Origin of the sequence: Wolbachia endosymbiont (group B) of Ennomos erosarius (assembly GCF_964026905.1) — a bacterium.
GTDB lineage: Bacteria > Pseudomonadota > Alphaproteobacteria > Rickettsiales > Anaplasmataceae > Wolbachia.
The window spans coordinates 692,057-749,727 of record NZ_OZ034708.1 but is presented as its reverse complement, the minus strand read 5'-3'; the positions used below and the strand labels follow the sequence as shown (position 1 = coordinate 749,727).

Here is a 57,671-nt window from a genome sequence, read left to right as displayed (position 1 = left end):
AACTTTGGAAACTCTGATTTGTAGAGCAACGTTAGGTAATGTAGATAGAAAGTTTTGAAATTTTTACACGGAGATTGTTGATATAGCAGGATTATTGTCATGATTTCGGAGTGCTCAATTTCCGTTGTTCTTGTGGGTTTTTTACCATTTGGCAGTAGTTTACCTGCAAAATTTTTCTCTATATCTCTGCAAAAATCATCGACCAAACAAAACAGTTTGTTATATCTTCCATGGTTAACCTCATCTGTTTTTTTATAACTGCTGAGTTTACCCTGTTTTCTTGCCTTTTCTATTCTCCTTTAATCCAGAATTCGCGTTTTAGCTATTTTCAATAGAATTAAATTTATTAATACAAATAACAAATTACTATTCTTAAATTTGATCAGATTGATTGCAAAAAAACAAGATTTTCAATAGGTTGCTTATAATCCTAACTATAGTTAGCCTTTCATAAGTAGCGATGCAACAAAGCCATCCCAGTGTCAAGCACTGGGATGACAACCTCCTGGTAGACAATGTTCGTACAGCTGTGTGTCTGGGCACTGGGATGACACCCTCTGTTGTACGTCACGCGCTGGAATGACAGAGAAATCTAATTGAAATTGTTAGACCTAATTAGGTCCTTAGTCTTTCAAAAAAATCCTTTAACAAAAAAGAGCATTCTGTTTCTAATATCCCACCATAAACTTCAGGTATATGGCTGCAAAATTGAAATATCTTAGCACCATTTTCAATTCCTCCACCTTTTGGATTATAAGCTCCAAAGTACAATCGTTTAATTCTGGCAAAGGCAATAGCTTGAGCACACATCGGACATGGTTCTAATGTTACGTACATGTCAGAATCATAAAGCGTTGAAGTTGAAAATGCTTGTCTGATCGCTAACATCTCTGCATGTGCAGTTGGATCGCTGGATATATTGTGTGCAGAAGAAACAACATTGCTTCTACTTACTATTACAGCACCTATGGGAACCTCATCATTTTTTTGAGCGAGTTTGGCTTGCTCTATGGCAAGCTCCATATATTGATACTTAAACACTAGGCACTTATTTCTTATCAATTGCTGCTTTAACGAACGACACGAAAAGAGGATGAGGAGAAAACGGCTTTGATTGAAATTCTGGATGAAACTGCACACCAATAAACCACGGATGACTCTCTAACTCCACTGCCTCTATGCACGTTCCATCTTCTGATATGCCACTGCATAGCAGCCCATTTTTTTCCAAATCATCTTTATAATCTGAATTGATTATGTATCTATGCCTGTGTCTTTCTGAAATAGTAGTGTTACTATATGCATCCATCATTTTAGAGTTTGCATTTATATTACATTTGTATGCCCCAAGTCTCATGGTTCCACCAAGATCGTCATCTTGATCGCCAGCTAACTTAACGATTGGATGTTTACAGTTATGAAATTCTTCAGAGTGTGCATCTTCAAGCTTAACAACATTACGAGCAAACTCAATAATTGCAAGCTGCATACCAAGGCAAATTCCGAAAAATGGGATATTATTTGTACGGGCATAATTTATTGCTAATATTTTACCCTCTACTCCGTCATCACCAAACCCCCCTGGGACAAGGATTGCATGAGAATTCTGTAATTTTTCTTCTATAAGCTTCTCATTTTTAGGTTTTTCTTCCTTTTCTCTTGAGTTAACCCAATTTATCCTTACTTTGACTTTATTACTAATTGCACCATGATTTAATGCTTCAACTAGTGATTTATACGCATCAGGGCATTCGGTATATTTCCCTACTATAGACACAGTAACTTCCTGTGTTGGGTGCCTTATAGAGTGCACTATTTGATCCCATTCAATCAAGCTTGGTTTTGGCTTACTTAAATGAAAGTGCTCCAAAATTTGCGTATCAAGCCCACATTGGCTATACAACACCGGTAACTCATATATATGACTCACATCAGGAGCAGGTATCACATTGGATAAAGAAACATTGCAAAGCTTAGCTATTTTCTCTCTTTGATTATCGAAAATTTCTTTCTCACTGCGGCATAATATAATATCTGGTTGTAACCCCACGGAATTTAACTCTCGAACTGAATGCTGCGTTGGTTTTGTCTTTAATTCTTGCGCTGCGGTAAGATATGGTATTAAAGTTAAGTGAATCAGGATAACTCTTTGTTTTCCTAATGTGTAGTTAACTTGGCGTATAGCCTCCAAAAATGGTTGGCTTTCAATGTCACCTACAGTTCCGCCTATTTCACATATTACAAAATCTAAACCTTCCGTACCATTAAAAATGAACGATTTGATCAAATCTGTCACATGAGGAATGACTTGCACAGTTTTGCCCAGATAATCACCACGCCTCTCTTTCTTCAATAACTCATGATATATCTTACCAGTTGTTATATTGTCATCTTTTGTTGCTTTAATTCCAGTAAAACGCTCGTAATGCCCAAGATCCAAATCAGTTTCAGCACCATCCTCGGTAACAAATACCTCTCCGTGCTGAGTTGGGTTCATTGTCCCAGGATCAATGTTGAGATACGGGTCAAGTTTTCTGATACGGATCTTAAAACCGTGAGCTTGAAGAAGCGCACCAACGCTTGAAGCAACTAAGCCTTTACCAAGCGATGACACAACTCCACCTGTGACAAAGATAAATTTAGCTTCCTTCATTAATTTTCAAATGGAACAGAAGTAGATTCACTTTCTTGCTTTTTTTCTAATATAATTTTCTCTACGATCGATTTTTTATGTACGTCTTTTGAACATAATCCTGACAATAGCAATGTGTTTATAATAAATAATCCAGCAACAATAGCCGTTATTCTGCTGAGCGGGTTTTCAGAAGATTTCACCGGAATCATCGAATTGACCCCTTGTTGTGTATTACTAAAACCACTTAATGAACTACTCCCAGGTGGCTGCAAGAGCACTAAAATTACTAACACAACAACCAATATTATTTGAAATATACTTAATACCGCTACTGACATTATAGATAGGGCTGAAAATAAAAATCTTAGCAGTACAAAGTACGTAAGTCAAGAACATCTGTCACCCAAATAACTTGAAATCTAAGTATGTATTTACTGCTTACCTTATTTTGATTAACATATGCATAAGACTTTGGGCTTAATATGTATCACATTTTAAAATACAAAAATTATGAACCAAAAATAGACGAAAGTGCTTTCATCGCAGGTGGTTCGCATATCATAGGCAAGGTTGAAATAGGAAGAGATGCAAGCATCTGGTTTAATTGTGTAATCAGAGGAGACGTTGGATCAATAAAAATAGGTGATGGAACAAATATTCAAGATGGAACGGTAATTCATGTGGATAGAAACCCAGGTGGTGACACAACTATTGGCAGTATGGTAACAGTGGGACATTTTTGTATGTTGCACGCATGCACGGTGCATGATAAAGCGTTTATTGGTATGGGCTCTACCGTGATGGACCATGCAGTTGTGGAGCCTGAAGCTATGGTAGCTGCTGGCTCACTAGTGACACACGGAAAAGTGATAAAAAGTGGGGAAATATGGGCTGGCAGGACAGCAAAATTCTTCAAAAAAATGTCAAATGAAGAAATTAAACATATCGCGCAGTCGGCACAAAACTATATTATGTTAATGAAGGAATATAAAAATTGAAGTTTGCGTCAAGTGTTTTACTTGACGCGTATGGCTCAACCCTTGTTACTTCCCTTTATTATTCCCATCTACTTCTTGTGCTTTCGCCCCATCTACTTGAGTACTAGGTAATGCTGCATATGTAATACCACCGGCTACAAGAGCAGATGTTACTGCTATACCAATCATTACTAACATATCTAACCTAACTGTACGTTCAAGTGCAGTAAATGCTATCAGTCCAGCAGCAAGACCCATACCAACAGTAGCAGTGTACCGTGCTCCATTGCCTTGTTTTGGTTGCTCAGTTGTTTTGTTTTTAGCTTCTAATTCTTTATTTTCCTTCTCTAACTGATGAACTCGAGAAGTTTTAGTTTTTAAGTCGTTCTTTAGTTTTTCAACTTCAGCATTTGGTTGGTTTATTTCAGCTTCTAAATCTTTTATTTTCTCGTCTTTATCTTTTAACTGAGCAGCATCTGGTCGGTTGCTTAACTGTGCTTCTAGTGCATTTATTTCATCTTTTAATTCTTTTACAAAATGTTTAGATATGTTTACCTTAACCTCATTCTCACTAAGACCCAACAGATCTTTTATCTCTTGTAGTTGAGGACTATCATATGTACCATTGTTATCGCATTCGAAATGACATGTGCCATTGCTCGCAATTGAACTTGCACACACGGTTACAATACTATTATTCGTTTGTTCTCCTTGAGGATACAAACCAGTAATATGTATTCGTTTATCATTTAGCGTAAAACTCGCAAAGAACTCCCGATCAATTACGTTGTTATCCCCATCTATGTTTTTGTACTTTCTAAATTTTTCAAGATCATTCTCTCCTATAGTAAGCTCTACTTTATTATCGATAATCTGTATTGTACCATTAATCTCTTTAGACACAGGACCTGATGGCGTGCTACTGCTTGTAGGATGGTGCCTATCTAACAACTCCTTCATATCATTAGGACTTTCTTCTCTCGAGTCAACATATATATCATCACTAACTAAAGAAGCTCGACTACCAGCTAAAGAACCTTGTAACGGCTGCTCTGTTTCTAATTCAATAGAGTTTTTATTTATAGCTTCTGCTTGATCAGATGTTATATCAGTTGGTAAGATTAGTTCAGGTGAAGAACTCCGATTTTCATTTGAATTCAACATATTAAACCTCAATATAAATTGACATTACATAATACCTTTAGAACCTAAGGTCAAGTAATATTTTATTATAGCATAGAAAATTTATGTTCGTAAACAAAAAATTTTGGCGTAAAATTGCCGTAATTGTGCTATAGCTAAAGTAATTTAGGTTTACCGACTATCGTCATCCCGCTACTTGTTAGCGGGATCTATGCTAAGAGATACCGCGGCGGTATGACGTAGGGCTGCGCTAGCTATAGTTTAAAGCTTAAAATTGAGAAATATTTATGTTAAAAGAAAAATACGGCTTTAAAGAAATTGAAGACAAATGCAACATATTATGGGAAGGCAGTAAAGTTTATAAATGGAATGGTGAAAAGGATAACACTTTCACTATAGACACGCCTCCACCGACAATATCGGGAAAACTCCATATCGGCCATATATTTAGCTATTGCCACACGGACTTTATTGCAAGGTTTCAGCGCATGCTGGGGAAAGATGTGTTTTACCCAATTGGGTTTGATGATAACGGGCTTCCCACTGAAAGATTGGTTGAACAAACCTATAAAACCCGTGCAAAAGAAGTTGGCAGAGAAAAATTTATAGAGATGTGTCATGAAGTTATTGAGAAGTCAAAGCAAGAATTTAAGGAACTATTTAAATCGGTCGGCATTAGTTATGACTGGGATTTGGAATATCACACGATCAGCAAGGAAACTGTGACGCTTTCACAGATGTCGTTTATTGATCTATATAATAAAGGGTATGCATATAGAAAAATGCAGCCCATCCTTTGGGACCCGGTTGATAAAACAGCAATTGCGCAAGCAGAAATAGAAGATAAAGTTTTTGAGTCATCCTTAAACACGATAGTTTTCTCTACTGAAGAAAATGAGCAGATCAATATTGCAACTACGCGACCTGAATTACTTCCAGCATGTGTTGCAGTTTTTTGTCATCCAGAGGATACGCGCTACACTCATCTGATCGGAAAAACAGCCGTAGTGCCAATAACAAAGGAAAAAGTTCCAATAATAGCTGATGATAAGGTTAAAATAGATAAAGGCACCGGGCTTGTTATGTGCTGTACGTTTGGTGATGAGCTCGACATATATTGGCAGCAAAAGCATAATCTACCGATGAAAATTATCATCGATCAGGATGGGAGAATAAGCCTTTATGATGTCATTCCAGTGCTTGACACTGGAATCCAGGAAAAAGAGCCAATACCAGCGATGAAAGAGGAAGATATCATGTCAGCGTATGGTCAGAAAAAAGAAGAATGGATCCCAGTGTCAAGCTACTCGGATGACACCGAAGGGGCTACTGGGATGACAGACGATATACTAAATGAAATAAATGGACTAAAGGTTAAAGAAGCAAGAAAGAGGATGATCGAAATCCTGAGTAGAAAAGGACTTTTGATAGAAAGCACTAATATTTCTCACTCTGTTAAGTGCGCAGAAAGATCTGGTACACCACTTGAGATATTACCTACTTATCAATGGTTTATCAAGATTTTAGAGCAAAAAGCTCAAGTATTAGATAAAGTAAAAGAATGCAATTGGCATCCAGCTACTATGCGTAAACGTATGGAAGTGTGGATAGAAGGGCTAAATTGGGACTGGTGCATTTCAAGGCAGCGCTATTTTGGTGTGCCATTTCCAGCGTGGTATTCCAAATGTAAGGGAGAAGAAGGTAAAATTATTCTAGCTGAAATAAAGGCCCTACCTATAGATCCATCGAAAGATTTACCAAAAGGGTATAGCAAAGAAGAGGTTATTCCAGATCAAGATGTAATGGATACCTGGGCCACAAGTTCAATTACTCCTCAACTGAGTGCACTGGCAGTAAACAGTGAGTTTAGCTTACCAAATCATCGCTATAATACAATATTTCCTGCAGATCTGCGCAGCCAGAGCCATGAGATAATAAGAACTTGGGCTTTTTATACTATTTTAAAGGCATATTATCATGCAAATTCTTTACCTTGGAAAAACATTATGATCAGCGGTTGGTGTTTAGCCGATGATAAGAAAAAGATGAGTAAATCAAAAGGTAACATCATCACTCCTCATGTAATACTTGAAACTTATGGAGCTGATGTAGTGCGCTATTGGGCAGCGAACTCAAGGCTTGGAGTTGATACAGTCTACTCTAAAAATATATTCAAAATTGGCAAGCGCCTAGTTACAAAACTTTGGAACGCTAGCAAGTTTGTTTCCATGTTCATGGAAAAGCATCAAGTGATGAGCATAAATTCTGCTCACGAGACAATGGATAAGTGGATATTGTCTAAGTTATACAAAGTTATAGAAAGAGCAATGAATAACCTATTACAGTTTGAATACTGCGAAGCTTTGGGCGTAATAGAGGAATTTTTTTGGAAAGATTTTTGTGATAACTACTTGGAATTAGTAAAAAAACGTGCGTACGGAAGCAGTTTAAGTGCGAAACAAAGCTTGGCGTATGTGTTAAATGTTATTTTGCGGTTATTTGCACCTTTTCTGCCATATATTACAGAAGAGATATACCACCAGTTGTATAGTTATAATTCTGTACACAATCAAAGTAATTGGCCGAGCAAAGAAGAACTTATCTATGATAAATATTCAGAGGAAATGGGAGATAATGTTATTCAGATATTAAACATTATCAGAAAGATGAAGGCAGATAATAATGTATCAGTTAAGCATCTGATAAAAAAGTTGATGATAAAAGCGAGCATACAAGAGGATAAGTTGGATCAATCTGCACAGGATGATTTGCAAGCAGTGTGCAATGCGGAAACGATAGAGTGGATGCAGTCTGAACTTGAAACTGGAGACAGAAAATACATAGTGAATATAGATTTATACTGATTGTTATAGCTTTACTTCCTTTGATATCCATGCTATTATAATCATTATTGGTTGTGAGGGAATAATGAGGGATTTGTATAGTAAAACCAATGCACCATATCTTATAGCTGGTGCTTTTGCTACTTTGGTATTACTTGCATCTGGGACACTTGCTGTTGCTCCTTATGTTGAGTTCTTGTCTTCAGTTGCAGCCTTTAATGTAGCTCTTCCTGTTGCCTTGAGTTTGTCTATACTTTCTGTTTTGGTGCTTGCACTTTCATGTAAAATGATTAAGAAAATAGAGGTTGAGAAAAATAAATTTGCTGAAAAAGAGCAAAAGCTGGCTAACGTAAAACAACAATTTGAGAGTAAGGTACAAGAGTTAAATAATAAAGGTAATCAAATCCGAGAATTAAAGGATAAAATAGGTGCTCTTAATAATAAGAACAAAGATTTACACGATGAAAATACAGAATTGAGTGCAAAAGTAAAAGGTCAGTTAAAACATAAGGAGGAGATGCTTTCTCTTGAATACCAAGAGTTACATGATGAAAATACGAAACTAAATGAAAAAAAAGGTAATTTACAAGGTGAATTATGTGAGATGAAGAACAAACTGAGCAACTTAGAACATGAATACAATGACTTACTTTGTAAATTAAAAGAGAAGGTTTCTTCTCTAAATCATCAATTAACTATGTTAGAAAAAGAAAAGATACAATTAGAAACAGAATTAAGAAAAAAAGTAGAAGAATTAGTAGTGCAGTTAAGAATAAAAAGTGATGAAGCTTCCTCTCTGAAGGAGGAATTAAAGAAAAGAGAAAAAGAATTAAGTAACGACATAAAAGAATTAGAGAAGAAGTTATACCAGTTGGAAAGGGAAAAGAAAAGATTAGAAGGTGAAGTTAGTTATGAGCGTCAAGAGCACACTCGTTTTAAAAATGAAGTTGACAAATTAAGTACAAAGGAGAAAAAGCACTTATCTAAAATTGAGGAGCTGGAAAAGGAATTATTATCTTTAAAAGCAGACGAGGAAGAACTTGTTAATCAATCAATAAACGTTAAGGATGATTACAAGAAAAATGTAAATAAATTTGAAGAAAAAAAGAGAGAATATGTAACGAAAACAGTATTTACTGTACTCAGTGTAGTGAAAGAAAGAGTAGAGCAAGGACTTTTTAATTTAGAAGAACAAGACATGCAAGATACAGACCGTATACAAGAAGCAGTTGATGAATTTATGCAACCTATATATGAAAAGTTAGGTATAAATAATCAACTAGATATAAGTAGTGAACATTCATCAGAATTTAAAGGAACAGGTGAAAATAAGCTCGCTAATGGACTAACTTTCCCGAAACCACTTTCTCCTCACACATCCACACCAAGAAGATATCTTAGAAAATCTCTATCTCCTAAAAAGGAAGATGAGGATGAGAATAAAGAAAATTCAGAGCAACTAAATCACGAAAGTCTTGATACAAATATAAACAGCCCTCATTCATCGCCTTTTAAAGATACAACAAATAATTCCTATCACACCTTAAAGATGTAAGTGCAGGAACCTCCACAGATAAGAGAATCTTAACAAATATATACAAGACTGCTTTGTGTATGGAGGAGGGGTAATGAGCAATTTGTTTAACAAAGCTAACACATTTTATTTTATAGCTAGTTCCTTGACGTTACTTACATCTTTAGCGCTTATTGTAACTTCTAATGTACCTCTTCCTCTAATTCTTGCTTTAGCTGCATTATCTGTTTTGGTGCTTACACTTTCGTATAAAATAATTAGCAATAATAAGAAACTGGAAGTTGAGAGAAATAAATTCGCTCAGAAAGAGCAAGAGTTAGAAAATAAAATAACTCTGGCAAAAGAAGCTGCAAACAAAGAAGTGGAAAAATTAAAGAATCAATCACGTGAATTAACTCGAGAAAAGCAAAATTTAGACAAGAGAGCAAAAAAATTGAATCAGAAAGTAAATGAGTTAGAAGTTGAGAGAGAATCTCTTCTTAAAACGCGAATTCTGGATTAAAGGAGAATAGAAAAGGCAAGAAAACAGGGTAAACTCAGCAGTTATAAAAAAACAGATGAGGTTAACCATGGAAGATATAACAAACTGTTTTGTTTGGTCGATGATTTTTGCAGAGATATAGAGAAAAATTTTGCAGGTAAACTACTGCCAAATGGTAAAAAACCCACAAGAACAACGGAAATTGAGCACTCCGAAATCATGACAATAATCCTGCTATATCAACAATCTCCGTGTAAAAATTTCAAAACTTTCTATCTACATTACCTAACGTTGCTCTACAAATCAGAGTTTCCAAAGTTGCCTTCATATACCAGGTTTGTTGCTCTAAAGCCTAGGGTTTTGTGGCATTTAGCAATGTTGTTGCATTGGCTTTGTGGACAGTCAGAAAACACTGGAATTTCATATATAGACACAACTCCCATTGCAGTTTGTCATGCAAAAAGAATATCCAAAACAAAGTTTTTGCTGGAATTGCAAAATTAAGCAAGAGTACTTACGGCTGGTTTTTTGGTTTCAAATTACATATGGTAATCAATGAAAATGGTGAAATTCATTCACTTACGCTAACAAAAGGCAATGTTGATGATAGGATACCTGTGCCAAATCTGACGGAAAAATTAACCGGCCTTTTGTTTGGTGACAAAGGTTATATTGCAAAAGAGCTTTTTCAGAAGCTGTTTGACCGAGGTTTGAAACTTGTTACCAAGGTGAAAAAAGGTATGAAAAATGCATTGATTTCGCTAAATGAGAAGATTTTACTGAGAAAAAGGTCTATCATTGAGACTGTTTTTGGTTACCTAAAAAATAGACTAGAAATTGAACACACTCGCCATAGATCCCCTGTTAATTTTTTGGTTCATATCTTTTCTACTCTCATTTCCTATTCCATCAAATCCAAAAAGCCTTCTATTTCCTATACTTTCTTCCTTCCTTAATCCAGAATTCGCGTTTTTACTACTGCCATTCCAGATTCCACTGCTGAAATCACTCTTTCCCTTAGCTCATATTGATATGGTGATGCCATCTATTACCTCTCTTTTGGTTTTTTCTACTCTACCATATCTCTACACCTTTGTCTCTACCTTTATGCATTAAGCTATAGCTGCTTGTTTGATCTGACCCCGTAAGCTATGTTGTATCTAGTGCGTGCATGAGACCAATTGATGTTGCGCTGTTCACAACCATTGTGAGTTGTTACAACGTCAGTAGAAAATTCCGGTCCTCCAGTGGAACCATAAGATATATTTTCTGGAAATCTAATTTCTGTGAATGACATATGTCCTCCTGTGAAAGTAAAATAGTTTGGTTGAAGAAAATGTTGTAATTTGAAAGCGTTTCACATAGCAAATGAGGCCATGGAAAGTGGATGAGACCACTGAGTTAAACTGCTGTTATACCCACAATTACTGTACTCAGGTCCATTTGAGTTGTCAAGCAAAAAAAATAAAATTTTATGGCAAATTGCAACTAGCCTTGCTTGTGACTTAATTCATCTACTTTTTTGCGTAATACATTCAAATCAGTTGCTCCTACAAACAGACTATCCCCCATTATTAAAAAAGGTGTACCACCTACTCCCAAATCTCTTACTAGGAGCTTACTGCCATTTATCATTTGCTCAATTTTGTCCGCGTTATCTTTTATGGAATTATTAAAGTCTTCCTCATCAATCCCTATGCCTTTCACTATATCCAATATGCTTTCGTCTGAAAATCCTCCTTTGTGACTTAAAGCAGAATAGTGAAAGTCGAAATATTTTTCTTTATCAATAAAGTAAACAGCTAAAGCGCTTTTTGCTGCCCTTAAAGAGTCATTACCAAGTATTGGAGCATCCCTAAAGATATACTTAATTTTACCGTCGTTAATTAACTGCTTTATATCATTCTTCATAGCTTTGCAATATCCACAAGAATAGTCAAAGAAGCCTGCAGCTACAACACTACTATTTTCATTTCCTGAGTAAGGATAAGCGGAGTCGAATATTTCATTTTTGTACTGTAAAATTTTACCTTTAGTCGCGTTATCTCGAGCAGCGTAACTACTTTTAATCGACTCCTCTTTGAGAGTTTTTACGATCTTATCAAAATTTCTGCTTATATAATTATCTAATTTCTCACCTATATAATCATCGTTTAGCGTTTGGCTGCGATTTGAAAGCCAATTATTTATTATCGGCAAGCTTGCTATTGCTATTATTAAAATCAATAAAAACGATACCCTAGACATACAATTTATTTAAAAACCTACAACATAAAACTTTTAGTACACATTTACCTGTATATTAAAAGAAGCATCTAATGTTAATATATAAAAACATTTATATCAAGTGTATTTTATAACCAGTTTTGCCTCAAATGCAAACTTTAACAATAAAAACTAAGCGCAAAACTAATCAGAAAATTTAAGATGCAAACAGCAAAAGCGCGCGGAGCATAGATTTAAGTTGTTTCCGCTGTGTATAATTTCAACAAACTCCGCGGAATAAACATATGAACGAGCCAATAATTGGTAGAGAAAAAGAAATAGCTATTCTACAAGACGAACTTCTTTCTCAATCAGCCGAATTTATTGCTGTTTATGGTTGGCGTTGTGTGAATGTTGCATTATCTGCATTTTATCAGCATAATATAGAAGTAATGTAATGCAGATATTATGCCGATGCCAAATTATACGATTACTTCTAAAATTGCTAGTTCTCTTATAAGGATTGAAGCAGCAAAAGAAAAAGTGTTACATTTGCCGCTCACTGTATCAATGCTTTCGTCTCTTCGTGAAACTGCACGGCTTTATACCACACACTATTCTACTATGATTGAAGGAAATCGACTTGAGCCTAAGCAGATTGAAGAGGTTTTAAGTGGTAAAAGCCACTTTCCAAAATATAGTAGAGATGAAAATGAGGTTAAAGGATATTATGCAGCTTTAACCCAAGTTGAACAATGGGCAGCGAGAACGATCCCTATTACTGAGAAAGCCATTCAAACGCTTCATGCTCTAGTAATGGCAAGTGGAAAATCTAAAGTGAAGCCAACCTCTTATCGTGATGGTCAAAACGTTATTCGTGATAGCCGTACACGTGCAATAATTTATATGCCACCTGAAGCAAAGGATGTACCAAAGCTCATGAGCAGTATGATTGATTGGATTCGTGACAGTGAACAAGTGCCTTACCCAATTATTGCAGGTATTGCTCATTATCAATTTGTAACAATTCACCCTTACTATGATGGTAACGGTCGTACTGCAAGATTGTTGACTACATTAATTTTACACCTTGGTGGGTATGACCTAAAAGGACTTTATTCATTGGAAGAATATTATGCTAAGAATCTAGGAGCGTATTATGAAGCAATCAGTATAGGTCCATCGCACAACTATTACATGGGACGAGCTGAAGCAGATATTACCAGGTGGGTGGAGTATTTCGTAGAAGGTATGGCAAATTCATTTGAGAACGTTTTACAACGTATAAATGAAGAAGAATACCACACTGATCAGACTGATCTTATACGTAAGCTTGATCCTAAACAACGCAAAGCTCTTGAGCTCTTCCAGGAGTTTTCCGCTATTACAGCTAGTCAGGTTGGCGAACTATTTAATTTTAAGCCTCGCACCAGTGCGCAACTTTGTAAAAAGTGGGTGGAAATGGGGTTTATCTAGATTGTAGATTTTTCCAATAGAGGAAGGAAATACAAACTTAGTAGGCAATATGAGGATTTGATTTCAAATTAACTGAAAGCTCGCTAGACAGGAAAGCAGTGCATAGATCAAATTTCAATAAAGTGCTTGGAAACTCAATGTAAACTTAAAATTTTAAAAACTGGAATATGTACAACAACTTACGCAACTTCATCAAAGCCTTAGAAGAAAAAAAAGATCTGATTAGGATTAAGGAGGAAGTTTCAACAGTTCTTGAAATGACAGAAATTCACCGTAGGGTTTTGTCAAACGAAGGGCCAGCGATCATTTTTGAAAATGTTGTCACAGAAAACGGCAAAAGTGCGATTCCTGTTTTGGTGAATTTATTTGGTACTATTAAGAGGATTGCATTGGGGTTGAACATAAATCCTGATGAACTAAGAGATCTTGGTAAACTTTTAGCATTTTTGCAATCTCCTGAACCACCGAAAAACTTTAAGGATGCTATAAAAATGTTTCCTCTATTAAAAGTCGTGTTATCGATGCGAAGCAAAGTCGTGAGCAAGGCTCCATGTCAAGAGGTAGTGCTAACCGGAGATGAAGTGGACCTAAGTCTACTGCCCATTCAAACATGCTGGCCAAATGAACCTGCACCACTTATCACCTGGCCGATTGTGGTAACAAAAGGACCCACGAAAGATAAACAAGATAATTTCAATCTTGGAATATATCGTATGCAGGTCATAGATAAAAAAACGACTCTAATGCGCTGGCTTGCACATCGTGGTGGTGCAGGTCACCATAAACGATGGAAAGAGAAGGAACAAAATATGAAATTTCCTGCTGCTGCTGTGATCGGTAGTGATCCTGCAACGATTATTGCTGCAGTAACCCCGGTGCCAGAAACATTGTCAGAATACCAATTTGCTGGACTACTGCGAAAGAAGCCGCTTGAGCTTGTAAATTGTAAGACTATTCCACTTCAAGTGCCAGCTCACGCGGAAATCGTTCTGGAAGGCTATGTGAGTTTGGATAGATATCAAGACGAAGGGTCATACGGAGACCACACTGGCTACTATAATTCTGTTGAGCAATTTCCAGAATTTAATATTACTGCAATTACTATGCGCAAAAATCCAATTTATCTCAGCACTTTCACTGGCAAGCCACCTGATGAACCATCAATTCTTGGTGAAGCACTCAATGAAATTTTTGTGCCTATTCTTATCAATCAATTTCCAGAGATAGTGGATTTTTATCTACCACCAGAAGGTTGTTCATATAGAATAGCGGTGGTATCGATAAAAAAGTCTTATCCAGGACACGCAAAAAGAATTGTTATGGGCATACTTTCTTTTCTCAAGCAGTTTTTATACACGAAGTTTATTATCGTTGTTGATGATGATATAAATGTACGTGATTGGAAGGAAGTGATGTGGGCAATATCAACGAGAATGGACCCTGTGCGTGATACAATCATGATAGAAAATGCACCTATTGATTATTTAGACTTTGCTTCCCCTGAAAGTGGCCTTGGAGGTAAAATGGGATTTGATGCGACAAATAAAATCCCGCCTGAAACCAAACGAGAGTGGGGAAAGAAAATTGAGATGAGTGAGGAAATAGTAAGAAAAGTTACGGAAAAGTGGGAAGAATATATGGACTAGACTTCTTGCATAAAAGCAGAAAAAAGTTTGGCGTTTTTTGTAATACCGCGATTGTATCCGTTCAGCAGAGTGGTTTAAGAAACGGTAGATAGGAGATTGTGGAAAGGCCCTTTGTTTCCATGTTAAGTATAACGAAATTATCCGTTCAAGTTCCCCGCTTCGATTGGGTAAAACGCGAATTCTGGATTAAGGAAGGAAGAAAGTATAGGAAATAGAAGGCTTTTTGGATTTGATGGAATAGGAAATGAGAGTAGAAAAGATATGAACCAAAAAATTAACAGGGGATCTATGGCGAGTGTGTTCAATTTCTAGTCTATTTTTTAGGTAACCAAAAACAGTCTCAATGATAGACCTTTTTCTCAGTAAAATCTTCTCATTTAGCGAAATCAATGCATTTTTCATACCTTTTTTCACCTTGGTAACGCGAATTCTGGATTAAAGGAGAATAGAAAAGGCAAGAAAACAGGGTAAACTCAGCAGTTATAAAAAATAGATGAGGTTAACCATGGAAGATATAACAAACTGTTTTGTTTGGTCGATGATTTTTGCAGAGATATAGAGAAAAATTTTGCAGGTAAACTACTGCCAAATGGTAAAAAACCCACAAGAACAACGGAAATTGAGCACTCCGAAATCATGACAATAATCCTGCTATATCAACAATCTCCGTGTAAAAATTTCAAAACTTTCTATCTACATTACCTAACGTTGCTCTACAAATCAGAGTTTCCAAAGTTGCCTTCATATACCAGGTTTGTTGCTCTAAAGCCTAGGGTTTTGTGGCATTTAGCAATGTTGTTGCATTGGCTTTGTGGACAGTCAGAAAACACTGGAATTTCATATATAGACACAACTCCCATTGCAGTTTGTCATGCAAAAAGAATATCCAAAACAAAGTTTTTGCTGGAATTGCAAAATTAAGCAAGAGTACTTACGGCTGGTTTTTTGGTTTCAAATTACATATGGTAATCAATGAAAATGGTGAAATTCATTCACTTACGCTAACAAAAGGCAATGTTGATGATAGGATACCTGTGCCAAATCTGACGGAAAAATTAACCGGCCTTTTGTTTGGTGACAAAGGTTATATTGCAAAAGAGCTTTTTCAGAAGCTGTTTGACCGAGGTTTGAAACTTGTTACCAAGGTGAAAAAAGGTATGAAAAATGCATTGATTTCGCTAAATGAGAAGATTTTACTGAGAAAAAGGTCTATCATTGAGACTGTTTTTGGTTACCTAAAAAATAGACTAGAAATTGAACACACTCGCCATAGATCCCCTGTTAATTTTTTGGTTCATATCTTTTCTACTCTCATTTCCTATTCCATCAAATCCAAAAAGCCTTCTATTTCCTATACTTTCTTCCTTCCTTAATCCAGAATTCGCGTTTACAAGGGATAGAAGAAGAGAAAAAAAAGGTAGTTGATCAGAAGGCAGTAGAAAAAGGAATAAGTCTTATTATAAATAGTATAAAGAATTTTTATTCTAGTGTAAAATCGAACCTGGAACAGCTAGATTGGCAAACTAAGCGCGGCATTATTAAAGCATTAATAGGACAAATTAACATTGGTCGTGATCAGGTAGAAGTAGGATTTCAGATCGAAGAACCAGAGCAGGATGGGGGAATTCTTAATTTGTATCATTGTACTACATATCATGATAAGGGGGCTGGTGAAGGGTGTCAAGTAAGTTTTTTGTTTCTGTGGGCTACCTGGATGACAGGATTGCTCTTGAATTTGTATAGCTACATTGTCGGTAAATCTAAATTGCTTTAGTTATAGAAATAAATTTCGAGTCAGATGTGTATAAATTCTATATAATTTTTATCCTACTACTAATTTAATAAGATGGATCACATAGATATTATAAAATCAAAATTATTATTATCTGAAATAGTAGGTAAAAAAGTCAGGCTAATAAAAAGAGGAGATAGTTTTGTTGGGCTCTGTCCATTTCATAACGAAAAAACCCCATCTTTTTCGGTAAGTAATACTAAAGGGTTGTATTACTGTTTTGGTTGCTTAGCTAGTGGTGACGCATTTGAATTTATTTCACAAACTGAAGGATTAAGCTTTAAAGAAGCATTGGAAAGATTAGCACAAGTTACAGGTGTTGAGTTACCTAAAAACCTTAATGTTACCAAAGAAGACAATAAACTATTTTCAACACTAAGCTTAGCTGCAAATTGGTTTGCACAAAAAAATCAGGGCGTTGTAGATTATTTAAAGCAGCGCAAGATTTTACCTGAAATCATAGATAAATTTAAGATAGGTTATGCACCAAGCTCTGGTTTGAAAGAGTATTTAAACTCTTCAGGTATTGAAGACAAAATTTTAATTGATATTGGATTAGTAAACAAAAATTTTCATGATTATTTTTATGACCGGCTGATATTTCCTATATACAACATTGCAGGAAGAGTTATTGGTTTTGGCGGACGTGCGCTGAGTTCTGAGCAACAGCCGAAATATTTAAATAGCCCAGAGAGTCAGCTCTTCAAGAAGAGGGAGAATTTATACGGATTAAACTTTGCTTTAAGCGAAATACGTAAAAAACAGCACATATTTGTTGTTGAAGGATATATGGACACTATAGCGCTACATCAAGCGGGAATTAGTAATGCAGTTGCTCCACTTGGTACCGCAATTTCTGCAGAACAGATAAAAAATCTATGGAGATTTGCTAAAGAAATCTCCATCTGTATGGATGGCGATAGTGCTGGACGTCATGCTGCTACCCGAGTTGCAGAACTTGCTCTGCCAATATTAGAGCCTGGATACACGTTAAAGTTTGTGACTTTGCCGAGTAATAAAGATCCATACGATATATGTAACGAACTGGAATACAAGAAAGAAGACGTATTGACTGCTCTTGACCATTCAACAAAACTGCATTCTGAATATTTATGGCATCACATAATCGATAGCAATTTGCAAAATTATGAAAAACTTGCTCCGGAAAAATATTCAATTCTTGAGCACAAGTTCATGGAATATGTAAATACTATTAGCAACAGCAGTATTAGAAGGTATTACAGAGATTATTTTTACAATAAGGCTAGTGAACTAAGAAGTAGCTTCAAAAAACAGATTTTTAATAGTAAAGCTAGAGCAACAAAAGGTGAGTATCTTCATAGCAAATCTCCAGAGCTAATTGAAGCAGAGCAAAATCAGGCCGTAATTTTACGTATAGCCGTAGAATTTCCTGAAATCTTGAATCGTCCTATATTTTTTGAGCAATTTTCTCATTTTGAATTTACTAATGAGATGAAAAGATTACAACAGCGTATAATTGATGTAATAAGTAACAAAAGCAAACTTGGTAAAGAGGCTTTGTTACAAGAATTGAAACAGTTTAACGTTATAAAGTATGTATTTGAAAAAACTAGCATACTAAGTAGCCAACTGAACGAGAGAAAATCTGCAGAAATTGTGTGGAATAATATAGTGTTACTAAAAGAATTAAATGCATTACGAAAAGAAAGAACCGAAGCGAGGCTGAGCGGTAATCTTGACTTAGAAGAAAGGTTGATAGAACAAATAAAGCAAATAGAAAGTAGTATACAAGAAATGCAAATGAAGTTTATTGAAAAGTAGACTGCTACAGTTAATTATTTTTAGATTGTTTGTCATTCTGCTGCTTTTTAACGGAATTTATACTCCCTCTTAACGCGAATTCTGGATTAAGGAAGGAAGAAAGTATAGGAAATAGAAGGCTTTTTGGATTTGATGGAATAGGAAATGAGAGTAGAAAAGATATGAACCAAAAAATTAACAGGGGATCTATGGCGAGTGTGTTCAATTTCTAGTCTATTTTTTAGGTAACCAAAAACAGTCTCAATGATAGACCTTTTTCTCAGTAAAATCTTCTCATTTAGCGAAATCAATGCATTTTTCATACCTTTTTTCACCTTGGTAACAAGTTTCAAACCTCGGTCAAACAGCTTCTGAAAAAGCTCTTTTGCAATATAACCTTTGTCACCAAACAAAAGGCCGGTTAATTTTTCCGTCAGATTTGGCACAGGTATCCTATCATCAACATTGCCTTTTGTTAGCGTAAGTGAATGAATTTCACCATTTTCATTGATTACCATATGTAATTTGAAACCAAAAAACCAGCCGTAAGTACTCTTGCTTAATTTTGCAATTCCAGCAAAAACTTTGTTTTTGGATATTCTTTTTGCATGACAAACTGCAATGGGAGTTGTGTCTATATATGAAATTCCAGTGTTTTCTGACTGTCCACAAAGCCAATGCAACAACATTGCTAAATGCCACAAAACCCTAGGCTTTAGAGCAACAAACCTGGTATATGAAGGCAACTTTGGAAACTCTGATTTGTAGAGCAACGTTAGGTAATGTAGATAGAAAGTTTTGAAATTTTTACACGGAGATTGTTGATATAGCAGGATTATTGTCATGATTTCGGAGTGCTCAATTTCCATTGTTCTTGTGGGTTTTTTACCATTTGGCAGTAGTTTACCTGCAAAATTTTTCTCTATATCTCTGCAAAAATCATCGACCAAACAAAACAGTTTGTTATATCTTCCATGGTTAACCTCATCTGTTTTTTTATAACTGCTGAGTTTACCCTGTTTTCTTGCCTTTTCTATTCTCCTTTAATCCAGAATTCGCGTTATCAGCTGTTTTACTTTCGCTATTGCTCTTGCTGGATTAAGTCCTTTAGGACAAGTTTTTGTGCAATTCATTATTGTATGACAACGATACAACTTGAATGGGTCGTTTAAAACATCAAGTCTTTCACCTGTCTTATTATCACGGCTGTCAGCAATCCATCTGTAGGCTTGTAATAGTATTGCTGGTCCTAAAAATTTATCACTATTCCACCAGTAGCTTGGACAACCAGTTGAACAGCAAGCACATAATATACAGTCGGACAAGCCATCTAATTTTTTTCTATCTTTAGGAGATTGAGAGTATTCTTTATTTGGTAGGGCAGGCTTATCTGCTTGTAACCAAGGTTTAATTGATTTGTATTGCTCATAAAATTGGCTCAAGTCCGAGACTAGGTCCTTTATCACATACATGTGAGGTAATGGATATATTTTTACGTCACCTTTTATATCGTGTATAGATCTAGTACATGCAAGAGTATTGGTTCCGTCAATATTCATGGCACAAGATCCACATATGCCTTCTCTACAAGAACGTCTGAAAGTTAAAGTCGAATCTATTTCATCCTTTATTTTTATTAATGCATCAAGTACCATAGGGCCACAACTATCCATATCAATAAAAAATGTGTCTATTCTAGGGTTTTTCTCGTCATCAGCAGACCAACGGTAAATTTGAAATCTTCTGATGTTTTTTGCTCTAGCAGGAATAGGATAAATTTTGCCCTTTTGATTAATTTTAGAATTCTTTGGCAAAGAAAACTGAACCATATCACTTACCTTTTATTGTTTATAGCTAAAACCGTTTGTAGATAACATATTTTATTATCATCTACTATATTTTTATTAAATTCCTTTTAAATCGCACACATATTGTAGCCAAGCGAAGCTAAAATCTCTCTTTCTAGATTTTTCATTATAATTTCTTCATCTTTTTTTTGGTGATCATAACCAAGTAAATGCAGTAATCCATGCACTAACATGTGTGCAATGTGAGCAAGAATGGGTATACAATACTCATGCGATTCTCTTTTTATTGTGTCTATTGAAATTGCTATGTCTCCTAAATCGCACTCATTAGACAATTGTTCATACGGAAATGATAGTACGTTAGTTGGCTTATCCATTTCTCTAAATTTTAAATTAAGTTGATGTAGCAAGTCATCATCAGCCAGAGCTATTGATATATTTGGTTTATAGTGGTCTATTTTTAATTCTTTTAGAGAAGCATTGATGACACCTAATACAAAATTTTTAGGATTTTCTATAATGCTGCACCATTTCTTGTCAAGAATATTTACTTCTAACATGAGTGACACATCAGTAAGGGTGTCATGCAAATAGCTGACACTGGAATCCAAAAAAGAAGAGTTATAGAACCTTGTGTCATGTACACAACTGTACGAATATTGTACACTAGAAGGATGTCATCCCAGTGCCTAGACACTGGGATGGCTTTGTTGCATAGCAACCGAAAAAATCTGGTGGCTACTGACAAAATTCATTATAAATAACCATTTAACTGTTGAAGAAAAAATATGCCACAGAAAATGAAAGTCAGTAACCAAAACGAATATAACAAATTCCTTGAAAAAAGGGGAAATATTTTTCGTTACATCGATGAAGCTATCGAAAATTGGTATGAAAATAGTCCAAAAATGCAGGGCGGCAACTATATTTACAGTGATAAAGTCGTAATTTTGGTGCATATAATTGTCAATCTTTTTAGAATTGGTTTAAGACAAACGGTGGGGTTTATAAAAGGATATCTGCAACAAATAGGAAAAAATTTGGCAGTTATCAGCTATTCACAAGCATCAAGAAGGTTTAAAAAACTTAATATTAAGATAAATGATTGCAGGGTTGATAAAAGCAACATGGAAAATATTGAAATTATCATAGATAGCACAAGTATCAGCATTTACAGTAACACTCCTGGCCACAGTAAGGAAAACAGTGCAGATAGAAAGTACCGAAGCTACGAGCAAGTAAGAAAGTTACATGTTATGTTAAGTGTAAATAGTAAAAAAGCTATAGCTGCAAGATACAGTAATGGCTTCTACTCTGACCACTATGGAGCTTGCGATTTGCTTGAAGAAGTTAATTTTCAGCACAAAATAAAAGCATTATATGCAGATAGGGCATACGATAGGCACAAACTTTATAAATTGTGTAAGAAATACGATATAAAGACAAAAGTTCTACCAAAAAAGGATGCAGCAGAACATTCAAAAATAGATTATATGTCTGACAGAAATGCTGCTATTAGGTTAATAAAATTATACGGACAAGATGATGTAAAAGAGTGGAAAAAGGAAGCAATTTATGGAAAGAGATCTTACATAGAAGGATTTTTCTCAAGGTTGAAGCAAGTATTTGGATTTAGCTTTAGGAATAAATCTGAAGTAAATCGTGAAAAAGAATTACTAATTAAGTGCTATTTGCTCAACAAATTCACTGATATTGGTATGGCTAAATTTGAAATCATTACATAAATTTGTCGTAAACCATCACTGCTTAAGACGCGAATTCTGGATTAAAGGAGAATAGAAAAGGCAAGAAAACAGGGTAAACTCATCTATTAATCCAGAATTCGCGTTAGAAATTGAACACACTCGCCATAGATCCCCTGTTAATTTTTTGGTTCATATCTTTTCTACTCTCATTTCCTATTCCATCAAATCCAAAAAGCCTTCTATTTCCTATACTTTCTTCCTTCCTTAATCCAGAATTCGCGTTTTCAACACTTATGCGCCGCGGCGGTATGACGTAGGAAGACCTGATCTGTAGCTGTATTTGTCCAATTTACGAAATAGAGCAGTATTACTTTTATACTGTCTTTACCCGCAAAAAAATTGCACAATTTCTATAATTATGGTATAATGGTAAGGGTATTTTTAATGAATTAGATACAGGAAATGCCACTTACACAGATCATATTATATAGCGTAACATTACTTGTTGTAGCTGCAGTATTTCTCTTTTTGAGAAAAATATACAAAAATCGCATTAGAAAAATCATATTTCCTAGAAAAGTTTTTAAAGAAGAGTGGGAAGAAGACAGAAAATTCAATGAATTGTATCAAAAAAATAAGCAAAAAGAGTTGCTGAAACAACAAGAAACGCTACGCGAGAAACAAAAAGATGTGCAAGTTTATAAAGAAGATCCAGAAATAGTTGACATAGCAAAACCGGTAGGTAAATGGACAAAGATGGTTATGATGGGTAATGGTTTAATGCAGCGTTTTGCACAATTGATACATAGAGAAGGCGGCCAGAAAGTATTTTGGGAGCTGTTTGTAAAAGCTCAGGCTTCAACTCAAGGTAAACATAAGGGGAAGGGCAGATAATCCATGCTTGAATGTGAAAATTTATCCTGCGCTCGTAATAACAAAGTATTATTTAAACATCTTAGCTTTAAAGCTGAGCCAAAATCAAAGATTCTAATCACTGGTCCAAATGGTAGTGGTAAAACCAGCTTAATTAGAAGTTTATCTGGACTTTTGCCGCCGGTATCAGGCAATATAAGGCACTGCGGAAAAGACATATATGATGATCCAAAATCCTATATACCTTCTATGGTCTACGTAGGGCATAAAAATGCCTGCAAGGATAGCTTAACTGTTACTCAAAACATAGAATTATGGGCAGGAATACGAAATACTAGGGAATTGATTGTGGCAGCTGTTTGTTGCTTGCAGTTACAGCCTGTACTTAATATTAGATATGGCGAACTTTCTGCAGGCTGGAGAAGAAGAGTTGCGCTTGCCCGCCTCTTGATTTCTAATGCAAACGTTTGGCTGATAGATGAACCATTTTGTAATCTTGATAGTGCAACGTGTGAATTAGTGCTGAACCTAATCTCAATACGCTCTGAGCAAAATGGTATAGTAATTATTACAGGACATAGCTCTACAGAGCAATTGTGTGATTTTACAACGATCGATATACGCGATTTCAATAGACTTCTTGCATAGTTCTTGGCAGCACGTTGAGAAACGAAAAAACCTACTTGACAAGCTTTGCCAGCCCCCTTATTATGATAATAAGGGTATTTATGACTCAAAACTTGTTTTTGACCTGCAGGCTCAATGACAAAATTCAGTAAAAAACTCAGGGTATCTTTTGGCGGATTACATAAAATTATAGCGGCTGCATGTCTTTTAAAATTTTTCTACATTCAGCCAAATCGCGCTTAAAATAAGCGTCAGCACATTATTACAGCGCCAATTTAAAGTATTAGAGAGTCAAAACCAGCACCACGGGGCTTCTTTTGCCTTTTTTTCGTTTGGTAAATTTCTTAACGTTTGTAGCTAAACGACAATCGTCATCCCGCTGCTTGTTAGCGGGATCTAGAGATACCGCGGCGGTATGACGTAGAAAAACTGAGCCTGCACTAGCTATAGGCGTGAGAAAGGGGATCGTTTTCACTTACTTGCTTAACAGATTCTATAGAATATTCAGAATATATAAAGCGAGCTAAATTCAAAATACACAGCGCGATTAATATTGGTAACGCGAATTCTGGATTAAGGAAGGAAGAAAGTATAGGAAATAGAAGGCTTTTTGGATTTGATGGAATAGGAAATGAGAGTAGAAAAGATATGAACCAAAAAATTAACAGGGGATCTATGGCGAGTGTGTTCAATTTCTAGTCTATTTTTTAGGTAACCAAAAACAGTCTCAATGATAGACCTTTTTCTCAGTAAAATCTTCTCATTTAGCGAAATCAATGCATTTTTCATACCTTTTTTCACCTTGGTAACAAGTTTCAAACCTCGGTCAAACAGCTTCTGAAAAAGCTCTTTTGCAATATAACCTTTGTCACCAAACAAAAGGCCGGTTAATTTTTCCGTCAGATTTGGCACAGGTATCCTATCATCAACATTGCCTTTTGTTAGCGTAAGTGAATGAATTTCACCATTTTCATTGATTACCATATGTAATTTGAAACCAAAAAACCAGCCGTAAGTACTCTTGCTTAATTTTGCAATTCCAGCAAAAACTTTGTTTTTGGATATTCTTTTTGCATGACAAACTGCAATGGGAGTTGTGTCTATATATGAAATTCCAGTGTTTTCTGACTGTCCACAAAGCCAATGCAACAACATTGCTAAATGCCACAAAACCCTAGGCTTTAGAGCAACAAACCTGGTATATGAAGGCAACTTTGGAAACTCTGATTTGTAGAGCAACGTTAGGTAATGTAGATAGAAAGTTTTGAAATTTTTACACGGAGATTGTTGATATAGCAGGATTATTGTCATGATTTCGGAGTGCTCAATTTCCGTTGTTCTTGTGGGTTTTTTACCATTTGGCAGTAGTTTACCTGCAAAATTTTTCTCTATATCTCTGCAAAAATCATCGACCAAACAAAACAGTTTGTTATATCTTCCATGGTTAACCTCATCTGTTTTTTTATAACTGCTGAGTTTACCCTGTTTTCTTGCCTTTTCTATTCTCCTTTAATCCAGAATTCGCGTTTAAAGAGCTTAGGTAAATCCTCTATTTTATACTTATTCTTAGTTTCAGTGTTACTGTTGTGCATAGTTGATACAGCAAATTCATCAACATAAAGGTAAATAAAAAAAGATTAATCGGTCAATAAATTAATAATCAGAATAGGGCGATTTTTCGGATTGTTGATGATATTTAAAATTTCACTATAATGAAAGTTTAAGCCAGCATTTTAAGATGAATAAAGAGTTATTAGATGACATACTTTCACTTGAAGATAAAGCAGTTTCCGAAATTGAAAATGCTTCTTCTTTGCAAGATTTAGAAAAAGTTAGGCTATTATATTTGGGAAAAAAGGGTGTAGTTAGAGCTTATTTTGATAACTTAAAAAAGTTAGAAAATGCAGAGAAAAAGCGTGATTTAGGCGCAGTTATTAACGCTTTACGTGATAAGATAGATCATCTTATCATGAATAGGGGAAATGTACTAAAAACAGAAGAAGTTAACTTTAAATTGCAGAACGAGGCAGTTGATATTACGTTGCCCGTTAGACCAGAAAAAATTGGCAAGATCCATCCACTCAGTAAAGTTATAAATGAAGTAAAGCTTATTTTTGCACATATGGGTTTTAAAGCAGTTGATGGCCCTGACATTGAAGATGAATTTCATGTATTTGATGCACTGAATACTCCAAGTCATCATCCTGCACGAGAGGAGCAAGATACCTTCTACTTAAAGAATAAAATAAACGATAAAAGAATGGTACTGCGCACTCACACCTCATCTGTGCAGATTAGAACCATGGAAAAAACAAAAAATTTCCCAATTAAAATAGTAGCCCCTGGTAGGGTATACAGAAATGACTTTGATGCAACTCATACTCCTATGTTTCACCAGATAGAAGGGTTATATGTCGATGAAAACGTCAATATGGGCCAGTTAAAATTTACTATTCATCACTTCCTTAATAAGTTTTTTGGAGATAAAGGGCTGAAGATACGTTTTCGTAATAGTTTTTTCCCTTTTACTGAACCCTCTGCGGAAGTGGACATAAGTTATAAAGGTAGTAAATGGATAGAAGTGCTTGGATGTGGTATGGTGCATCCAAATGTCTTTCAAAATGTTGGAATAAACTGCACTAAATACAATGGTTTTGCGTTTGGCATTGGTATAGAAAGGCTTGCAATGCTAAAATATCAAATCAGCGACCTAAGAAGCTTTTACGATAACAAAATCAGTTGGCTTGATCATTATGGTTTTCATTTTTCATCTTTAAGATAAGTGATAAATAAAGCTCATACTTTCATCATACTTGCTGCCGGGCATGGCAGGCGGATGAATTCAGATTTGCCTAAGGTTCTGCACGAAATAGGCAATTTTTCCATGCTTCAGCATGTCATTTACAATGCAAAACAGTTCAATCCTGAAAATATTGCTGTTGTAGTTGATCAGCCTTTAATTGAAAGACTAAAGTGCTTTGAGGATATACAGTTAATTATACAAGAATCAACACTCGGCACGGGAGATGCAGTCAAAACTGCGATGAGAAACCTGAAAGAATTGCCAGATTCGAACATAGTTGTTGTGCAGTATGGAGATACTCCGCTCATAAAAAGCAGCACAATAACTAAAATGATTAGTTCTTTAGAAGGCAAGGCTCTAGTTTGCCTAGGTTTTAGGGCAAGCAATAAAGAATATGGTAGGTTAATCATTGAGAATGGTTCCTTAAGAGAAATCGTAGAAGCAAAGAGTGATAAAAATAATCATGAAGAGTTTCTTGCCAATGCTGGAATAATGGTTGCATATGCAAAGAATTTACGTGAATTGGTGGAGAAAATAGAGTGCAATAGCTCAACTCATGAATATTATTTGACCGATATAGTTTCCATTGCAGTGAAGAGTAATTTAAATGTCGGTTACGTTATTACGGGTGGAGAAGAAGCAACGGGAATAAATAACAGAAATGACCTTATAAAAGCTGAATTTTACTTTCAAGAAAATAAAAGAAAAATTTTTACCGACGCCGGAGTAACGCTTGTTGCGCCAGAGACTGTTTTCTTTTCTCTTGATACGCAAATTGCCAGAGATTCAGTGATTTACCCATACGTTTTTTTTGGTCCTGGAGTGAAAATAGAGTCTGGTGCGAAAATACTGCAATTTTTGCATTTAGAAAACTGCTTAATTAAAAGTAATGCTGAGGTCGGTCCATTTACCAGAATACGCGGAAACACAACAATTGGTAATAAGGCAAAAATAGGAAATTTTGTGGAAGTGAAAACAAGTGAAGTTGGTCAAAACACTAGAATAAAACACTTAAGTTATATAGGAAATACTAAAGTAGGGCAGGGGAGTAATATAGGAGCAGGCACTATTGTTTGTAATTATGATGGGAAAAATAAATATGAAACGAATATAGGGAGCAATTGCTTTGTTGGCGCCAATAGCTCACTCATTGCACCGCTCAATGTTTATGATGACTCTATAATTGCAGCGGGCAGTGTTATAGTTAAGAACGTGCCAGAGAAAAGCCTTGCAATAGCAAGAGAAAAACAAGTGATTAAGAGAATAAAGTAATTCGCTGTAATTATAGCAGATCTTCCTAATAACAGAACTGTTGCAAGAGCTTGTAGAATTACTTTTAGATCATAATGCAAACCCTGTTCTTGAGTTTACTTAAAAGTATTTTAGTAGCTCAAAAAGAACGTTAAGTCGTGCTTTTTATTTATATTGACAGTATATATGACATCGTTTACGATTAAAGTTAATAACAATAATTTATATTTATCATGTTTGCAGTAATTGAGACTGGTGGAAAGCAATATTTAGTAAAAGAAGGCAGTATAATAAAGGTAGAGAAGTTAGAAGCTGAAGAAAAAAAAGAGGTGGAAATCAATAAGGTGATTTGTATTTCAAATAATGGCTTATCTTATTCATCTAATGCTACTGTTAAAGCTGAAGTATTGGAGCAGTGTAGAGGAGAAAAAATTATAATCTTTAAGAAGAAAAGAAGAAAAAATTACCGTAGGAAAACTGGTCATAGGCAGTATATAACTGTTCTTCGTATCAATGAAATTAATCTTCAAAAGTAAGAGGTAAAATATGGCAACTAAAAAATCAGGTGGTAGTTCCTGTAATGGTAGAGATTCCGCAGGTCGTAGGTTAGGAATAAAGAAGAATGGGAAGGTTATTCCTGGTAACATAATTGTGCGCCAAAGAGGCACAAAATTCCATCCTGGAAAGAATGTTGGTATAGGTAAAGATCATACGATTTTTGCTAAAATAGAAGGCTGGGTCAGCTTTAGAAGGTCAGCAAATAAAAAGACTTTTATTGATATCTTGCCTACAGATAATATGAAAGCTTCAGCTTGAATAAATCATGGGTCTGTAGCTCAGGTGGTTAGAGCGCACGCCTGATAAGCGTGAGGTCGGAGGTTCAACTCTTCCCAGACCCACCATTTAATAATTACTAACTGTGTTTTTTATAGCGGTTTTGGTATTATGTAAGCAGAAACCTAAAGCATGAGTTCATATAAAAATTTAGTAACCAGTGAATCAGTGGCGGCTGGTCATCCAGATAAAGTAGCAGATCAAATTTCAGATGCAATACTTGATGAATACCTTTTCACTGATCCTTTTGCACGAGCTGCAATAGAGACTTTAGTCACCAAAGATAACGTTATTATAGCTGGGGAAGTATTCGGACCTAACATCAAAAAGAGCAGGATTGAAAGTATTGTACGGAATACAATAAAAGATATTGGTTATGAGCATGATGGTTTCCACTGGAGAAAAGTGAAGGTAAATATATTATTACATGAGCAATCAAATGACATTGCAATAGGGTTGGATCAAGGTGCTGGAGATCAGGGCATAATGTATGGCTATGCAACAACAGAGACAGAAAACCTTATGCCGGCTCCCATTTTTTATGCGCACTCGATTCTGAAAAATATCATGAGCGCAGTTAAAGAAGCAAAACTTGGTCCGGATGCAAAGTCACAAATCACTTTGGCATATGAGAATAACCTCCCGGTACGTGCTAAAAGTATTATTGTCTCAATACAGCACCCTGAGGATTTGGATCAATCAAAAGTAAAAGAAATAATTTACCCTTACATAGTTTCATCTTTACCTGAAGGATGGATGTGTCATGAGGAAAATCTCTTAGTCAATCCAACAGGTAGATTTGTTATTGGTGGGCCGGTTGGTGATTGTGGATTAACCGGACGGAAAATTATGGTTGATACTTATGGAGGTTATATTCCACACGGTGGAGGAGCGTTTTCCGGAAAAGATGCAACCAAAGTTGATAGATCTGCAGCTTATATGGCAAGATACCTTGCTAAAAATATTGTCTTTGCAGGTTTGGCTAAACGTTGTCTTGTGCAGCTTTCTTATGCAATTGGTATATCACAACCTACTTCATTCTATATTGACACATTTAGTACAAATACGATAGATGAAAAAAAGATTAAAAAGTTTATTGAGAATAGTGTGGATTTATCAACAAAAGGTATAATCAAGCATTTATCGCTTAATCATCCTATATATAAACGTACAGCCTGTTATGGACATTTTGGTAAAGAGTCAGAAAATGACGGTGGATTTTCTTGGGAAAGCATGAACTTGTCTGCTGATCTTTGTAGAGAATTCAATATAGAAGGTAATAGTAAAATTTCTTTAGGTTGCTGAAATTTTTGATTTACAGCCCCACATTTATATACTAGCTTATTGTTAAAGTATAATTACTTTTTCATAATAATTATACTATATTAGTGATAATTATTATATTCAGTTTTTATTGTGAGGCTCATGCAATGTATAATGACATAAAAGAAGAATTTTGTAGCATAGCTATAAAAGAATCATCTGATCTTATTGATAGAATAGAAGAACATCCTTTTTATGTTGAATTGATGAATGGCAAATTAAGTTATAAGAAGTTCAAGTTCTACGTTCAACAGACTTTTTATGCTTAGTACGCGAATTCTGGATTAAAGGAGAATAGAAAAGGCAAGAAAACAGGGTAAACTCAGCAGTTATAAAAAAACAGATGAGGTTAACCATGGAAGATATAACAAACTGTTTTGTTTGGTCGATGATTTTTGCAGAGATATAGAGAAAAATTTTGCAGGTAAACTACTGCCAAATGGTAAAAAACCCACAAGAACAACGGAAATTGAGCACTCCGAAATCATGACAATAATCCTGCTATATCAACAATCTCCGTGTAAAAATTTCAAAACTTTCTATCTACATTACCTAACGTTGCTCTACAAATCAGAGTTTCCAAAGTTGCCTTCATATACCAGGTTTGTTGCTCTAAAGCCTAGGGTTTTGTGGCATTTAGCAATGTTGTTGCATTGGCTTTGTGGACAGTCAGAAAACACTGGAATTTCATATATAGACACAACTCCCATTGCAGTTTGTCATGCAAAAAGAATATCCAAAACAAAGTTTTTGCTGGAATTGCAAAATTAAGCAAGAGTACTTACGGCTGGTTTTTTGGTTTCAAATTACATATGGTAATCAATGAAAATGGTGAAATTCATTCACTTACGCTAACAAAAGGCAATGTTGATGATAGGATACCTGTGCCAAATCTGACGGAAAAATTAACCGGCCTTTTGTTTGGTGACAAAGGTTATATTGCAAAAGAGCTTTTTCAGAAGCTGTTTGACCGAGGTTTGAAACTTGTTACCAAGGTGAAAAAAGGTATGAAAAATGCATTGATTTCGCTAAATGAGAAGATTTTACTGAGAAAAAGGTCTATCATTGAGACTGTTTTTGGTTACCTAAAAAATAGACTAGAAATTGAACACACTCGCCATAGATCCCCTGTTAATTTTTTGGTTCATATCTTTTCTACTCTCATTTCCTATTCCATCAAATCCAAAAAGCCTTCTATTTCCTATACTTTCTTCCTTCCTTAATCCAGAATTCGCGTTTCTGGAGTAAACACAAAGGAAAGATCGCTCTAGGCGTTACTGGACTATGCGTAGCTGGTGCTATTGCAGCCTATGTGCTAGCGTATCCTGCAGTTACATTAGCTTTGGCAGTTTTGGCAGCAGTTATATTAATGGGTGCTGATATTGCTAAGGTTTTAGAAGATCCAAGTGTAGAAAAACCGTTTACACAACAACAAGAAGTATAACATTAATAATGTCATCCCAGCGCCATGCGCTGGGACAAAGAATATAAAAGAAGCGTTGCCGTCATGTTATATCATAAACTTTTGCTGAAGCTTTTTTCATGTCTTCACTTGAAAGTGGGATTAGACCAAGCCTAGATAGATACCCATCTTCAATGCCGATCGAATCTATAATTTCTTTAATGAATTCTCTGAATCCATCAACAGTATCCAAGTGTTCTTTCTTTATATAAAGGTATAGAGGTCTTGATAATATATATTTTCCTGATGATATATTTTCATAGGTTGGCTCAATTCCTGCAATTGTGCTTCCTTGTATTTTATCTTGATTCCTCATTAAAAAGCTGAAACTAAATATCCCTAAGGCGTTTTTGTTACTTTTCAATTTTTGTATTATTATGTTTTCATTAATTCCAACTTCTATATACCTTCCATCATCCCTTATATTACCACATGCTTTCTTTCTTTCTTCCTGATCTTTATAATTCTCTTTAAAAATTCTTGAATTCATGCATGAATATTGATCAAGCATAATAGAATTAACCAAAGTTTCGTATGTACCTGTATTTTGATGTGGACCATAAATTTCAATTTCTGTTTTTGGTAAGGCTTGATTTACATCAGACCAAAACTTCTTATTATTTTTTACTAATTTATCATTTTCTTGAGAATATGCAGATAAAGTTTCAAATAAGTCCTTCTTTGTGAAATCAAATCTATGGCTTTGATTTGAATTTGCAATGACAATTCCATCGTAGCCAATGATGATCTCTATCACTTCATTAATTTTATTCCTTTTACATAGTTCTCTTTCTACTTCCTTTATAGGGCGAGATGAAGTGGTGATGTCTGGCGTGTCTTCCCCTATTCCTGAGCAAAACATTTTGAACCCTGATCCACTTCCTATTGATTCTACAACTGGAGTCTTAAAGGAGAATACACGATTGAACTCCTCGGCTACAAATGAGATAAAAGGAAAAACAGTTGAAGACCCAACAATTCTGATGTATTTCCTGGCATCAGCATTTGACAGCGGCGTGAATAATACGAATACAAAAATCAGGAGAAAGTTTCTAAGCATTATTTTTAGTTAAGAACATAAATCTAATTATTGTAATAAAAAATCAAACTGAAAAGCTTTAATTGCATGACAAAAGCTACAGTTTACATTTAAATTTTATTTTATATTATTGTAAGTATTACACAACTTTAAGGAACAGTTATGGCAGTTATGCCAGATAAATGGATAAGAGAAAAAGCTGAAAACTTTGGAATGATAGAGCCTTTTGTGAATCACAAAAGAAGCAAAGGTGTCATATCTTTTGGACTATCATCTTATGGTTACGATGCAAGAGTGGATAATAAATTTAAAATTTTTACTAACGTTAATTCAGCTGTTGTGGACCCTAAAAATTTTTCTGAGAATAGTTTTATAGATAGGGAAACAGATGTATGCATAATTCCACCAAATAGCTTTGTGCTTGCAAGTACAGTGGAATATTTTTGTATACCAAGGAATGTACTGGTCATTTGTGTTGGTAAATCAACTTACGCAAGATGTGGAATTATAGTAAACGTTACTCCCTTAGAACCTGGATGGGAAGGTCATGTCACACTCGAATTCTCAAACACCACTCCACTTCCTGCAAAAATTTATGCTAATGAAGGCGCATGCCAATTCGTATTTTTAAGCGGCGAAAGTGAGTGTGAGAAATCATATGATGATATGAAAGGAAAATATATGAATCAGCATGGTATCACTTTGCCGCTGGTGAAATAATTACTGCTTTCGTTGTGAGCTACCAGGCTGCTCTATAGACAATATTCCACTATCACCAGATAGCAAAGTTCGCGCTGATTCACTTTGCTTAAGATGTTTAATTGCCTGCTTTTTGTCAGTTCCAGTGCGCATACTGTAGCCAAATTGCATATCTATTCCATTTTCAACAATGTTACATGACAACCCCATAGCAGTAGCGAAGCTTTCTTGTCGGTTAGTAGCATCTCCAGTAACAACACCACAAACAGTGAAGTTACGATTATTTCTCACTGTTCGCATCATCACTTCACCATCTCGTATACCATCATTATTTATATCCTTTGCTATAACAGTCTCATCTACGGTTTGTTCACCTTCCACTACTCGAGATATTACCTCTATATTTGGTTGATTATATAGCTGACCACTTCTTGTTAATGATTGATGTAAATCAGTATTTAATTGATCCTGCTCCATATCATCCTGTTGCCCTAACTTATTAACTTCTTCTTCAACACGCTCATTGTATCCTTCATCATTACTTATTTCAACTTTATTTACTGGTTGACCTTGATTGTTTTCTATGTTTTTTTGACTAAATATGTCTTTATTGATAGCTCGAAAAATAAGAAAGGGTATCAGTGAAATTACTAGGTTTAATATAATGCACGGAATTAAAATCACAGCAGCAGCTATATAGATTAGAGATCTAACTATAAACTTTATTACTTTAGATAATTTAGAATCATCTTTTTGAGCACTTACAGCATTTAAAAATAGCATAGTAAAACCAAAAGATAACACTGTTATAGCAGTAGGCACGATGATTGGAACAAGTAAAAAAGTGTTGATTAAATTTTTTCCAGAACTAGTTGGTTTAGTGCTATTATTCAGTGATGTAAGATAGTTTTGACCAACATTAGTAATCCATTTTGTACCAGACAAGACTCTTTTACTATTTTCTTTCGACATTTCAAATTTCATTGGCACCCCCATATTATAATGCTAAATTGTACTAAAAATTAATATAAAATCAACATAAATTTTTCACTTCCGCACTTTCTTATTATTGCTTACAATGATTATAGCTACATGATTTGCTCATGTGCTTTTCTTAATTAAAAACTTCAACTATTCATTGTAAGTTATTGAATTTCTTATCATAGTATCTATCATCCGAGTAGCCCCTTTCTTGTCATCCCAGTGCTTGACACTTGGATCTTTTCTCAACAATTTCAAAAAAATCTATCAAAAGAGGATTATCATGTCCACAATAATTTTATCATCAATTTTTGGTCAAGCAGGCAGCATTTTTGGTCCAATTGGCCGGATTATCGGCTCAGAACTCGGTGCTCTTCTTGGTGCACAGCTAGATAGCGCAATGTTTGGTCTTGATGCTGAGCAAAAAGTAAGGCATGGGGCAAGGCTAAAAAACCTGCAAGTTCAAACCTCAACTTACGGCAGAACGATCCCAATTATCTATGGCACTGCTCGTGTTGCAGGGAACATTATTTGGTCACAGCCAATAAAAGAAGAGGCGATAACCACCAAAAGTAAAATTGGAAGAGGTATGAACGCGAATTCTGGATTAAGGAAGGAAGAAAGTATAGGAAATAGAAGGCTTTTTGGATTTGATGGAATAGGAAATGAGAGTAGAAAAGATATGAACCAAAAAATTAACAGGGGATCTATGGCGAGTGTGTTCAATTTCTAGTCTATTTTTTTAGGTAACCAAAAACAGTCTCAATGATAGACCTTTTTCTCAGTAAAATCTTCTCATTTAGCGAAATCAATGCATTTTTCATACCTTTTTTCACCTTGGTAACAAGTTTCAAACCTCGGTCAAACAGCTTCTGAAAAAGCTCTTTTGCAATATAACCTTTGTCACCAAACAAAAGGCCGGTTAATTTTTCCGTCAGATTTGGCACAGGTATCCTATCATCAACATTGCCTTTTGTTAGCGTAAGTGCATGAATTTCACCATTTTCATTGATTACCATATGTAATTTGAAACCAAAAAACCAGCCGTAAGTACTCTTGCTTAATTTTGCAATTCCAGCAAAAACTTTGTTTTGGATATTCTTTTTGCATGACAAACTGCAATGGGAGTTGTGTCTATATATGAAATTCCAGTGTTTTCTGACTGTCCACAAAGCCAATGCAACAACATTGCTAAATGCCACAAAACCCTAGGCTTTAGAGCAACAAACCTGGTATATGAAGGCAACTTTGGAAACTCTGATTTGTAGAGCAACGTTAGGTAATGTAGATAGAAAGTTTTGAAATTTTTACACGGAGATTGTTGATATAGCAGGATTATTGTCATGATTTCGGAGTGCTCAATTTCCATTGTTCTTGTGGGTTTTTTACCATTTGGCAGTAGTTTACCTGCAAAATTTTTCTCTATATCTCTGCAAAAATCATCGACCAAACAAAACAGTTTGTTATATCTTCCATGGTTAACCTCATCTGTTTTTTTATAACTGCTGAGTTTACCCTGTTTTCTTGCCTTTTCTATTCTCCTTTAATCCAGAATTCGCGTTCTTAGCATAAAGCACCAGCTCCTCTTTTGTTAAAGTGTAGGAGCTGTCTTCCCAATTTTGCCTGAGCAACTCTAAGTTTTTACCTAAACTTTTTCCTGGCTGGTGACCTATATTTATCAAATCATCGCCAGATAAAGGAAATTTTGGAATATTGAATGTATCAGCAAATGAAATGTATTTGTCAATATTTTCTCCAGACTCAACACCACAAATTTTTATTAAATTACAATATAGTTCTCTACCAAATAAAGATATGTACTTTTTTTGCTCTTTTTCTGAGAGTTCTGTTTTGATATCGTTGGATAGTAAAAATAACAGCTTTTTCTTTTGCTTGTTTGAAAGACGTAAAAATTTGCTTACATATTCTCCAAGACTTAGCCTGTCATTTTTTTTAGTGGTCCTAAGGAGTAACGCTAATTTTACTAGTGCATCAGTGCCCAAAAGAAGTGGCGAAGACAGAATTTCGCATTTTACTTCTTTTGGGATAATTTTTTGCAAAACATCAGATTCTTGCATGCTCTTAAGTGTTGGAAAAGGATCATTGCACTTCAGCAATTTAAGTATTTCATCTCTTATTCTCTCTTCAGAGAGGTTTTGGATCATATGCGAATACTTTTTGCATACGCTTAGTATTTCATCACTCAAATCTCCGGCACATATTTTTGCATGAAAACGAAATGCTCTTAAAATACGTAGATAGTCTTCTTTAATTCTATCTTCAGCGTTGCCTATAAAGTTTAACCTTCGCGCCTTTAAATCCTCAATGCCACCAAAGTAGTCATATATATGGCCATGCTTATCTGCATATAGAGCGTTAAATGTAAAGTCACGCCTTGAAGCATCAGCTTGCCAATTATTAGTAAATTCTACTTTTGCATGCCTACCATCACATTTCACATCATGCCTTAGTGTCGTAATTTCAAAAGACCTCTGATTTAGAACCGCAGTGATAGTTCCATGTTTTAAGCCAGTTGGAATAGTTTTTATATTACGGAGTTTTAGCGCTTTAATCGTTTGATTGGGAAGCAAATTAGTAGCTAAATCGATGTCGTGGACATCACGCTGCAAAATTGAGTCTCTCACACACCCGCCGACAAGCCTAGCCTCACCACCAAATTCCTCTATGGCATCAATAATTAAACTAGTCTCATGGTCAACTTGCATTTAGGTTAGTACGTACTGCAAGTTCATATTATATGAAATGCTTGCAAAAGCCCTATATAAAAATATACATGGCTATGAAGATTTATTTTACACTTCCAATTATGATATTTGTTGTTGATGAAATGTTTTTTCTATTCTTGATTCCTCCATACCACATCTTGGTAAATTTGAAGGGTTTTGCTTCTCAGAGCGCTCTATGCGCTGCTTTATATCACTAACGCACTGCTCTACAACATCATAAATTTTTCCATTAGCATTTTCTGCCAATAACTCATCAAATCTCTTCTCAACCTCTGCTCTCTCAGAGATATCCTTTGAAAGGTTACAATACTCTTAACGCGAATTCTGGATTAAGGAAGGAAGAAAGTATAGGAAATAGAAGGCTTTTTGGATTTGATGGAATAGGAAATGAGAGTAGAAAAGATATGAACCAAAAAATTAACAGGGGATCTATGGCGAGTGTGTTCAATTTCTAGTCTATTTTTTAGGTAACCAAAAACAGTCTCAATGATAGACCTTTTTCTCAGTAAAATCTTCTCATTTAGCGAAATCAATGCATTTTTCATACCTTTTTTCACCTTGGTAACAAGTTTCAAACCTCGGTCAAACAGCTTCTGAAAAAGCTCTTTTGCAATATAACCTTTGTCACCAAACAAAAGGCCGGTTAATTTTTCCGTCAGATTTGGCACAGGTATCCTATCATCAACATTGCCTTTTGTTAGCGTAAGTGAATGAATTTCACCATTTTCATTGATTACCATATGTAATTTGAAACCAAAAAACCAGCCGTAAGTACTCTTGCTTAATTTTGCAATTCCAGCAAAAACTTTGTTTTGGATATTCTTTTTGCATGACAAACTGCAATGGGAGTTGTGTCTATATATGAAATTCCAGTGTTTTCTGACTGTCCACAAAGCCAATGCAACAACATTGCTAAATGCCACAAAACCCTAGGCTTTAGAGCAACAAACCTGGTATATGAAGGCAACTTTGGAAACTCTGATTTGTAGAGCAACGTTAGGTAATGTAGATAGAAAGTTTTGAAATTTTTACACGGAGATTGTTGATATAGCAGGATTATTGTCATGATTTCGGAGTGCTCAATTTCCGTTGTTCTTGTGGGTTTTTTACCATTTGGCAGTAGTTTACCTGCAAAATTTTTCTCTATATCTCTGCAAAAATCATCGACCAAACAAAACAGTTTGTTATATCTTCCATGGTTAACCTCATCTGTTTTTTTATAACTGCTGAGTTTACCCTGTTTTCTTGCCTTTTCTATTCTCCTTTAATCCAGAATTCGCGTCAAGAGTACTTACGGCTGGTTTTTTGGTTTCAAATTACATATGGTAATCAATGAAAATGGTGAAATTCATTCACTTACGCTAACAAAAGGCAATGTTGATGATAGGATACCTGTGCCAAATCTGACGGAAAAATTAACCGGCCTTTTGTTTGGTGACAAAGGTTATATTGCAAAAGAGCTTTTTCAGAAGCTGTTTGACCGAGGTTTGAAACTTGTTACCAAGGTGAAAAAAGGTATGAAAAATGCATTGATTTCGCTAAATGAGAAGATTTTACTGAGAAAAAGGTCTATCATTGAGACTGTTTTTGGTTACCTAAAAAATAGACTAGAAATTGAACACACTCGCCATAGATCCCCTGTTAATTTTTTGGTTCATATCTTTTCTACTCTCATTTCCTATTCCATCAAATCCAAAAAGCCTTCTATTTCCTATACTTTCTTCCTTCCTTAATCCAGAATTCGCGTTCTAAGATCTCGTCTACCTGAAGTTTTTTTGCTAATAGGAAATCTTCTTGTTCTTGCTCTTGTTTAAGTTTAGCTTCCTCTTGTAATTGTTTTGCTAAACTTTTATTTCTATCAAGCAACGGTTCGAAATGCAATCCGCCTTTGTTTATTACATGCACAATACTACTATCATCATAATCAACTTTATTGTATTCACCTGCATTTTTTGAACCTGAATTGTCTATTAATTGATGCAAAAACCGATCTTGTTGGATGTCAATAGCACGCAATGGGTTACTCTCTACAACATGCAATTTCACACCATACTTTTCACAAAGTATTCTGCCTTCAATGTCAGAATCACCCCATCTACTGTTGTTCATGATATTTGCTGTATAATCACTTACAGTCTCATTACGGCGCTGGCCATTGTTATCATAACTATTGGCAATTGCATCTATAAACCATTCTGGCGGATTCTTTTGCGCAAATTCCCTACAATCATTTCTTAATTTTTCGACAGTAACTTGCTCTCCTGTCTGTTGTTCTAGACTTTGTCTGAACGAGTCAAAAAAGCAGCTTCCATTACCAATTGCTTGCCCTACATAAAAATTGTCAGGGTAAGAATTACTATTTAAAGAAGTTACTTCACTTTCAACATTGTAAAAATCACTTAGTAGCTTCTGCTTCTGAGCTGTAGTCATGGTTTTACCTCAATTTAATATATATTACTATACCAACAAAATTGTAACTAATTAAGTATAGCAAAAATTCTTAAATTATGCAATAATTATGGCTTTAAATAGCAAATATGAGCTTTAACTGTGGTATAGTTGGGTTACCAAACATAGGAAAATCAACCTTATTTAATGCGCTTACAGAGTCAAGTGCAGCCGAAGCTGCAAATTATCCTTTCTGCACAATCGAGCCAAATATAGGCAAGATTTCGATAAAAGATCAGCGCTTGAAACAAATCGCAGCAATTGCCGGTTCAGAGAAGGTAATCTACAACCAATTAGAAGTTGTAGATATTGCAGGTCTGGTAAAGGGTGCGAGCAAAGGTGAAGGGCTCGGCAATAAATTTTTAAGCCATATCAGAGAAGTTGATGCCATCGTTCATCTGCTCAGGTGCTTTACGGATGACGATATTAGCCACGTACACAGTAAAATAGATCCAATATCAGATGCTGAAGTGGTAGAAATGGAATTAATCCTAGCTGATATTGATAGCATAGAAAAAAGGCTTCCTCAATTGGAAAAGAAAGCAAAGCAAGGTGATAAAGAGCTAAAGAGACAACTTGAATTAATGCAAGAGGTATTAGCTACTTTAAAATTAGGTAAACCTGCAAGAAACTTGGAGAATATCGATGGAGATGAGATGAAGTCGCTTCAATTGCTCACAACAAAGCCCGTTATGTACGTTTGCAATGTTGAAGATACAAATGTTATAACTGGCAATGAATTATCTAAAAAGGTAGAGAGAATGGCGGAGGAAAATAAAAGCAAATTTTATTGCATTTCAGCAAAACTTGAAGCAGATATTGCAAATCTTGATAGTGAAGAGGAAAAACAGAGTTTTTTATCAGAATTTGGCTTACAAGAATCAGGCCTTGATGGAGTAGCGCGTATTATGTATGAAGTGCTGAGTATGATAACTTTCTTTACTGTGGGCCCCAAAGAAGCACGGGCATGTCCAGTAAAAATAGGATCAACAGCTGACAAAGCTGCAGGTGCAATCCACACTGATTTTGAGAAAGGCTTCATAAAAGCAGAAACTATAAGCTTTGCAGACTACATAAAGTATGGAAGTGAACCGGCTTGTAAAGACGCAGGAAAAATTCGCTTTGAAGGCAGAGATTATATCGTACAAGATGGTGATATAATGCACTTTAGGTTTAATGTGTAGCTTTCTGGGGAGAAGAAACTCTCCTTCTACAGTGTATCCGTTTAGGGGAGAGGTTTAAGAAACAATTGACCTTACCCAGAAGGTATGAATTAGGTATTGCTTGGTTGGAAGCAAGAGAAGATAATCACTTCTCAGAGTGGATAGGTGGCAGGTTGGCACTTTTTCTGAGTGTTCTTGTATAAAGTATATGAAAGAAGACCTCGTTACTCAGATTCTGCCACCGGTGAGGCTCACAAAATGTGATGACCTCGTATAGGAGTTTGGACCAACCAGTACTCTGATATATTGAAATGTGCAATTGGAGGAAAAATATGCGTCACATAGGCATTATACCAATAGTTTTACTGTTTGTTACTTGCAAGAAGGAAAATCGGAGTATATTCAAACGTTTCGCTTAAAAGACTTAAATAATTTTATCAGAAATCTTCAAGAAACAGATGAAATAGCTAACAGGCAATAGCTGTTTTTTTTATGACGCAGTGTCACCTTATGTTAAGAACGCGAATTCTGGATTAAGGAAGGAAGAAAGTATAGGAAATAGAAGGCTTTTTGGATTTGATGGAATAGGAAATGAGAGTAGAAAAGATATGAACCAAAAAATTAACAGGGGATCTATGGCGAGTGTGTTCAATTTCTAGTCTATTTTTTAGGTAACCAAAAACAGTCTCAATGATAGACCTTTTTCTCAGTAAAATCTTCTCATTTAGCGAAATCAATGCATTTTTCATACCTTTTTTCACCTTGGTAACAAGTTTCAAACCTCGGTCAAACAGCTTCTGAAAAAGCTCTTTTGCAATATAACCTTTGTCACCAAACAAAAGGCCGGTTAATTTTTCCGTCAGATTTGGCACAGGTATCCTATCATCAACATTGCCTTTTGTTAGCGTAAGTGAATGAATTTCACCATTTTCATTGATTACCATATGTAATTTGAAACCAAAAAACCAGCCGTAAGTACTCTTGCTTAATTTTGCAATTCCAGCAAAAACTTTGTTTTTGGATATTCTTTTTGCATGACAAACTGCAATGGGAGTTGTGTCTATATATGAAATTCCAGTGTTTTCTGACTGTCCACAAAGCCAATGCAACAACATTGCTAAATGCCACAAAACCCTAGGCTTTAGAGCAACAAACCTGGTATATGAAGGCAACTTTGGAAACTCTGATTTGTAGAGCAACGTTAGGTAATGTAGATAGAAAGTTTTGAAATTTTTACACGGAGATTGTTGATATAGCAGGATTATTGTCATGATTTCGGAGTGTTCAATTTCCGTTGTTCTTGTGGGTTTTTTACCATTTGGCAGTAGTTTACCTGCAAAATTTTTCTCTATATCTCTGCAAAAATCATCGACCAAACAAAACAGTTTGTTATATCTTCCATGGTTAACCTCATCTATTAATCCAGAATTCGCGTTATGAGGCTATGACGGTTTTGTATTCTTGCATGTTTATATACAAGACTGTCGTTGATAGCATGAAAAATAGATTCAAAAAAAATAATAGATATAGGGATTGGTTTAATTTTTGTTACAGTGATTCAGTAAAGTCTGGATGCATTATTTTGGAAAATATTATTGATGGATATTGCAGCAGAGCAAGAGAAAATGAAAAGAGCAAAATGCTTGAGTTGTTTAGAATAACTGCACAATTTGTGTTAGATTTTTTGAACGGTGCATATAATTTTTCAAGATTCAATCAATTTCCTAAGGAACATTGACAATTTTAAGCTAATTTGTATCCTTAGTAAGTATTTTTTAAAATGCTATGAAAAGTAAAGAACATGATTTTCATTTAGTGGACCCAAGTCCTTGGCCAATTGCTATATCAGCAGCAATTCTTATTCTTGCACTTGGATTAGTTGGCGCGCTTCATAAACAAATTTTCGGAATGTTTGGTTTAGTTTTAGGCATCTTCGCGGTATCAGGGGTGCTGTTCTACTGGTGGAGAGATGTAATAAGGGAGGCAATTTATGATAAATGTCATACTACCATTGTAAAACATGGACTCAAATTTGCAATGTACTTATTTATTCTCTCGGAGGTCGTATTTTTTATAGTGTTCTTTTGTTCATTCTTTAAAGCCTGGCTTGATCCAGTTTTTTTATTTGAGGCGTTTTCTCCTGCAAAAAAAGTTGAATGGCCCCCTGAGGGAATTTTGCCACCTGATCCGTGGTCACTACCATTCATGAATACATTAATATTATTGCTTTCTGGTACAACAATTACTTGGGCAAATCACTCTTTACTTGAAAATGATAAAAAGAGCATGATTAAAATGCTGTCCATAACTATATGGCTTGGGGTTTTTTTTATAATAGTGCAAGCAATAGAGTATCATGAAGCGAGTTTTTCTCTACAAGAAACAGGAGAAAAGCTTATTTATACATCCAATTTTTATATGATTACCGGGTTTCACTGCGCACACGTTATAATAGGAATAATATTTTTATCAGTGTGTTTATTTAGAGCGCGGAAAGGCCAATTTACACTTCAGGACCATTTGTGCTTTGAGTTTGCCTCCTGGTATTGGCACTTTGTAGATGTAGTCTGGATATTTTTATTTTTATTTATTTATTGGTTAAGCGTTTATTAAGTGGTTAAAATAATAGGTCTAGATCCAGGGATAAGCAAGACTGGTTGGGCCATTATCAGCCTGAACGAGAAAAATAATATTGAATTTTTGGGCGGCGGTACCATATCAACTGATGGTAAATTGGGTACAGGTGAACGCTTACATATAATTTTTGAACAATTAAAGAAAGTAATATTTCAATATTCTCCGAATGAAGCTGCAGTAGAAAAAATTTTTGTTAATAAAAATCCTAAATCTTCACTAACTTTAGGATATGCAAGAGGGGTTGTAATTTTAGCGTTAAAAATAACAAAGCTAACTATGAATGAATATGATGCAAACTATGTAAAAAAAAGCATTACCGGAAATGGCCATGCTGATAAGGATCAGATTATATTTATGGTGAAGCAAATAGTTAAAAATTTGAGTATAAAATGTCACCATGCTGCTGATGCTCTTGCTGTAGCAATTTGTCATGCTTATACGAAAGGTTCTTGTTTTGTTGAGTAACTTTTATATGAGATTCAGTTTGAAGATTTCCAGATCTGAAAAAACTATTTGATTGTATTTATCTTGTCTAACGTTCGTTGCAAAATAATACATGCGGAGATTTTATCATCTATTTTTTTCGATTTTGTGATTGATATTCCAGTGATTTTTAGTGTATGAGTTGCGATAGATGTTGAGAAGCTTTCGTCTTGTAAGTATATATTTACTTTATATTTTTTTATTATTTTATTTGCGAATTGGATTATGGTTTTACACCATTTAGTTTCTTGCTCGTCCATTTTGAATGGTAGTCCTATTACCATTGATCCAGCTTCATTTTCTTTAAATATTCTATGCAGATAACCTAAATCTTTGTTCATATTTTTCCTATAATATACACTATGAGCTGTGGCTATAAGCTGTGTTTTATTGCTAAATGCTATGCCTAGTTGCTTTTCTCCCATGTCAAGGCACATTATGCGCTTATCTTTTGGAATAGACTTTAGGAACTCATCTGGATTTCTATGTAGCATCTATTAGACTTCCTTTAAGTGACCTTACCCAGAAAAAGTAGAGAGAAAGTTAAGAAAATTTTTTATAAAAAGAATAATGAATCAAATTGCTCAGGAATGCAATAATTAATAGCAGAATGCTTATGCTGTTTAATACACAGCTTCTAATTTAAACTCAACTGTATATTCTCTTCTTTTTGTTATTACTACTCCTTTTGAAAAAACATTTTTATTATAAAAAAACGCCTTTTCTTTCTCTTCACTTTTTCTCCTATGATTGTTGTCCAATAAAAAATTCAAATTTTGTGAAATCTTTAAAAACCCAGTCATTTTTAAGAGTATAGAAAATAGTTGTAAGAAATTTCCTGGCAATAGCAATAATAGCCTTAGTAACGCGAATTCTGGATTAATAGATGAGGTTAACCATGGAAGATATAACAAACTGTTTTGTTTGGTCGATGATTTTTGCAGAGATATAGAGAAAAATTTTGCAGGTAAACTACTGCCAAATGGTAAAAAACCCACAAGAACAACGGAAATTGAGCACTCCGAAATCATGACAATAATCCTGCTATATCAACAATCTCCGTGTAAAAATTTCAAAACTTTCTATCTACATTACCTAACGTTGCTCTACAAATCAGAGTTTCCAAAGTTGCCTTCATATACCAGGTTTGTTGCTCTAAAGCCTAGGGTTTTGTGGCATTTAGCAATGTTGTTGCATTGGCTTTGTGGACAGTCAGAAAACACTGGAATTTCATATATAGACACAACTCCCATTGCAGTTTGTCATGCAAAAAGAATATCCAAAAACAAAGTTTTTGCTGGAATTGCAAAATTAAGCAAGAGTACTTACGGCTGGTTTTTTGGTTTCAAATTACATATGGTAATCAATGAAAATGGTGAAATTCATTCACTTACGCTAACAAAAGGCAATGTTGATGATAGGATACCTGTGCCAAATCTGACGGAAAAATTAACCGGCCTTTTGTTTGGTGACAAAGGTTATATTGCAAAAGAGCTTTTTCAGAAGCTGTTTGACCGAGGTTTGAAACTTGTTACCAAGGTGAAAAAAGGTATGAAAAATGCATTGATTTCGCTAAATGAGAAGATTTTACTGAGAAAAAGGTCTATCATTGAGACTGTTTTTGGTTACCTAAAAAATAGACTAGAAATTGAACACACTCGCCATAGATCCCCTGTTAATTTTTTGGTTCATATCTTTTCTACTCTCATTTCCTATTCCATCAAATCCAAAAAGCCTTCTATTTCCTATACTTTCTTCCTTCCTTAATCCAGAATTCGCGTGTAGAGCATACTCTAACTGCTTTCCGGCTCTCAATGAATGTATGCTTGCAATATTAGGGGAACTCATCGAGGAATGAGGTCCTCTTATCTTGTTGATAACTTCAGTACTGAGTTTGTACATATTTTCTTTCCCTGGAATTCGGCTACACATTTTCTGATCTGGAGATAAAAATTTATCTCTTATGCTTGATACTAGCTGTAACTTTTGAATCTCACTTGAAAAAGACTTCATTTTAGCCTCTGCTAATTCTTTCACGACAATTTCTTTAAGTAATTCTCCTGAGTCGTTATTATTATTATTTTTGCTATTAAAGCTGTGCAAGATAGAGTCTACAATCTTATTTACCCCTTCTTCTTGTTTGTTAAATTCTAATTTTTTTACGCATTTTCTAACAGAAGGTGACAACTTGGCTTTTAACGTGCCATCTCGTAGTTCTTTACCTACATTTTTTCCAATGTTACAATGTTTGTTGACAACTTCTTTAACCTTGGCTTCTATGATCTCCCTTGCGGATTGTTTCAAATTACTTTCTAATAATTCAAGCAGCTTACTGCTTTCAAATTTGCCATCATCTTGATTTGATAGAGACTTTATAGTTTCATTAAGCATGTTATGGCAAAAGTGCTTTTCTTTAAATTCAGGAAAACCTTTTTTTAACTCCTCGTTTTTCCTAGATAAAAAGTTATTGAGATTCTTATCCCCAAAAAGCTTATTGGGCAAGTTCCGCAATTTTGAAAGGGTTGATCTACTAGAGCTAGTAGTTGATTTTCCAGTAGATACTGTGCTTACCAAACTCACTGCATCTGGCTTGTGAGCTTTTGTTTGTTCTTGTGATTTTTTAGTTTCTCCATCAATATCTTCTAACCTTTTATCAACACCCTTTAACTTTTCTTCCAACTTTTGTTGTTCTTGATTATTTAACAGTTGTTGTTGCTTTAACTGTTCTTCCACAATTGACAAATTTCCCTTTAAGCTATCTATTTCAGTTAACTGATCCCTTTTTTCTTCCTGTAGTCTCTTAATATCAGCTTCCAATTGGCTTTCTACTTGCTTCTGTTCCTTTTTTAGCTGCTCAATCAACTTCTCTTGTTCTGCAAGCTTTTCTTGTAACGCTTCATCTGACTCTTTCTTTAATTCTGCCTTTAGTCTTTCTATTTCTTCAGCTTTATTCCCTTCTAAGATCTGCTTTTCTTCTTCAGTAGCATTTAGCTGACTGATTAAAATTTTTAATTTATCTTCTAAGTCAACTTTTTTTCCCTGTAGTCGTTGCTCTTGATTATTTATTAATAGCTCTTTTTCTAACATTCCTATCACATCCAAAAAAACTTTCTTTAAGCTATCATCTATTCCAGCTAACTCCCATTCTTTACTTCCTTCTAAGATCTGCACCTGTTTTTGTAATTTAGAAACCTCATTTTTTGAGTCTTCTCTCTCTTTTACTGCAGTTCTTAATTGACTATTTAAATCTTTCAATTTATCTTCTAAATCAATCTTTTCTTTCTCTAATTGTTGCTTAGATTCCTGAGTGCTTTTCAATTGTATTCTCAATTCCTCCATTCCAGCTAATTGATCATTCAATCTGTCTATATCTGATTTCTGCCTTCCTATTTCATGATCTAAATTCCCAACTTTGCCTTCTAATTCTGCATTTTTTTCTTGAGCTTGCTTTAATTCACCTACTAGCTTGCTAATTTCTTCTTCCTTTTCCTGAAATAATACACTAAAAGTACTACCCAGTACAGATTCTGAATTTGTTAGAATATCAATAAATTCTTGTACCTTCTCTTTAAGAACTTCACTTTCCTGAGCAACCAAATTTTGTTCATTAAGAATTACCTTATATCCCTCTTTAATGGTACTTATTAACTGATCATGTGTACTACTTATGCCCTGTGCTCCGAACTTATCCATAAGCTTCTTTAGATCAGCGCCAAGGTGCTCATGTTCTTTTCCAATTTTACCTACCTCCAATAAAATGCTATCTATTTTTTCTACAGTACTATCACTTTCTGACAACACTGTAAAATTCTCTAAATATTCTTCATCTTCTTGAACCTCTCCATTCTCGCTTATTACTTCACTCTGGCTCCCTTTTTCTGCAACTTCAGATTCTAAATCAGCTTCAATATTTTTATCCGTTGTTTCAATGTATTCGGTCTGCATTGTCGTATCTTGAAATGTAGTTTCATCCTTACTTATTACTTCACTTTGACTCCCTTTTTCTGCAATCTCAGGTTCAATTTGAGCACTTTCATCTGTTATTTCAGGATCATCAGTCCGAATTTCATTACTTCCAGTAGCTTTATCGTAATATAGAATATTTTCTGCCCATTTGTTCCATTTCTTTGGTAGTATTCGTCCAATTGTTTTTAAGTACAACCAAGCAAATACAGTAGACCAGCTGTATTTTTTTTTCCTTTCGTTTAACATTAATTTTATAATTAACTGTATTATTAATATTTAGCATAAAATTACCTTATTTTTTAACTTTAATTTACAGAAAATTTTAACAGTAATAAAGTTATATATATTAGTATAAATGTTAAATAAATACTAACGCAGGCGTCAAATTATGGTAAAGTCTTTGCCCGCCTAATACACTTTAAACGCGAATTCTGGATTAAAGGAGAATAGAAAAGGCAAGAAAACAGGGTAAACTCAGCAGTTATAAAAAAACAGATGAGGTTAACCATGGAAGATATAACAAACTGTTTTGTTTGGTCGATGATTTTTGCAGAGATATAGAGAAAAATTTTGCAGGTAAACTACTGCCAAATGGTAAAAAACCCACAAGAACAACGGAAATTGAGCACTCCGAAATCATGACAATAATCCTGCTATATCAACAATCTCCGTGTAAAAATTTCAAAACTTTCTATCTACATTACCTAACGTTGCTCTACAAATCAGAGTTTCCAAAGTTGCCTTCATATACCAGGTTTGTTGCTCTAAAGCCTAGGGTTTTGTGGCATTTAGCAATGTTGTTGCATTGGCTTTGTGGACAGTCAGAAAACACTGGAATTTCATATATAGACACAACTCCCATTGCAGTTTGTCATGCAAAAAGAATATCCAAAACAAAGTTTTTGCTGGAATTGCAAAATTAAGCAAGAGTACTTACGGCTGGTTTTTTGGTTTCAAATTACATATGGTAATCAATGAAAATGGTGAAATTCATTCACTTACGCTAACAAAAGGCAATGTTGATGATAGGATACCTGTGCCAAATCTGACGGAAAAATTAACCGGCCTTTTGTTTGGTGACAAAGGTTATATTGCAAAAGAGCTTTTTCAGAAGCTGTTTGACCGAGGTTTGAAACTTGTTACCAAGGTGAAAAAAGGTATGAAAAATGCATTGATTTCGCTAAATGAGAAGATTTTACTGAGAAAAAGGTCTATCATTGAGACTGTTTTTGGTTACCTAAAAAATAGACTAGAAATTGAACACACTCGCCATAGATCCCCTGTTAATTTTTTGGTTCATATCTTTTCTACTCTCATTTCCTATTCCATCAAATCCAAAAAGCCTTCTATTTCCTATACTTTCTTCCTTCCTTAATCCAGAATTCGCGTTATAAGGGGGCTGGCAAAATATGTCAAGTAACTTTTTGTAGCTTTCATGGTTTTTGGATTCTAACTAACGTCATGTGCTGGAATGACACCCTTGGAGGCAGACAGCTAAAGGAAAATATCAACTAGGTTTATAATCTATCACTACCGTGTTTGCAATTTTGTCGTGAAAAGCTTGTTTATGTTCATCACCTACTGCACATACTAAAACTAAGATTAGTATAGCTAAAAGTAAAATAGGATTACAAAGTGATATACAGTAAATTATGAAAAGAGCTATAGTCCTTTTCATTGCTTGCATTGTAGTGATTGGCTCAAGTGTATCTTTGTCTTTTACACGCATGCTAAATAACAAATGTCCTGGAGTGCCGCCAAATTTTACTAGCATGAATATATGAAATATACATGGTATCATTAAAAATAAAGAAAATACAATCGTGGTGATTACAATTATTGCACCCATGATCCCTTGTATTGCGTGTGTAAGTGAGAAACCCACCGCCATTAAACCAAATGGTATTGCGATAAATAAAATACAATCAACTACAAATGCTAGAACACGTCTTGTCATCGTTGAGTAGTTTACTTTTTTATCCATACACTGCCTATAAAGAAAAGTATCAACTAGATTTATAGTCTATCATCACTGTTTTTGCAATTTTGTCATTGAGGAACTGTTTATGCTTATCAAATGCTGCGAACAATATAATTGGGATCGGTAAAATTATGAATAGACTAGAAATATTAAATATTGCATAAAAAATTATAAAATATAACACTCCAAAAGTTCCTGTTCTGATTATTGTTTGTGTTATAGTGATTTTTTCAAGTATATTTTTGTCTTTTATACGCATGCGAAGTAACAATTGTCCCGGAGTTCCGCCAAATTCTATTATCGTAAATGCATAAAATGCTAATGCCAATATAAGTGTTATTGCATTAATAATTGTTGCGTTGTCTAAAATTATTTTAACCGCGTTGGGTGTTAGGGAACGTAAAATAGATCCAATTACAAGCCCAATTAAGAACGTTATTGCATATAGTAAAATATAATCAAATGCAAATGCAAAAATGCGTCTTGTCATCGTTGAGTAGTTTACTTTTTTATCCATGTATTACCTATAAAGAAAAATATCAACTAGGTTTATAGTCTATTACCACTGTTTTTGCAATTTTATCATAAAAGGTCTGTTTACGTTGGTCAAATATTGCAAACAATAAAGCTAAAATTAGTATAATAAAAAAACATGCAGAAACATAATCAGGCAGCGGATAAAACAGAAAATCATGAATAATCCAAATGCCGTCCTTAAAAATGTATCTTATTGTTGCTTGCATTAGGGTAACATTTTTAAATGTATTTGCATCTTTAATACGCATACCACACAACAGCTTTCCTGGAGTGCCGCCGAGTCTTGTTGTCATTAGTATTTTTAATGTTATATATGGCACCCATATTATGGCTGTTACAAAAAATTCTTCTAATAATGTTACTGTTTCTGGTTGTTTTAATGCTTGAAGAAAATCATCTTTACTTAAAGATATAAGCACAACAATAAGTAAGGGGAAGAAAAATATGATTCGGTCAAGTACTTCTGCTACAATACGCCTTGTAAATCCTACGTAATTTACTTTAACATTTATTTCAGTATCCATAACCCACTTATATTTTACTGACTAATATAAAAGTATTTTATTACATAACCGTAAATATACTAATTTGGATAATACAAGCTGCTTGTGCCACTCTATTATTTGAATTAACATTAAATCATTTGTAGCTAGGAAAGTTATGTCAACACCAATCACAGTTGCATATGGTGACGGTATCGGGCCAGAAATTATGGAAGCGGTGCTGTCGATATTGCGCAAAGCGGAAGCAAAAATCTCAATGGATATTATTGAAATAGGGGAGCGTGTTTATAATAAAGAATGGTCTCACGGAATTTCTCCAAGTGGTTGGGAATCAATTGAAAGGACAAAAATATTATTAAAATCTCCGACAACAACTCCTCAAGGTAAAGGCCACAAAAGCTTAAATGTAGCACTCAGAAAGAACCTAGGGTTGTATGCAAATATCAGACCATGCATTTCATATCATCCTGTGATAGAAAATAAATTCGGTAAGTTTGATATCGTAGTGATACGCGAAAATGAAGAGGACGTTTACACCGGAATAGAGCATAGGCTCACTGGTGACTCTTACCAATGCACTAAAATTATTACTAGGTCTGGCTCAGAGAAGATATGCAGGTACGCTTTTGAATACGCGAAAAAACACAACAGAAAAAAAGTAACTTGCCTGACTAAAGATAACATAATGAAAATGACTGACGGCACTTTCCATGCTGCGTTTGATCGCATTGCAAAGGAATACCAGGACATAAAGGCAGAACATTATATAGTTGATATTGGAATGGCACGTGTTGCAACAGAACCCGAGAATTTCGATGTTATAGTAACCGAGAACTTGTATGGCGACATATTATCAGATATAGTGGCACAAACCTCTGGATCTGTGGGGCTTGCCGGAAGTAGCAACATCGGAAATGAATACGCAATGTTTGAGGCAGTGCACGGTTCTGCCCCTGATATTGCAGGAAAAAACATAGCCAATCCTTCTGGTCTTTTAAATGCTGCAGTGCATATGCTAATTTACATAGGTCAAGTGGGTACTGCAAAACTAATCTACGATGCATGGCTCAAGACTTTGGAGGATGGAATACACACTGCCGATTTATATAAGGAGAAAAGAAGTAAACAGAAAGTTGGTACCAAAGAATTTGCAGAAGCTGTTATAGATAATCTAGGAAAGAAAACTGCTGAGCTTATAATTGGCAGTAGTTCGGATAGTAAAATAAATAAAGTACAAGATAATTACGAACAAGATTACAAAGTTAAAAAGCTAGTGGGTAGTGATATAACTCTCGCTTGGGACAAATCCAGTAATGTTGATCAAATAGTAGGATTATTTGAATCAAGTAATCTGCAAATGATAGCAATATACTCAAAAGGACTTGCGATTTGGCCAGGAAACTCAAAACCTTCAAGTGATCAAATAACCTGTAGGTTTATCGCAAATAATGAAAAGCAAGCTATTACAAATAGTGATGTGAATAACTTGCTAATCAAACTTGAAGAACACAATTTTGATGTTGTAAGGATGGATAAATTGTATTTATATGATGGGAAAGAGGGGTTTTTCTCTTAATGATCGTTTAACATTCTTATGATTGCATAAAACATTTAAATAGATTATACTAGAGATATAATTTATTTATGTGAGATGTAGTAATGGGTCAACATTTCAAGTTAACTGGTCAGGAGTTTTGTGATAATGCTGATCTGTTCAACGTATTGGAAATAGAAGCTAAGCAAGTTATAGGTAAGGATCATCAAGAGCTTAGTAGCGTTTTAAAAAAACAATATAGAAAATTGATTCTTGTACACCACCCTGATAAAGGTGGAAATGAAGAAAGATTTAAAAATCTTGACAAAGCTTATGAAGAATTAAATGCATATATTGAACCTTTAAAGTCAGGGGACCCTTGTGTTAAAATTAGCGTTGATGCTGAAAGCGACGGGCGTTTAACAGCACGTGAATTCCATTATAGGAAAAAGTTATTTGATACACTGAAAATTAGTGAAGAAGAAGCTGTAGGAAAGAATTTTGTGGAGCTCTATTCTATACTTAGAAAAAAAAGCAGCTCACTAGAGGAGGACTTGAAACACAAAGATAAATTAATTCGTGATATAAATAGTTGGACAGGATATGGCTCACTTTTCGATGATAAAGTAAAAAAGCTGGGAAATGAGCTTGATGAGCACTTAATGAAGCCTAACATGCAACTATTTAATTATATCTTTCCTTTAAGAGATCATGAAAGTCTAATAAGGGAAGACCAACAAGCACTAATGCAAAAGTTTATAGAGCGTAGAGACGATTTGCTATCTAGTACTTTAAAGAAAAAAGTAAATACTTTACTTTTTTTAGCTTTTGCTGAAGCAATTTATTGCTATTGTTTCTTGCCTACTTGGTTAATTGCCAGTGATACCTTGATGTGTTTATGCTTGCCACTAGTAGCATTAAATCTTATTATGACAGAGATTTTATCTGCTTTAACACAACATTACGAAAAAAATACAAAAACTCTGAAATTTCTACTGATCAATATGTAAATAGAATAAATTGTATTTACTTATGCTATAAGCTTTTTGTTTTTTACCCTTTGCCTGTCTTTTTTACTTCTTTAATGATAGAGGGTTTTATCTCTGGCAGTTTTTATGTTGACATAACAATATTTGGTACTTTATCATTGTTAGCACTGCTAGCTACTGAGATATTTAGTCCTACATTTTCAAAAGGCTGTGAAATATACACTGAAAAACACATGAAAGATTTACTTGAGGAAGATCCGAGAGATAGAGTGCAAAAGGAAACTGATCTGTTAGGACGGTATGATCCACGAAGGCTATTAATGCCAATAATTATGCCTCTTGTTAGAAAGTGTTTTACAGAGGTAGCAAGCGAATTTGCTGAGAGAAATCTGGATGAAGTGAACACTAATATGTCTGATGTTAACACTGAACAGCCACCTAGACCTCAAGCGGTTGAATTTGCATAGTAGAATATTACGGTATAGTATAAACTTTTAGCTCTATGCATGGACTCAAAAAAAGTAGAACTAATATTTGAAAAGTTTCAACAATCAAATCCTGCACCAAAAATAGAGCTAAATTATACCAATCATTTTACGTTACTGGTTGCGATAGTTTTATCAGCGCGGACAACTGATGTAAGCGTTAATAAAATTACAAGAGAACTATTTAATATCGCTGATACGCCAGAAAAAATGCTGAGCTTTGGGCAGAGTGAGCTGAAAAAATGCATAAGCAGTATTGGTTTATATAATTCCAAAGCAAAAAATATAATCGGCCTTAGTGAAATATTGGTAGAACGATACGACAGCAAAGTGCCTACTGATTTCGATGATTTGGTGTCTTTGCCGGGAGTGGGGAGAAAGAGCGCTAATGTGTTCTTAAATTCGGGGCTTGGCATTCCAACATTGGCAGTTGATACTCACGTTTTTAGAGTGAGCAATAGAATCGGGCTTGTGAAAGAAAAAGATGTGTTTAAAACAGAACAATCTCTTTTAAATGTGGTTCCCAAAAAATACCTGCTTTATGCTCATCACTGGCTAGTTTTGCATGGTAGATATGTTTGCAAAGCACAGAAACCTTTGTGTGAAACGTGTATAATTCATGATTTATGTGAATTTGAGTGCAAAAGGTATAAGGTCTAGTATTTCTTCTTTTGTCATCTAAGTAGCTCATAGAAATGCAAAAATTCCTTGACACGGATGGAAATCAGTGTCAGCTACTTTCATGACACCATCTGCTGTGCGGATTGCTTTCTAAAACAAACGTTTGTATAGTTATACATAGTGTACTACATATTAATTTTTATTATTAGCACAGATACGATAAAGCTTTAAGCACTAGATAATGAAGCAATTCGAGAACTTTTACATCACCACGCCAGTATATTATATAAACGATAAGCCGCATATCGGTCATGCATACACTTCTCTCTTGTGTGACGTGGTGGCAAGGTTCATGAAACTAGCTGGGAAAAATGTCAAATTTACCACCGGTACAGATGAACATGGACAAAAAATAGAAAAAGCAGCTAAAGCAAAGGAAATGCAGCCAAAAGAATTTACAGATGAAGTGAGCGTTTCATTTAAAGAATTGGCTAAGTTCATGAATTTTGAGTATGACGATTTTATTCGCACTACGGAGGAACGTCACAAAAAAGCAGTTATAGCTTTATGGAATAGACTTGAAGAGAGAGGGCAAATATATTTGAATTCCTATTCGGGTTGGTATTCAGTTCGTGATGAAGCATTTTATCAGGAATCAGAGCTGATAGATGGCAAAGCACCAACAGGCGCAGAAGTTCAGTGGATAAAAGAAGAGAGCTACTTTTTTCGCTTGTCAAACTGGCAAGACAAATTACTGGAACTCTATAAAAATCAACCAAATTTTATCTTTCCTGAGAGCAGAAAAAATGAAGTGATATCGTTTGTAAGATCAGGGCTCATTGACCTCTCAATCTCTCGCACTAGTTTTAACTGGGGAATAAAAGTACCAGGTAATGACAAACACGTAATCTATGTCTGGATAGATGCATTAACCAATTATCTTACATCAATAGGTTTCCCTAGCACAGAAGATGAAGGATATAAGAAGTTTTGGGCAAGTGACAGCTCTTCCAACGTTCATGTAATCGGCAAAGACATATTACGCTTTCACGCTGTATATTGGCCAGCAATTCTCCTTGCAGCAGGCCTGCCACTGCCAAAACAAATTGCAGTTCATGGTTGGTGGTTGAACGAGGGAGAAAAAATATCCAAGTCCCTTGGTAATGTCATAGATCCAATCGGCCTCGCTCAAGAGTTTGGTGTTGATCAACTACGCTATTTTCTCCTCAGGGAAGCAAGTTTTGGCCAGGATGGCAACTTTAGTAAGAAAAACATGATCAGCCGAATAAACTCAGAACTGGCAAACAACATAGGCAATTTAGTACAAAGAACAATTTCATTTTTACACAAGCAATGTTCTGGAATTGTACCGACAATCGATCAAAGCCTACTTAAAGGTGAAGAAAGTCTTCCAGGTTGCAAAGCTATACTCGATCAGGTGATGAATCACCTATCAAAGTATGAGTTTAACCAGATTATACTTCTAATTATCAACATCTCTTCTGAAGCCAATGCTTATATAGACAAAAGTGCACCCTGGATATTAAGCAAAACCGATAGAGTGCGTATGAACTTAGTAATCTACAAACTACTGGAATATATCAGGATAACTGGCATTTTATTGCAGCCAATCGTTCCCAAGTCAGCGGAAATGATACTCGATCAATTGCAAATCCCGAAAGAGCAACGTGATTTAAAATCTTTGTGCGACGCGTGCGTAAGTTCAGGCATAACATTGCCTAAACCTACGCCGTTCTTTTCGAAGTTTGATGTTAAAGTGGAGAAATAGTTTTTACACTATTTCTCCTGGATAAAATTAACTTGCAGCAACTACAATAGAAGTCACTGGTGGAAAGCTTAAAGTAGTGTCAAACAAATTTGTTGTAGGATTTGCTTCAGTTTTGCTTGCTGTGTTGTTACTATAAACGCGAATTCTGGATTAAGGAAGGAAGAAAGTATAGGAAATAGAAGGCTTTTTGGATTTGATGGAATAGGAAATGAGAGTAGAAAAGATATGAACCAAAAAATTAACAGGGGATCTATGGCGAGTGTGTTCAATTTCTAGTCTATTTTTTAGGTAACCAAAAACAGTCTCAATGATAGACCTTTTTCTCAGTAAAATCTTCTCATTTAGCGAAATCAATGCATTTTTCATACCTTTTTTCACCTTGGTAACAAGTTTCAAACCTCGGTCAAACAGCTTCTGAAAAAGCTCTTTTGCAATATAACCTTTGTCACCAAACAAAAGGCCGGTTAATTTTTCCGTCAGATTTGGCACAGGTATCCTATCATCAACATTGCCTTTTGTTAGCGTAAGTGAATGAATTTCACCATTTTCATTGATTACCATATGTAATTTGAAACCAAAAAACCAGCCGTAAGTACTCTTGCTTAATTTTGCAATTCCAGCAAAAACTTTGTTTTTGGATATTCTTTTTGCATGACAAACTGCAATGGGAGTTGTGTCTATATATGAAATTCCAGTGTTTTCTGACTGTCCACAAAGCCAATGCAACAACATTGCTAAATGCCACAAAACCCTAGGCTTTAGAGCAACAAACCTGGTATATGAAGGCAACTTTGGAAACTCTGATTTGTAGAGCAACGTTAGGTAATGTAGATAGAAAGTTTTGAAATTTTTACACGGAGATTGTTGATATAGCAGGATTATTGTCATGATTTCGGAGTGCTCAATTTCCGTTGTTCTTGTGGGTTTTTTACCATTTGGCAGTAGTTTACCTGCAAAATTTTTCTCTATATCTCTGCAAAAATCATCGACCAAACAAAACAGTTTGTTATATCTTCCATGGTTAACCTCATCTGTTTTTTTATAACTGCTGAGTTTACCCTGTTTTCTTGCCTTTTCTATTCTCCTTTAATCCAGAATTCGCGTTCTTAGGTTAATAAAATTATATGGACAAGATGGTGTAAAAGAGTGGAAAAAGAAAGCAATTTATGGAAAGAGATCTTACATAGAAGGATTTTTCTCAAGGTTGAAGCAAGTATTTGGATTTAGCTTTAGGAATAAATCTGAAGTAAATCGTGAAAAAGAATTACTAATTAAGTGCTATTTGCTCAACAAATTCACTGATATTGGTATGGCTAAATTTGAAATCATTACATAAATTTGTCGTAAACCATCACTGCTTAAGGTCCTATGCAACAAAGCTATCCCAGTGTCAAGCATTGGGATGACATCGTGCAGCTGCACAATGCACTGCAATGTCAAATCTATTATATGCAGTTCTCTAAAAAGGGGAAGTATTTTTTTAAAGTAACAAAATAGCAAGGTTTTATGACTTGCTATTTTGTATACAGAAGGGTAGGGGAGAGCTATCTGTTCTGTCCTTGCATATTTGGTTGTTCAGTTGCAATATCTTCCAAATTTGTAGAGACAGGAGCAAGCGCCCTTCTCACCAAAGCCGTTGACAATGCAGCACCAATTCCTGCTCCGGCTGCAGCTATCAGACCAGATCTTAATTCTTCTAAGTCTAACAAAGATCTGTTATTTAACCTTACACCATCGTGACTATCACAAAAGATAATGCAGTCTAAAATTATCATTCTCAGATTATTATTCACTTCTATATCATCATTAATATGATCTCTTAATTCATCGATAATCTTTAATGCTCGATCTTGCATATCTCTTACTTC

At 35.0% G+C, this 57,671-nt stretch carries 54 protein-coding genes, 1 tRNA gene and 12 pseudogenes (2 of these 67 running past the window's edge); 39 read left to right on the top strand and 28 right to left on the bottom strand.

Annotation, left to right across the window (positions count from 1 at the left end):
- From AAGD95_RS03910 to secG, 4 genes are all read right to left on the bottom strand, one after another.
- Nucleotides 1-215 carry the 5' portion of an IS982 family transposase gene (locus tag AAGD95_RS03910; protein WP_410542088.1) on the bottom strand. Its footprint begins 637 nt before the window's first position, so 215 of the gene's 852 nt are visible here — the first part of the coding sequence; it begins with the start codon at nt 213-215; the stop codon falls past the left edge of the window.
- A gap of 400 nt (nt 216-615) precedes the next feature.
- On the bottom strand, nt 616-1,023 hold the full coding sequence (locus AAGD95_RS03905) for a nucleoside deaminase (RefSeq protein ID WP_341818261.1): 408 nt from the start codon (nt 1,021-1,023) through the stop codon (nt 616-618).
- 25 nt (nt 1,024-1,048) lie between these two features.
- Nucleotides 1,049-2,653, bottom strand: coding sequence for a CTP synthase (locus tag AAGD95_RS03900; protein WP_341818260.1), 1,605 nt, complete (start codon nt 2,651-2,653; stop codon nt 1,049-1,051).
- On the bottom strand, nt 2,653-2,973 hold the full coding sequence (gene secG, locus AAGD95_RS03895; RefSeq protein ID WP_265025560.1) for a preprotein translocase subunit SecG: 321 nt from the start codon (nt 2,971-2,973) through the stop codon (nt 2,653-2,655). Before secG ends, AAGD95_RS03900 begins: the two co-directional genes overlap by 1 nt.
- Nucleotides 2,974-3,117: 144 nt before the next feature.
- On the opposite strand from secG, the gene AAGD95_RS03890 reads away from it, so the two are divergent.
- The gene (locus tag AAGD95_RS03890; RefSeq protein ID WP_341818259.1) at nt 3,118-3,633 is read left to right on the top strand and encodes a gamma carbonic anhydrase family protein; all 516 of its coding nucleotides are present in this window, start codon (nt 3,118-3,120) and stop codon (nt 3,631-3,633) included.
- A 45-nt stretch (nt 3,634-3,678) separates the two neighbouring features.
- On the opposite strand, the gene AAGD95_RS03885 is transcribed toward AAGD95_RS03890, so the two are convergent.
- Entirely contained in the window at nt 3,679-4,788 is a 1,110-nt protein-coding gene (locus tag AAGD95_RS03885; protein WP_341818258.1) for a hypothetical protein, read from the bottom strand.
- 254 nt (nt 4,789-5,042) lie between these two features.
- Here AAGD95_RS03885 and AAGD95_RS03880 point away from each other — a divergent pair, with 254 nt between their 5' ends.
- From AAGD95_RS03880 to AAGD95_RS03865, 4 genes and pseudogenes are all read left to right on the top strand, one after another.
- Nucleotides 5,043-7,619 (top strand): valine--tRNA ligase, encoded by a 2,577-nt coding sequence (locus AAGD95_RS03880; protein ID WP_341818257.1) that lies wholly within the window; start codon nt 5,043-5,045, stop codon nt 7,617-7,619.
- Nucleotides 7,620-7,692: 73 nt separating this feature from the next.
- Nucleotides 7,693-9,153: a hypothetical protein gene (locus AAGD95_RS03875; RefSeq protein ID WP_341818256.1), complete on the top strand. Its 1,461-nt coding sequence runs from the start codon at nt 7,693-7,695 to the stop codon at nt 9,151-9,153.
- Nucleotides 9,154-9,277: 124 nt separating this feature from the next.
- Nucleotides 9,278-9,634, top strand: a complete 357-nt coding sequence (locus AAGD95_RS03870) for a hypothetical protein (RefSeq protein WP_341818255.1) — start codon at nt 9,278-9,280, stop codon at nt 9,632-9,634.
- An 84-nt stretch (nt 9,635-9,718) separates the two neighbouring features.
- Nucleotides 9,719-10,569, top strand: a pseudogene (locus AAGD95_RS03865) (IS982 family transposase).
- A gap of 164 nt (nt 10,570-10,733) precedes the next feature.
- On the opposite strand, the pseudogene AAGD95_RS03860 reads toward AAGD95_RS03865, so the two are convergent.
- Together AAGD95_RS03860 and AAGD95_RS03855 are read right to left on the bottom strand one after the other, a co-directional pair.
- Nucleotides 10,734-10,910, bottom strand: a pseudogene (locus tag AAGD95_RS03860) (DUF2460 domain-containing protein); the annotation flags it as partial.
- Nucleotides 10,911-11,101: 191 nt separating this feature from the next.
- The gene (locus AAGD95_RS03855; protein ID WP_341818254.1) at nt 11,102-11,860 is read right to left on the bottom strand and encodes a DsbA family protein; all 759 of its coding nucleotides are present in this window, start codon (nt 11,858-11,860) and stop codon (nt 11,102-11,104) included.
- A gap of 263 nt (nt 11,861-12,123) precedes the next feature.
- On the opposite strand from AAGD95_RS03855, the gene AAGD95_RS03850 reads away from it, so the two are divergent.
- From AAGD95_RS03850 to AAGD95_RS03840, 3 genes are all read left to right on the top strand, one after another.
- On the top strand, nt 12,124-12,276 hold the full coding sequence (locus tag AAGD95_RS03850; RefSeq protein ID WP_341818253.1) for a hypothetical protein: 153 nt from the start codon (nt 12,124-12,126) through the stop codon (nt 12,274-12,276).
- A gap of 10 nt (nt 12,277-12,286) precedes the next feature.
- Complete coding sequence (locus AAGD95_RS03845; protein WP_341818252.1) at nt 12,287-13,294, top strand: Fic family protein; 1,008 nt, start codon at nt 12,287-12,289, stop codon at nt 13,292-13,294.
- A gap of 167 nt (nt 13,295-13,461) precedes the next feature.
- Nucleotides 13,462-14,940: a UbiD family decarboxylase gene (locus tag AAGD95_RS03840; protein WP_341818251.1), complete on the top strand. Its 1,479-nt coding sequence runs from the start codon at nt 13,462-13,464 to the stop codon at nt 14,938-14,940.
- Nucleotides 14,941-15,126: 186 nt separating this feature from the next.
- Here the strand turns inward: AAGD95_RS03840 and AAGD95_RS03835 are convergent.
- Nucleotides 15,127-15,363, bottom strand: a pseudogene (locus AAGD95_RS03835) (transposase); the annotation flags it as partial.
- Between the two features lie 66 nt (nt 15,364-15,429).
- Here AAGD95_RS03835 and AAGD95_RS03830 point away from each other — a divergent pair.
- A pseudogene (locus tag AAGD95_RS03830) lies at nt 15,430-16,313 on the top strand (IS982 family transposase).
- A gap of 473 nt (nt 16,314-16,786) precedes the next feature.
- Entirely contained in the window at nt 16,787-18,535 is a 1,749-nt protein-coding gene (gene dnaG / locus AAGD95_RS03825; RefSeq protein ID WP_265034867.1) for a DNA primase, read from the top strand.
- A gap of 86 nt (nt 18,536-18,621) precedes the next feature.
- Here dnaG and AAGD95_RS03820 read toward each other — a convergent pair whose 3' ends face one another.
- The 3 genes from AAGD95_RS03820 to ybeY form a co-directional block, all read right to left on the bottom strand.
- Nucleotides 18,622-19,473 (bottom strand): IS982 family transposase, encoded by an 852-nt coding sequence (locus tag AAGD95_RS03820; RefSeq protein WP_410542089.1) that lies wholly within the window; start codon nt 19,471-19,473, stop codon nt 18,622-18,624.
- A gap of 84 nt (nt 19,474-19,557) precedes the next feature.
- Complete coding sequence (locus AAGD95_RS03815; protein ID WP_341818250.1) at nt 19,558-20,343, bottom strand: succinate dehydrogenase iron-sulfur subunit; 786 nt, start codon at nt 20,341-20,343, stop codon at nt 19,558-19,560.
- Nucleotides 20,344-20,429: 86 nt separating this feature from the next.
- The gene (gene ybeY, locus AAGD95_RS03810; RefSeq protein ID WP_264374001.1) at nt 20,430-20,882 is read right to left on the bottom strand and encodes an rRNA maturation RNase YbeY; all 453 of its coding nucleotides are present in this window, start codon (nt 20,880-20,882) and stop codon (nt 20,430-20,432) included.
- Between the two features lie 228 nt (nt 20,883-21,110).
- On the opposite strand from ybeY, the gene AAGD95_RS03805 reads away from it, so the two are divergent.
- The 4 genes and pseudogenes from AAGD95_RS03805 (at nt 21,111) to ccmA (ending at nt 23,549) form a co-directional block, all read left to right on the top strand.
- The gene (locus tag AAGD95_RS03805; protein WP_341818249.1) at nt 21,111-22,067 is read left to right on the top strand and encodes an IS5 family transposase; all 957 of its coding nucleotides are present in this window, start codon (nt 21,111-21,113) and stop codon (nt 22,065-22,067) included.
- A 106-nt stretch (nt 22,068-22,173) separates the two neighbouring features.
- Nucleotides 22,174-22,296 (top strand): annotated as a pseudogene (locus tag AAGD95_RS03800) (IS982 family transposase); the annotation flags it as partial.
- A gap of 194 nt (nt 22,297-22,490) precedes the next feature.
- Nucleotides 22,491-22,922, top strand: a complete 432-nt coding sequence (locus AAGD95_RS03795; protein WP_341818247.1) for a hypothetical protein — start codon at nt 22,491-22,493, stop codon at nt 22,920-22,922.
- Between the two features lie 3 nt (nt 22,923-22,925).
- On the top strand, nt 22,926-23,549 hold the full coding sequence (gene ccmA / locus AAGD95_RS03790; protein WP_341818246.1) for a heme ABC exporter ATP-binding protein CcmA: 624 nt from the start codon (nt 22,926-22,928) through the stop codon (nt 23,547-23,549).
- 552 nt (nt 23,550-24,101) lie between these two features.
- On the opposite strand, the gene AAGD95_RS03785 is transcribed toward ccmA, so the two are convergent.
- Entirely contained in the window at nt 24,102-24,953 is an 852-nt protein-coding gene (locus AAGD95_RS03785) for an IS982 family transposase (protein ID WP_410542088.1), read from the bottom strand.
- A gap of 15 nt (nt 24,954-24,968) precedes the next feature.
- On the opposite strand from AAGD95_RS03785, the gene AAGD95_RS03780 reads away from it, so the two are divergent.
- The 8 genes from AAGD95_RS03780 to AAGD95_RS06465 all read left to right on the top strand — a co-directional run bounded on the left by AAGD95_RS03780 (nt 24,969) and on the right by AAGD95_RS06465 (nt 30,008).
- The gene (locus tag AAGD95_RS03780) at nt 24,969-25,148 is read left to right on the top strand and encodes a hypothetical protein (protein ID WP_341818245.1); all 180 of its coding nucleotides are present in this window, start codon (nt 24,969-24,971) and stop codon (nt 25,146-25,148) included.
- Between the two features lie 118 nt (nt 25,149-25,266).
- A complete protein-coding gene (pheS, locus tag AAGD95_RS03775) occupies nt 25,267-26,310 on the top strand; it encodes a phenylalanine--tRNA ligase subunit alpha (RefSeq protein ID WP_341818244.1) in 1,044 nt (347 codons plus the stop codon).
- On the top strand, nt 26,311-27,603 hold the full coding sequence (glmU, locus tag AAGD95_RS03770; protein ID WP_341818243.1) for a bifunctional UDP-N-acetylglucosamine diphosphorylase/glucosamine-1-phosphate N-acetyltransferase GlmU: 1,293 nt from the start codon (nt 26,311-26,313) through the stop codon (nt 27,601-27,603).
- Between the two features lie 212 nt (nt 27,604-27,815).
- Nucleotides 27,816-28,118: a 50S ribosomal protein L21 gene (gene rplU, locus AAGD95_RS03765; RefSeq protein WP_182366585.1), complete on the top strand. Its 303-nt coding sequence runs from the start codon at nt 27,816-27,818 to the stop codon at nt 28,116-28,118.
- A gap of 10 nt (nt 28,119-28,128) precedes the next feature.
- Entirely contained in the window at nt 28,129-28,398 is a 270-nt protein-coding gene (rpmA, locus tag AAGD95_RS03760) for a 50S ribosomal protein L27 (RefSeq protein WP_010082252.1), read from the top strand.
- Nucleotides 28,399-28,407: 9 nt separating this feature from the next.
- Nucleotides 28,408-28,484 (top strand) — tRNA-Ile (locus AAGD95_RS03755).
- A 64-nt stretch (nt 28,485-28,548) separates the two neighbouring features.
- Nucleotides 28,549-29,721: a methionine adenosyltransferase gene (gene metK, locus AAGD95_RS03750; protein ID WP_341818242.1), complete on the top strand. Its 1,173-nt coding sequence runs from the start codon at nt 28,549-28,551 to the stop codon at nt 29,719-29,721.
- A 125-nt stretch (nt 29,722-29,846) separates the two neighbouring features.
- A complete protein-coding gene (locus tag AAGD95_RS06465; protein ID WP_410542073.1) occupies nt 29,847-30,008 on the top strand; it encodes a hypothetical protein in 162 nt (53 codons plus the stop codon).
- On the opposite strand, the gene AAGD95_RS03745 is transcribed toward AAGD95_RS06465, so the two are convergent.
- Nucleotides 29,974-30,096: a hypothetical protein gene (locus AAGD95_RS03745; protein ID WP_341818241.1), complete on the bottom strand. Its 123-nt coding sequence runs from the start codon at nt 30,094-30,096 to the stop codon at nt 29,974-29,976. The two genes, AAGD95_RS06465 and AAGD95_RS03745, sit on opposite strands and share 35 nt — an antisense overlap.
- 15 nt (nt 30,097-30,111) lie before the next feature.
- Between AAGD95_RS03745 and AAGD95_RS03740 the strand changes: the two are divergent.
- Nucleotides 30,112-30,962, top strand: a pseudogene (locus AAGD95_RS03740) (IS982 family transposase).
- 282 nt (nt 30,963-31,244) lie between these two features.
- On the opposite strand, the gene AAGD95_RS03735 reads toward AAGD95_RS03740, so the two are convergent.
- Nucleotides 31,245-32,261, bottom strand: coding sequence for a substrate-binding domain-containing protein (locus AAGD95_RS03735; RefSeq protein WP_341818240.1), 1,017 nt, complete (start codon nt 32,259-32,261; stop codon nt 31,245-31,247).
- A 141-nt stretch (nt 32,262-32,402) separates the two neighbouring features.
- Between AAGD95_RS03735 and dcd the strand changes: the two genes are divergently transcribed.
- On the top strand, nt 32,403-32,960 hold the full coding sequence (dcd, locus tag AAGD95_RS03730; protein WP_341818239.1) for a dCTP deaminase: 558 nt from the start codon (nt 32,403-32,405) through the stop codon (nt 32,958-32,960).
- On the opposite strand, the gene AAGD95_RS03725 is transcribed toward dcd, so the two are convergent.
- From AAGD95_RS03725 to AAGD95_RS03710, 4 genes and pseudogenes are all read right to left on the bottom strand, one after another.
- Nucleotides 32,961-33,935: a hypothetical protein gene (locus AAGD95_RS03725; RefSeq protein WP_341818238.1), complete on the bottom strand. Its 975-nt coding sequence runs from the start codon at nt 33,933-33,935 to the stop codon at nt 32,961-32,963.
- Nucleotides 33,936-34,527: 592 nt separating this feature from the next.
- A pseudogene (locus AAGD95_RS03720) lies at nt 34,528-35,379 on the bottom strand (IS982 family transposase).
- Between the two features lie 52 nt (nt 35,380-35,431).
- A complete protein-coding gene (locus AAGD95_RS03715; protein ID WP_341818237.1) occupies nt 35,432-36,646 on the bottom strand; it encodes a CCA tRNA nucleotidyltransferase in 1,215 nt (404 codons plus the stop codon).
- 350 nt (nt 36,647-36,996) lie between these two features.
- Nucleotides 36,997-37,847, bottom strand: a pseudogene (locus AAGD95_RS03710) (IS982 family transposase).
- A 15-nt stretch (nt 37,848-37,862) separates the two neighbouring features.
- On the opposite strand from AAGD95_RS03710, the gene AAGD95_RS03705 reads away from it, so the two are divergent.
- Together AAGD95_RS03705 and AAGD95_RS03700 are read left to right on the top strand one after the other, a co-directional pair.
- Nucleotides 37,863-38,003 carry a hypothetical protein gene (locus tag AAGD95_RS03705; RefSeq protein ID WP_341818236.1) on the top strand — a complete coding sequence of 47 codons (141 nt, stop codon included), beginning with the start codon at nt 37,863-37,865 and terminating at the stop codon, nt 38,001-38,003.
- A pseudogene (locus tag AAGD95_RS03700) lies at nt 37,951-38,400 on the top strand (IS982 family transposase); the annotation flags it as partial. The gene AAGD95_RS03705 and the pseudogene AAGD95_RS03700, both read left to right, overlap by 53 nt.
- Here AAGD95_RS03700 and AAGD95_RS03695 read toward each other — a convergent pair.
- The gene (locus AAGD95_RS03695; protein ID WP_341818235.1) at nt 38,372-39,097 is read right to left on the bottom strand and encodes a hypothetical protein; all 726 of its coding nucleotides are present in this window, start codon (nt 39,095-39,097) and stop codon (nt 38,372-38,374) included. The pseudogene AAGD95_RS03700 and the gene AAGD95_RS03695 sit on opposite strands and share 29 nt — an antisense overlap.
- Nucleotides 39,098-39,204: 107 nt before the next feature.
- Here AAGD95_RS03695 and ychF point away from each other — a divergent pair, with 107 nt between their 5' ends.
- Nucleotides 39,205-40,299, top strand: a complete 1,095-nt coding sequence (gene ychF / locus AAGD95_RS03690) for a redox-regulated ATPase YchF (RefSeq protein ID WP_341818234.1) — start codon at nt 39,205-39,207, stop codon at nt 40,297-40,299.
- A gap of 298 nt (nt 40,300-40,597) precedes the next feature.
- Nucleotides 40,598-40,796, top strand: a pseudogene (locus tag AAGD95_RS03685) (hypothetical protein); the annotation flags it as partial.
- Between the two features lie 15 nt (nt 40,797-40,811).
- On the opposite strand, the gene AAGD95_RS03680 reads toward AAGD95_RS03685, so the two are convergent.
- Nucleotides 40,812-41,696 carry an IS982 family transposase gene (locus tag AAGD95_RS03680; protein WP_410542086.1) on the bottom strand — a complete coding sequence of 295 codons (885 nt, stop codon included), beginning with the start codon at nt 41,694-41,696 and terminating at the stop codon, nt 40,812-40,814.
- Between the two features lie 26 nt (nt 41,697-41,722).
- Between AAGD95_RS03680 and AAGD95_RS03675 the strand changes: the two genes are divergently transcribed.
- The 3 genes from AAGD95_RS03675 to ruvC are packed head-to-tail and all read left to right on the top strand — an operon-like array spanning nt 41,723 to nt 43,380.
- Entirely contained in the window at nt 41,723-42,016 is a 294-nt protein-coding gene (locus tag AAGD95_RS03675; protein WP_341818233.1) for a hypothetical protein, read from the top strand.
- 47 nt (nt 42,017-42,063) lie between these two features.
- On the top strand, nt 42,064-42,891 hold the full coding sequence (locus AAGD95_RS03670; protein WP_341818232.1) for a cytochrome c oxidase subunit 3: 828 nt from the start codon (nt 42,064-42,066) through the stop codon (nt 42,889-42,891).
- On the top strand, nt 42,892-43,380 hold the full coding sequence (gene ruvC / locus AAGD95_RS03665) for a crossover junction endodeoxyribonuclease RuvC (protein ID WP_253309367.1): 489 nt from the start codon (nt 42,892-42,894) through the stop codon (nt 43,378-43,380).
- Between the two features lie 44 nt (nt 43,381-43,424).
- On the opposite strand, the gene ruvX is transcribed toward ruvC, so the two are convergent.
- Together ruvX and AAGD95_RS03655 are read right to left on the bottom strand one after the other, a co-directional pair.
- On the bottom strand, nt 43,425-43,892 hold the full coding sequence (gene ruvX, locus AAGD95_RS03660) for a Holliday junction resolvase RuvX (protein WP_341818231.1): 468 nt from the start codon (nt 43,890-43,892) through the stop codon (nt 43,425-43,427).
- Nucleotides 43,893-44,142: 250 nt separating this feature from the next.
- A pseudogene (locus AAGD95_RS03655) lies at nt 44,143-44,259 on the bottom strand (IS110 family transposase); the annotation flags it as partial.
- A 21-nt stretch (nt 44,260-44,280) separates the two neighbouring features.
- Here AAGD95_RS03655 and AAGD95_RS03650 point away from each other — a divergent pair.
- Complete coding sequence (locus AAGD95_RS03650) at nt 44,281-45,165, top strand: IS982 family transposase (protein ID WP_410542086.1); 885 nt, start codon at nt 44,281-44,283, stop codon at nt 45,163-45,165.
- A gap of 2,585 nt (nt 45,166-47,750) precedes the next feature.
- Here AAGD95_RS03650 and AAGD95_RS03645 read toward each other — a convergent pair.
- Nucleotides 47,751-47,873, bottom strand: coding sequence for a hypothetical protein (locus tag AAGD95_RS03645; protein ID WP_341818230.1), 123 nt, complete (start codon nt 47,871-47,873; stop codon nt 47,751-47,753).
- A 15-nt stretch (nt 47,874-47,888) separates the two neighbouring features.
- On the opposite strand from AAGD95_RS03645, the pseudogene AAGD95_RS03640 reads away from it, so the two are divergent.
- Nucleotides 47,889-48,739 (top strand): annotated as a pseudogene (locus AAGD95_RS03640) (IS982 family transposase).
- Between the two features lie 132 nt (nt 48,740-48,871).
- Here the strand turns inward: AAGD95_RS03640 and AAGD95_RS03635 are convergent.
- From AAGD95_RS03635 to AAGD95_RS03625, 3 genes are read right to left on the bottom strand one after another with little or no spacing between them, the layout of a single operon-like run.
- Nucleotides 48,872-49,348, bottom strand: a complete 477-nt coding sequence (locus AAGD95_RS03635) for an RDD family protein (RefSeq protein WP_341818229.1) — start codon at nt 49,346-49,348, stop codon at nt 48,872-48,874.
- A 22-nt stretch (nt 49,349-49,370) separates the two neighbouring features.
- Nucleotides 49,371-49,835 carry an RDD family protein gene (locus AAGD95_RS03630; protein ID WP_341818228.1) on the bottom strand — a complete coding sequence of 155 codons (465 nt, stop codon included), beginning with the start codon at nt 49,833-49,835 and terminating at the stop codon, nt 49,371-49,373.
- Between the two features lie 49 nt (nt 49,836-49,884).
- Nucleotides 49,885-50,406: an RDD family protein gene (locus tag AAGD95_RS03625; protein WP_341818227.1), complete on the bottom strand. Its 522-nt coding sequence runs from the start codon at nt 50,404-50,406 to the stop codon at nt 49,885-49,887.
- Nucleotides 50,407-50,542: 136 nt separating this feature from the next.
- On the opposite strand from AAGD95_RS03625, the gene icd reads away from it, so the two are divergent.
- The 5 genes from icd (at nt 50,543) to metG (ending at nt 55,803) form a co-directional block, all read left to right on the top strand.
- Nucleotides 50,543-51,961 carry an isocitrate dehydrogenase gene (icd, locus tag AAGD95_RS03620; protein WP_341818226.1) on the top strand — a complete coding sequence of 473 codons (1,419 nt, stop codon included), beginning with the start codon at nt 50,543-50,545 and terminating at the stop codon, nt 51,959-51,961.
- Nucleotides 51,962-52,044: 83 nt separating this feature from the next.
- The gene (locus tag AAGD95_RS03615) at nt 52,045-52,929 is read left to right on the top strand and encodes a DnaJ domain-containing protein (RefSeq protein ID WP_341818225.1); all 885 of its coding nucleotides are present in this window, start codon (nt 52,045-52,047) and stop codon (nt 52,927-52,929) included.
- A gap of 50 nt (nt 52,930-52,979) precedes the next feature.
- Complete coding sequence (locus AAGD95_RS03610) at nt 52,980-53,375, top strand: hypothetical protein (protein ID WP_341818224.1); 396 nt, start codon at nt 52,980-52,982, stop codon at nt 53,373-53,375.
- 39 nt (nt 53,376-53,414) lie between these two features.
- Nucleotides 53,415-54,053 carry an endonuclease III gene (nth, locus tag AAGD95_RS03605; RefSeq protein WP_341818223.1) on the top strand — a complete coding sequence of 213 codons (639 nt, stop codon included), beginning with the start codon at nt 53,415-53,417 and terminating at the stop codon, nt 54,051-54,053.
- A 202-nt stretch (nt 54,054-54,255) separates the two neighbouring features.
- Complete coding sequence (gene metG, locus AAGD95_RS03600; RefSeq protein WP_341818222.1) at nt 54,256-55,803, top strand: methionine--tRNA ligase; 1,548 nt, start codon at nt 54,256-54,258, stop codon at nt 55,801-55,803.
- A gap of 150 nt (nt 55,804-55,953) precedes the next feature.
- On the opposite strand, the gene AAGD95_RS03595 is transcribed toward metG, so the two are convergent.
- Complete coding sequence (locus AAGD95_RS03595; RefSeq protein ID WP_410542088.1) at nt 55,954-56,805, bottom strand: IS982 family transposase; 852 nt, start codon at nt 56,803-56,805, stop codon at nt 55,954-55,956.
- Between the two features lie 202 nt (nt 56,806-57,007).
- Here AAGD95_RS03595 and AAGD95_RS03590 point away from each other — a divergent pair, with 202 nt between their 5' ends.
- Nucleotides 57,008-57,139, top strand: a complete 132-nt coding sequence (locus AAGD95_RS03590) for a hypothetical protein (RefSeq protein ID WP_265015624.1) — start codon at nt 57,008-57,010, stop codon at nt 57,137-57,139.
- Nucleotides 57,140-57,347: 208 nt separating this feature from the next.
- Here AAGD95_RS03590 and AAGD95_RS03585 read toward each other — a convergent pair whose 3' ends face one another.
- A protein-coding gene (locus AAGD95_RS03585; RefSeq protein WP_341818221.1) for a hypothetical protein crosses the window boundary here: on the bottom strand, nt 57,348-57,671 show its 3' portion. It continues 93 nt past the right edge of the window; only the last 324 of its 417 coding nucleotides appear in the window; its start codon lies beyond the right edge, outside the window — the gene reads right to left on this strand; it ends in the stop codon at nt 57,348-57,350.

What these genes read in the sequence shown, in the direction of transcription:
- AAGD95_RS03630 (WP_341818228.1), bottom strand. Translation starts at nt 49,835, where the DNA reads ATGACAAGACGCATTTTTGCATTTGCATTTGATTATATTTTACTATAT.
- AAGD95_RS03645 (WP_341818230.1), bottom strand. Translation starts at nt 47,873, where the DNA reads ATGGTTAACCTCATCTGTTTTTTTATAACTGCTGAGTTTACCCTGTTT.
- ccmA (WP_341818246.1), top strand. Translation starts at nt 22,926, where the DNA reads ATGCTTGAATGTGAAAATTTATCCTGCGCTCGTAATAACAAAGTATTA.
- AAGD95_RS03625 (WP_341818227.1), bottom strand. Translation starts at nt 50,406, where the DNA reads ATGGATACTGAAATAAATGTTAAAGTAAATTACGTAGGATTTACAAGG.
- pheS (WP_341818244.1), top strand. Translation starts at nt 25,267, where the DNA reads ATGAATAAAGAGTTATTAGATGACATACTTTCACTTGAAGATAAAGCA.
- AAGD95_RS03845 (WP_341818252.1), top strand. Translation starts at nt 12,287, where the DNA reads ATGCCGATGCCAAATTATACGATTACTTCTAAAATTGCTAGTTCTCTT.
- ychF (WP_341818234.1), top strand. Translation starts at nt 39,205, where the DNA reads ATGAGCTTTAACTGTGGTATAGTTGGGTTACCAAACATAGGAAAATCA.
- AAGD95_RS03635 (WP_341818229.1), bottom strand. Translation starts at nt 49,348, where the DNA reads ATGGATAAAAAAGTAAACTACTCAACGATGACAAGACGTGTTCTAGCA.
- AAGD95_RS03840 (WP_341818251.1), top strand. Translation starts at nt 13,462, where the DNA reads ATGTACAACAACTTACGCAACTTCATCAAAGCCTTAGAAGAAAAAAAA.
- AAGD95_RS03900 (WP_341818260.1), bottom strand. Translation starts at nt 2,653, where the DNA reads ATGAAGGAAGCTAAATTTATCTTTGTCACAGGTGGAGTTGTGTCATCG.
- AAGD95_RS03725 (WP_341818238.1), bottom strand. Translation starts at nt 33,935, where the DNA reads ATGGGGGTGCCAATGAAATTTGAAATGTCGAAAGAAAATAGTAAAAGA.
- metK (WP_341818242.1), top strand. Translation starts at nt 28,549, where the DNA reads ATGAGTTCATATAAAAATTTAGTAACCAGTGAATCAGTGGCGGCTGGT.
- AAGD95_RS03905 (WP_341818261.1), bottom strand. Translation starts at nt 1,023, where the DNA reads ATGGAGCTTGCCATAGAGCAAGCCAAACTCGCTCAAAAAAATGATGAG.
- AAGD95_RS06465 (WP_410542073.1), top strand. Translation starts at nt 29,847, where the DNA reads ATGTATAATGACATAAAAGAAGAATTTTGTAGCATAGCTATAAAAGAA.
- AAGD95_RS03795 (WP_341818247.1), top strand. Translation starts at nt 22,491, where the DNA reads ATGCCACTTACACAGATCATATTATATAGCGTAACATTACTTGTTGTA.
- secG (WP_265025560.1), bottom strand. Translation starts at nt 2,973, where the DNA reads ATGTCAGTAGCGGTATTAAGTATATTTCAAATAATATTGGTTGTTGTG.
- metG (WP_341818222.1), top strand. Translation starts at nt 54,256, where the DNA reads ATGAAGCAATTCGAGAACTTTTACATCACCACGCCAGTATATTATATA.
- rpmA (WP_010082252.1), top strand. Translation starts at nt 28,129, where the DNA reads ATGGCAACTAAAAAATCAGGTGGTAGTTCCTGTAATGGTAGAGATTCC.
- dcd (WP_341818239.1), top strand. Translation starts at nt 32,403, where the DNA reads ATGGCAGTTATGCCAGATAAATGGATAAGAGAAAAAGCTGAAAACTTT.
- AAGD95_RS03705 (WP_341818236.1), top strand. Translation starts at nt 37,863, where the DNA reads ATGGTTAACCTCATCTGTTTTTTTATAACTGCTGAGTTTACCCTGTTT.
- AAGD95_RS03890 (WP_341818259.1), top strand. Translation starts at nt 3,118, where the DNA reads ATGTATCACATTTTAAAATACAAAAATTATGAACCAAAAATAGACGAA.
- AAGD95_RS03715 (WP_341818237.1), bottom strand. Translation starts at nt 36,646, where the DNA reads ATGCAAGTTGACCATGAGACTAGTTTAATTATTGATGCCATAGAGGAA.
- ruvX (WP_341818231.1), bottom strand. Translation starts at nt 43,892, where the DNA reads ATGCTACATAGAAATCCAGATGAGTTCCTAAAGTCTATTCCAAAAGAT.
- dnaG (WP_265034867.1), top strand. Translation starts at nt 16,787, where the DNA reads ATGGATCACATAGATATTATAAAATCAAAATTATTATTATCTGAAATA.
- AAGD95_RS03735 (WP_341818240.1), bottom strand. Translation starts at nt 32,261, where the DNA reads ATGCTTAGAAACTTTCTCCTGATTTTTGTATTCGTATTATTCACGCCG.
- AAGD95_RS03780 (WP_341818245.1), top strand. Translation starts at nt 24,969, where the DNA reads ATGGTTAACCTCATCTGTTTTTTTATAACTGCTGAGTTTACCCTGTTT.
- AAGD95_RS03850 (WP_341818253.1), top strand. Translation starts at nt 12,124, where the DNA reads ATGAACGAGCCAATAATTGGTAGAGAAAAAGAAATAGCTATTCTACAA.
- AAGD95_RS03675 (WP_341818233.1), top strand. Translation starts at nt 41,723, where the DNA reads ATGACGGTTTTGTATTCTTGCATGTTTATATACAAGACTGTCGTTGAT.
- AAGD95_RS03805 (WP_341818249.1), top strand. Translation starts at nt 21,111, where the DNA reads ATGCCACAGAAAATGAAAGTCAGTAACCAAAACGAATATAACAAATTC.
- AAGD95_RS03815 (WP_341818250.1), bottom strand. Translation starts at nt 20,343, where the DNA reads ATGGTTCAGTTTTCTTTGCCAAAGAATTCTAAAATTAATCAAAAGGGC.
- AAGD95_RS03695 (WP_341818235.1), bottom strand. Translation starts at nt 39,097, where the DNA reads ATGACTACAGCTCAGAAGCAGAAGCTACTAAGTGATTTTTACAATGTT.
- AAGD95_RS03615 (WP_341818225.1), top strand. Translation starts at nt 52,045, where the DNA reads ATGGGTCAACATTTCAAGTTAACTGGTCAGGAGTTTTGTGATAATGCT.
- ybeY (WP_264374001.1), bottom strand. Translation starts at nt 20,882, where the DNA reads ATGTTAGAAGTAAATATTCTTGACAAGAAATGGTGCAGCATTATAGAA.
- AAGD95_RS03745 (WP_341818241.1), bottom strand. Translation starts at nt 30,096, where the DNA reads ATGGTTAACCTCATCTGTTTTTTTATAACTGCTGAGTTTACCCTGTTT.
- AAGD95_RS03670 (WP_341818232.1), top strand. Translation starts at nt 42,064, where the DNA reads ATGAAAAGTAAAGAACATGATTTTCATTTAGTGGACCCAAGTCCTTGG.
- rplU (WP_182366585.1), top strand. Translation starts at nt 27,816, where the DNA reads ATGTTTGCAGTAATTGAGACTGGTGGAAAGCAATATTTAGTAAAAGAA.
- nth (WP_341818223.1), top strand. Translation starts at nt 53,415, where the DNA reads ATGGACTCAAAAAAAGTAGAACTAATATTTGAAAAGTTTCAACAATCA.
- AAGD95_RS03880 (WP_341818257.1), top strand. Translation starts at nt 5,043, where the DNA reads ATGTTAAAAGAAAAATACGGCTTTAAAGAAATTGAAGACAAATGCAAC.
- icd (WP_341818226.1), top strand. Translation starts at nt 50,543, where the DNA reads ATGTCAACACCAATCACAGTTGCATATGGTGACGGTATCGGGCCAGAA.
- AAGD95_RS03855 (WP_341818254.1), bottom strand. Translation starts at nt 11,860, where the DNA reads ATGTCTAGGGTATCGTTTTTATTGATTTTAATAATAGCAATAGCAAGC.